The 56,746-nt window shown below is 61.7% G+C and carries 51 protein-coding genes and 2 pseudogenes (1 of these 53 cut by a window edge); 29 read left to right on the forward strand and 24 right to left on the reverse strand.

The window, feature by feature from the left end; all coding sequences use genetic code 11:
* Positions 1-208: 208 nt before the first annotated feature.
* The 5 genes from ACVW0Y_RS21620 to ACVW0Y_RS21640 form a co-directional block, all read right to left on the reverse strand.
* On the reverse strand, positions 209-1,489 hold the full coding sequence (locus tag ACVW0Y_RS21620; RefSeq protein ID WP_457441160.1) for a TRAP transporter large permease: 1,281 nt from the start codon (positions 1,487-1,489) through the stop codon (positions 209-211).
* The gene (locus tag ACVW0Y_RS21625; RefSeq protein ID WP_457441161.1) at positions 1,490-2,014 is read right to left on the reverse strand and encodes a TRAP transporter small permease; all 525 of its coding nucleotides are present in this window, start codon (positions 2,012-2,014) and stop codon (positions 1,490-1,492) included. It lies immediately after the preceding gene.
* 134 nt (positions 2,015-2,148) lie between these two features.
* Positions 2,149-3,129 carry a TRAP transporter substrate-binding protein gene (locus ACVW0Y_RS21630; RefSeq protein ID WP_457441162.1) on the reverse strand — a complete coding sequence of 327 codons (981 nt, stop codon included), beginning with the start codon at positions 3,127-3,129 and terminating at the stop codon, positions 2,149-2,151.
* A gap of 72 nt (positions 3,130-3,201) precedes the next feature.
* Positions 3,202-4,089: a glucurono-1,5-lactonase gene (locus ACVW0Y_RS21635; protein WP_457441163.1), complete on the reverse strand. Its 888-nt coding sequence runs from the start codon at positions 4,087-4,089 to the stop codon at positions 3,202-3,204.
* Between the two features lie 61 nt (positions 4,090-4,150).
* The gene (locus ACVW0Y_RS21640; protein WP_457441164.1) at positions 4,151-4,978 is read right to left on the reverse strand and encodes an NAD-dependent epimerase/dehydratase family protein; all 828 of its coding nucleotides are present in this window, start codon (positions 4,976-4,978) and stop codon (positions 4,151-4,153) included.
* Positions 4,979-5,457: 479 nt separating this feature from the next.
* Here ACVW0Y_RS21640 and kdgD point away from each other — a divergent pair, with 479 nt between their 5' ends.
* The 10 genes from kdgD (at position 5,458) to ACVW0Y_RS21690 (ending at position 16,769) form a co-directional block, all read left to right on the forward strand.
* Positions 5,458-6,369, forward strand: a complete 912-nt coding sequence (gene kdgD / locus ACVW0Y_RS21645) for a 5-dehydro-4-deoxyglucarate dehydratase (protein WP_457441165.1) — start codon at positions 5,458-5,460, stop codon at positions 6,367-6,369.
* Between the two features lie 89 nt (positions 6,370-6,458).
* Complete coding sequence (locus tag ACVW0Y_RS21650) at positions 6,459-7,907, forward strand: aldehyde dehydrogenase family protein (protein WP_457441166.1); 1,449 nt, start codon at positions 6,459-6,461, stop codon at positions 7,905-7,907.
* A 94-nt stretch (positions 7,908-8,001) separates the two neighbouring features.
* On the forward strand, positions 8,002-9,357 hold the full coding sequence (gudD, locus tag ACVW0Y_RS21655; protein WP_457441167.1) for a glucarate dehydratase: 1,356 nt from the start codon (positions 8,002-8,004) through the stop codon (positions 9,355-9,357).
* Positions 9,358-9,415: 58 nt separating this feature from the next.
* Entirely contained in the window at positions 9,416-10,774 is a 1,359-nt protein-coding gene (locus ACVW0Y_RS21660; protein ID WP_457441168.1) for an MFS transporter, read from the forward strand.
* A 12-nt stretch (positions 10,775-10,786) separates the two neighbouring features.
* Positions 10,787-12,340, forward strand: coding sequence for a galactarate dehydratase (gene garD, locus ACVW0Y_RS21665; protein WP_457441169.1), 1,554 nt, complete (start codon positions 10,787-10,789; stop codon positions 12,338-12,340).
* A gap of 105 nt (positions 12,341-12,445) precedes the next feature.
* Positions 12,446-13,384 carry a 2-hydroxyacid dehydrogenase gene (locus ACVW0Y_RS21670; RefSeq protein WP_457441170.1) on the forward strand — a complete coding sequence of 313 codons (939 nt, stop codon included), beginning with the start codon at positions 12,446-12,448 and terminating at the stop codon, positions 13,382-13,384.
* Positions 13,385-13,664: 280 nt separating this feature from the next.
* Complete coding sequence (locus ACVW0Y_RS21675) at positions 13,665-14,894, forward strand: RNA polymerase sigma factor (RefSeq protein ID WP_457441171.1); 1,230 nt, start codon at positions 13,665-13,667, stop codon at positions 14,892-14,894.
* A 103-nt stretch (positions 14,895-14,997) separates the two neighbouring features.
* Positions 14,998-15,342 (forward strand): YciI family protein, encoded by a 345-nt coding sequence (locus ACVW0Y_RS21680; RefSeq protein WP_457441172.1) that lies wholly within the window; start codon positions 14,998-15,000, stop codon positions 15,340-15,342.
* Positions 15,343-15,371: 29 nt separating this feature from the next.
* Positions 15,372-16,145: a DUF899 domain-containing protein gene (locus ACVW0Y_RS21685; RefSeq protein ID WP_457441173.1), complete on the forward strand. Its 774-nt coding sequence runs from the start codon at positions 15,372-15,374 to the stop codon at positions 16,143-16,145.
* Positions 16,146-16,238: 93 nt separating this feature from the next.
* Positions 16,239-16,769, forward strand: coding sequence for an SRPBCC family protein (locus ACVW0Y_RS21690; protein ID WP_457441174.1), 531 nt, complete (start codon positions 16,239-16,241; stop codon positions 16,767-16,769).
* Positions 16,770-16,781: 12 nt separating this feature from the next.
* Here the strand turns inward: ACVW0Y_RS21690 and ACVW0Y_RS21695 are convergent, their stop codons facing one another.
* A complete protein-coding gene (locus tag ACVW0Y_RS21695) occupies positions 16,782-18,137 on the reverse strand; it encodes a diguanylate cyclase domain-containing protein (RefSeq protein ID WP_457441175.1) in 1,356 nt (451 codons plus the stop codon).
* Positions 18,138-18,351: 214 nt separating this feature from the next.
* Entirely contained in the window at positions 18,352-19,632 is a 1,281-nt protein-coding gene (locus ACVW0Y_RS21700; protein WP_457441176.1) for an OprD family porin, read from the reverse strand.
* A gap of 1,619 nt (positions 19,633-21,251) precedes the next feature.
* On the opposite strand from ACVW0Y_RS21700, the pseudogene ACVW0Y_RS21705 reads away from it, so the two are divergent.
* Positions 21,252-21,476 (forward strand): annotated as a pseudogene (locus ACVW0Y_RS21705) (HAMP domain-containing protein); the annotation flags it as partial.
* Between the two features lie 18 nt (positions 21,477-21,494).
* The gene (locus ACVW0Y_RS21710; RefSeq protein WP_457441213.1) at positions 21,495-22,340 is read left to right on the forward strand and encodes a methyl-accepting chemotaxis protein; all 846 of its coding nucleotides are present in this window, start codon (positions 21,495-21,497) and stop codon (positions 22,338-22,340) included.
* 92 nt (positions 22,341-22,432) lie between these two features.
* Here the strand turns inward: ACVW0Y_RS21710 and ACVW0Y_RS21715 are convergent, their stop codons facing one another.
* The 3 genes from ACVW0Y_RS21715 to ACVW0Y_RS21725 all read right to left on the reverse strand — a co-directional run bounded on the left by ACVW0Y_RS21715 (position 22,433) and on the right by ACVW0Y_RS21725 (position 24,803).
* Positions 22,433-23,632 carry a benzoate/H(+) symporter BenE family transporter gene (locus ACVW0Y_RS21715; RefSeq protein WP_457441177.1) on the reverse strand — a complete coding sequence of 400 codons (1,200 nt, stop codon included), beginning with the start codon at positions 23,630-23,632 and terminating at the stop codon, positions 22,433-22,435.
* Positions 23,632-24,234: a LysE family translocator gene (locus ACVW0Y_RS21720; protein ID WP_457441178.1), complete on the reverse strand. Its 603-nt coding sequence runs from the start codon at positions 24,232-24,234 to the stop codon at positions 23,632-23,634. The genes ACVW0Y_RS21715 and ACVW0Y_RS21720 overlap by 1 nt, the downstream gene beginning before the upstream one ends.
* 119 nt (positions 24,235-24,353) lie before the next feature.
* Positions 24,354-24,803, reverse strand: a complete 450-nt coding sequence (locus ACVW0Y_RS21725; protein WP_457441179.1) for a MarR family winged helix-turn-helix transcriptional regulator — start codon at positions 24,801-24,803, stop codon at positions 24,354-24,356.
* Between the two features lie 97 nt (positions 24,804-24,900).
* Between ACVW0Y_RS21725 and ACVW0Y_RS21730 the strand changes: the two genes are divergently transcribed.
* Both ACVW0Y_RS21730 and ACVW0Y_RS21735 read left to right on the forward strand, forming a co-directional pair.
* A complete protein-coding gene (locus ACVW0Y_RS21730; RefSeq protein ID WP_457441180.1) occupies positions 24,901-26,067 on the forward strand; it encodes an aminotransferase-like domain-containing protein in 1,167 nt (388 codons plus the stop codon).
* Between the two features lie 33 nt (positions 26,068-26,100).
* A complete protein-coding gene (locus tag ACVW0Y_RS21735) occupies positions 26,101-26,703 on the forward strand; it encodes a glutathione S-transferase family protein (protein ID WP_457441181.1) in 603 nt (200 codons plus the stop codon).
* A gap of 309 nt (positions 26,704-27,012) precedes the next feature.
* Here the strand turns inward: ACVW0Y_RS21735 and ACVW0Y_RS21740 are convergent, their stop codons facing one another.
* From ACVW0Y_RS21740 to ACVW0Y_RS21755, 4 genes and pseudogenes are all read right to left on the reverse strand, one after another.
* Positions 27,013-29,541 carry a penicillin acylase family protein gene (locus ACVW0Y_RS21740; protein WP_457441182.1) on the reverse strand — a complete coding sequence of 843 codons (2,529 nt, stop codon included), beginning with the start codon at positions 29,539-29,541 and terminating at the stop codon, positions 27,013-27,015.
* Between the two features lie 105 nt (positions 29,542-29,646).
* Positions 29,647-30,294, reverse strand: a pseudogene (locus ACVW0Y_RS21745) (glutathione binding-like protein).
* 220 nt (positions 30,295-30,514) lie between these two features.
* Positions 30,515-30,718: an SEC-C metal-binding domain-containing protein gene (locus tag ACVW0Y_RS21750; RefSeq protein ID WP_110614809.1), complete on the reverse strand. Its 204-nt coding sequence runs from the start codon at positions 30,716-30,718 to the stop codon at positions 30,515-30,517.
* Positions 30,719-30,725: 7 nt separating this feature from the next.
* A complete protein-coding gene (locus ACVW0Y_RS21755; protein ID WP_457441183.1) occupies positions 30,726-31,211 on the reverse strand; it encodes an LEA type 2 family protein in 486 nt (161 codons plus the stop codon).
* Between the two features lie 132 nt (positions 31,212-31,343).
* Between ACVW0Y_RS21755 and ACVW0Y_RS21760 the strand changes: the two genes are divergently transcribed.
* Positions 31,344-31,922: a hypothetical protein gene (locus ACVW0Y_RS21760; RefSeq protein WP_457441184.1), complete on the forward strand. Its 579-nt coding sequence runs from the start codon at positions 31,344-31,346 to the stop codon at positions 31,920-31,922.
* Positions 31,923-32,029: 107 nt separating this feature from the next.
* Here the strand turns inward: ACVW0Y_RS21760 and ACVW0Y_RS21765 are convergent, their stop codons facing one another.
* Both ACVW0Y_RS21765 and ACVW0Y_RS21770 read right to left on the reverse strand, forming a co-directional pair.
* Positions 32,030-32,518, reverse strand: a complete 489-nt coding sequence (locus ACVW0Y_RS21765; RefSeq protein WP_457441185.1) for a YchJ family protein — start codon at positions 32,516-32,518, stop codon at positions 32,030-32,032.
* A gap of 5 nt (positions 32,519-32,523) precedes the next feature.
* A complete protein-coding gene (locus ACVW0Y_RS21770; protein WP_457441186.1) occupies positions 32,524-33,021 on the reverse strand; it encodes a DUF6231 family protein in 498 nt (165 codons plus the stop codon).
* A gap of 131 nt (positions 33,022-33,152) precedes the next feature.
* On the opposite strand from ACVW0Y_RS21770, the gene ACVW0Y_RS21775 reads away from it, so the two are divergent.
* The 4 genes from ACVW0Y_RS21775 (at position 33,153) to ACVW0Y_RS21790 (ending at position 35,926) form a co-directional block, all read left to right on the forward strand.
* Positions 33,153-33,851 carry an OmpA family protein gene (locus ACVW0Y_RS21775; RefSeq protein ID WP_457441187.1) on the forward strand — a complete coding sequence of 233 codons (699 nt, stop codon included), beginning with the start codon at positions 33,153-33,155 and terminating at the stop codon, positions 33,849-33,851.
* Positions 33,852-33,960: 109 nt separating this feature from the next.
* Positions 33,961-34,620, forward strand: coding sequence for an OmpA family protein (locus tag ACVW0Y_RS21780; RefSeq protein ID WP_457441188.1), 660 nt, complete (start codon positions 33,961-33,963; stop codon positions 34,618-34,620).
* Positions 34,621-34,773: 153 nt separating this feature from the next.
* A complete protein-coding gene (locus ACVW0Y_RS21785; protein WP_457441189.1) occupies positions 34,774-35,154 on the forward strand; it encodes a DUF1145 domain-containing protein in 381 nt (126 codons plus the stop codon).
* On the forward strand, positions 35,147-35,926 hold the full coding sequence (locus tag ACVW0Y_RS21790; protein ID WP_457441190.1) for a collagen-like protein: 780 nt from the start codon (positions 35,147-35,149) through the stop codon (positions 35,924-35,926). The genes ACVW0Y_RS21785 and ACVW0Y_RS21790 overlap by 8 nt, the downstream gene beginning before the upstream one ends.
* 74 nt (positions 35,927-36,000) lie before the next feature.
* On the opposite strand, the gene ACVW0Y_RS21795 is transcribed toward ACVW0Y_RS21790, so the two are convergent.
* Entirely contained in the window at positions 36,001-36,465 is a 465-nt protein-coding gene (locus ACVW0Y_RS21795; RefSeq protein ID WP_457441191.1) for a CopD family protein, read from the reverse strand.
* Between the two features lie 100 nt (positions 36,466-36,565).
* On the opposite strand from ACVW0Y_RS21795, the gene dinG reads away from it, so the two are divergent.
* From dinG to ACVW0Y_RS21825, 6 genes are all read left to right on the forward strand, one after another.
* On the forward strand, positions 36,566-38,710 hold the full coding sequence (dinG, locus tag ACVW0Y_RS21800; RefSeq protein ID WP_457441192.1) for an ATP-dependent DNA helicase DinG: 2,145 nt from the start codon (positions 36,566-36,568) through the stop codon (positions 38,708-38,710).
* Between the two features lie 59 nt (positions 38,711-38,769).
* Complete coding sequence (locus ACVW0Y_RS21805) at positions 38,770-41,271, forward strand: beta-agarase (protein ID WP_457441193.1); 2,502 nt, start codon at positions 38,770-38,772, stop codon at positions 41,269-41,271.
* Between the two features lie 104 nt (positions 41,272-41,375).
* On the forward strand, positions 41,376-42,515 hold the full coding sequence (locus tag ACVW0Y_RS21810; protein WP_457441214.1) for a serine hydrolase domain-containing protein: 1,140 nt from the start codon (positions 41,376-41,378) through the stop codon (positions 42,513-42,515).
* Between the two features lie 223 nt (positions 42,516-42,738).
* On the forward strand, positions 42,739-43,686 hold the full coding sequence (locus ACVW0Y_RS21815; protein ID WP_457441194.1) for an OmpA family protein: 948 nt from the start codon (positions 42,739-42,741) through the stop codon (positions 43,684-43,686).
* Positions 43,687-43,735: 49 nt separating this feature from the next.
* Positions 43,736-44,383 (forward strand): pyridoxamine 5'-phosphate oxidase, encoded by a 648-nt coding sequence (pdxH, locus tag ACVW0Y_RS21820; protein ID WP_457441195.1) that lies wholly within the window; start codon positions 43,736-43,738, stop codon positions 44,381-44,383.
* 102 nt (positions 44,384-44,485) lie between these two features.
* Entirely contained in the window at positions 44,486-44,950 is a 465-nt protein-coding gene (locus ACVW0Y_RS21825; RefSeq protein WP_457441196.1) for a glycine zipper 2TM domain-containing protein, read from the forward strand.
* 116 nt (positions 44,951-45,066) lie between these two features.
* Here ACVW0Y_RS21825 and ACVW0Y_RS21830 read toward each other — a convergent pair whose 3' ends face one another.
* The 6 genes from ACVW0Y_RS21830 to gcl form a co-directional block, all read right to left on the reverse strand.
* Positions 45,067-45,945, reverse strand: a complete 879-nt coding sequence (locus tag ACVW0Y_RS21830) for an urea transporter (protein ID WP_457441197.1) — start codon at positions 45,943-45,945, stop codon at positions 45,067-45,069.
* Between the two features lie 322 nt (positions 45,946-46,267).
* Positions 46,268-47,698: a pyruvate kinase gene (pyk, locus tag ACVW0Y_RS21835; protein ID WP_457441198.1), complete on the reverse strand. Its 1,431-nt coding sequence runs from the start codon at positions 47,696-47,698 to the stop codon at positions 46,268-46,270.
* Positions 47,695-48,969: a glycerate kinase type-2 family protein gene (locus tag ACVW0Y_RS21840; protein ID WP_457441199.1), complete on the reverse strand. Its 1,275-nt coding sequence runs from the start codon at positions 48,967-48,969 to the stop codon at positions 47,695-47,697. Before ACVW0Y_RS21840 ends, pyk begins: the two co-directional genes overlap by 4 nt.
* A 196-nt stretch (positions 48,970-49,165) precedes the next feature.
* Positions 49,166-50,056 carry a 2-hydroxy-3-oxopropionate reductase gene (locus ACVW0Y_RS21845; protein WP_457441200.1) on the reverse strand — a complete coding sequence of 297 codons (891 nt, stop codon included), beginning with the start codon at positions 50,054-50,056 and terminating at the stop codon, positions 49,166-49,168.
* 11 nt (positions 50,057-50,067) lie between these two features.
* Positions 50,068-50,850, reverse strand: a complete 783-nt coding sequence (hyi, locus tag ACVW0Y_RS21850; RefSeq protein WP_457441201.1) for a hydroxypyruvate isomerase — start codon at positions 50,848-50,850, stop codon at positions 50,068-50,070.
* A gap of 58 nt (positions 50,851-50,908) precedes the next feature.
* On the reverse strand, positions 50,909-52,684 hold the full coding sequence (gene gcl / locus ACVW0Y_RS21855) for a glyoxylate carboligase (protein ID WP_457441202.1): 1,776 nt from the start codon (positions 52,682-52,684) through the stop codon (positions 50,909-50,911).
* Between the two features lie 328 nt (positions 52,685-53,012).
* Here gcl and ACVW0Y_RS21860 point away from each other — a divergent pair, with 328 nt between their 5' ends.
* Positions 53,013-53,444 (forward strand): GlcG/HbpS family heme-binding protein, encoded by a 432-nt coding sequence (locus ACVW0Y_RS21860; protein ID WP_457441203.1) that lies wholly within the window; start codon positions 53,013-53,015, stop codon positions 53,442-53,444.
* A gap of 86 nt (positions 53,445-53,530) precedes the next feature.
* Here the strand turns inward: ACVW0Y_RS21860 and ACVW0Y_RS21865 are convergent, their stop codons facing one another.
* Positions 53,531-54,169 (reverse strand): TetR/AcrR family transcriptional regulator, encoded by a 639-nt coding sequence (locus ACVW0Y_RS21865; RefSeq protein ID WP_457441204.1) that lies wholly within the window; start codon positions 54,167-54,169, stop codon positions 53,531-53,533.
* Between the two features lie 245 nt (positions 54,170-54,414).
* Here ACVW0Y_RS21865 and moaA point away from each other — a divergent pair, with 245 nt between their 5' ends.
* The 3 genes from moaA to ACVW0Y_RS21880 form a co-directional block, all read left to right on the forward strand.
* Positions 54,415-55,419 (forward strand): GTP 3',8-cyclase MoaA, encoded by a 1,005-nt coding sequence (moaA, locus tag ACVW0Y_RS21870; protein ID WP_457441215.1) that lies wholly within the window; start codon positions 54,415-54,417, stop codon positions 55,417-55,419.
* 150 nt (positions 55,420-55,569) lie between these two features.
* Complete coding sequence (locus tag ACVW0Y_RS21875; protein WP_457441216.1) at positions 55,570-56,355, forward strand: substrate-binding periplasmic protein; 786 nt, start codon at positions 55,570-55,572, stop codon at positions 56,353-56,355.
* 208 nt (positions 56,356-56,563) lie between these two features.
* On the forward strand, positions 56,564-56,746 hold the beginning of the coding sequence (locus ACVW0Y_RS21880; protein WP_457441205.1) for a PA2169 family four-helix-bundle protein. The gene runs 267 nt beyond the window's last position; 183 of the gene's 450 nt are visible here — the first part of the coding sequence; the start codon lies at positions 56,564-56,566; its stop codon lies beyond the right edge, outside the window.

Consider the following 56,746-nt stretch of genomic DNA (forward strand, 5'->3'; position numbering starts at 1 on the left):
TGTGGGGGGGGTGTTTTGGGGGTTTTGGTTCTTGGGGTTGATAGTCACACCCCCCCGTTCGCCCCGGCGCGGGCGGGGGCGCTTTTTTTTCCGGTACCCGGGTTTTTTTTTAATTTTGGGGGCCCCGGGGGGGGGGGGCGCCGCGGGGGTGGTGTGCACCTCACACCCCCCGCGGGCCCCCCCCCGCTCCTACGAGGCGTGCGTTTGCTTAGAGAACGACGCTCGGCAGCCACAGGGAGATTGCCGGGATATAGGTTACGGCCATCAGCACGGCAAACAGCGCCACATAGAACGGCAGCAGTGCTTTTACGGTGGCTTCGATGGTGACCTTGCCCACCGCGGCACCCACAAACAGCACCGCGCCCACCGGCGGGGTGATCAGGCCGATGCCCAGGTTCACCAGCATGATCATGCCGAAGTGCACCGGATCGACGCCGATACCGGTAATCACCGGCAGCAGGATCGGGGTGAGGATCAGGATCAGCGGTGCCATGTCCATCACGGTGCCTAGCAGCAGCAACATCACGTTGATGCACATCAGGATCACGTAACGGTTATCCGACAGGGTCAGGAACGCGGTGGTGATCTTGGTGGGGATTTCCATCAGGGTGAGGATGTAGCCGAAGCTGGCGGCAAAGCCGATCAGAATCATCACGATGGCAATGGTCCGCCCGGCCCGGTGCATCAGCTTGGGCAAGTCGCGCCATTTGTAGTCGCGGTAGATAAACATGGTGACGAAGAACGACCAGAGCACGGCAATCGCGGCGGACTCGGTGGCGGTAAACACGCCAGACAGAATGCCGCCCAGAATGATCACCATGGCCATCAGCCCCCACAGCGCTTCGGCGGCGATTTTCAGCGCCTTGCGCATCGGGATCACTTCGCCTTTGGGGTAGTTGCGCTTACGGGCGAAGATCATGCACAGAATCATCATCACTGCGCTGAGCAGCAGGCCCGGGCCGATACCGGCCATAAACAGCGAGGCAATCGACACCGTGCCGCCAGCGGCCAGGGAGTAGAGCACCGAGTTATGGCTGGGCGGGGTCAGCAGGGCTTGCACGGAGCCGCTGACGGTTACGGCGGTGGAGAAGTCGCGCGGGTAGCCGGCTTTTTCCATTTCCGGAATCAGCACCGAACCCACCGAGGCGGTGTCCGCCACCGAGGAGCCGGAGATGGCACCGAAGAAGGTCGACGCCATGATGTTTACCAGCGACAGACCGCCGCGCACGAAACCTACGCACACCCCGGCCAGGGCTACCAGCCGCCGGGACATACCGCCCTCGGCCATGATCGCGCCAGCCAGAACAAAGAACGGAATCGCCAGCAGCGAGAATTTGTTCACCCCGCCGGCCACCTGAATCATCAGGGCATCGAAAGGGATATCGATCCACCAGGCACCGATCAGCGCCGACAGGCCCAGGGCATAGGCCACTGGCATGCCGATCAGAATCAGCACGATAAAACTGCCCAACAGTATCAGCGCATCCATTTATTTGGCCTCCAGGGCTTCTTCAACGTCATAGCTCATGACGCGGCGTTTGCTTTGGTCGCCGAGGAAGAGTTTTTCCAACACGAAGATCAGCGTGATCACCCCGCCGATAGGAATCGGCAAGTACGAAATGCCCACGCGCAGCGACGGCATTTCACCGAGGTACTGGTTCCAGGTGCCGGCGCACAGCTTGGCACCCTTGCTGATCATAAATATGCAGATCAGCGCCATTAGCAGTTGCACCACTATCGCCAGGGTTTTGCGCACCGGCGGCGGCATGCGTTCGGTGGCCATGCCCACGGCCATATGGGCACCGGCGCGGTAACTGGCAGCAGCACCAAAGAAGGTGAATACCACCATCAGCAGAATGGCCGTCGGCTCAGGCCAGCTGGAACCGCTGCCGAGCACGTAACGGGCAAAAATGCCCCAGGGAATAATCAGGGTCATAACCAGTACCGACACACCGGCGATGCCGATGCAGGCGCGGTAGATCTGGTCATTGATGCGCAACAGCGTGTTTCTCATGGGACTTCACCAGCGGCGTTTTCAGGGTGATGGACTTGTCGCGGTCCCCTGTAGGAGCGGCTTCAGCCGCGATGTTGTTGAGATCACAAGCATCGCGGCTGAAGCCGCTCCTACGGGAGTGTCGATCTACGAGGTTACTTAACGGCTTCGATACGCTTGATCAGATCGGCATACGGGGCACCGTATTGCGCACGCACTGGGGCAGTCGCATCCACGAACTCTTTGCGCTGAGCGTCGGTCAGGGTGATGAATTCCACACCGGCCGCTTTCAGCTTCGCTTCGCTGCTGGCGTTCTTTTCATCCCACAGTTTGCGTTCTTCAAACTGCGCTTCGCGGGCGAGTTTTTTCACCAGGGCTTGCTGCTCGGGGGTGAGTTTTTCCCAGATGGTTTTCGAGATCACTACCGGCTCCGGCAGAATCAGGTGGCCGGTCAGGGTGTAGAACTTGGCGTTCTGATAGTGGTTGTGCTCGAGCATGGTCGGCGGGTTGTTTTCCGCGCCATCGATCACGCCGGTTTGCAGGGCACTGAAGATTTCCCCGGTGGCCATGGCGATGCCGTTACCGCCCATGGCGTTGATGGTGTCGATAAACAGCGGGTTGCCTTGCACGCGGATTTTCATGCCCTTGAGGTCGGCCATCTGGCGCACCGGCTTCTTGGTATAGAGGTTACGCACGCCGCCATCCATCCAGGCCAGGGCCACCAGGTTGAAATCGGAGTTGGTGATCTTGTCGAGGATTTCCTGGCCGATCGGGCCGTCGATCACGTCGCGCATATGCTGGTTGTCACGGAAGATAAACGGCATGTTGAACACGTTCACATCCGGTACCACCGGGCCGACGATGCCCAGGCTGACGCGGGTCATCTGGATGGCACCGAGCTGCACTTGCTCGACCACTTCCTTTTCCGAGCCGAGTACGCCACCGGCGAACATCTTGAAGGTGATTTCGCCTTTGGATTGCTCTTCAAGCTTCTTGCCCATCTCCTGTTCGGCCACGACCGGCGGGTAGCCAGTGGGGTGCACTTCGGCGAACTTGATATTCAAGGCATGGGCGCTGCTCGACAGGCAAAACACCAGGGGCAGGGCGGCGGTTAGCAAGGTACGTTTGAAGTTCATCGTAAAGCTCCGGTTTTGTTTTTGTTTGAGGGTGGCTTGTTACTGATTTTTTACCGATGACGGTGGCCTGGTTCAGCTGGCGAACGGTGTTTCCTCCAGGCCTTGCACGCCCGGCTGCAAGGCGAACACGCCACCGGCCAGAGGCTGGTCGCTGAGGTCGCCGCCGGGGCGGATCGAGGTGACGAACAAGGTGTCCAGCCGGGTGCCACCAAAGGCGCACATGGCCGGTTTTTTCACCGGTACGGCGAGGGAACGGTCGAGCTTGCCCTCGGGGGTGAAGCGGTGCACCAGGCCGGCGTCGTTGCCGCAGATCCAGTAGCAGCCATCGGCGTCTACTGCTGCGCCGTCGGGGCGGCCCTGGTGGTGGTTCATGTCAACGAACAGGCGGCGGTTGCGCGGTGTGCCGCTGTCGATGTCGTAATCGAAGGCCCAGATTCTCTGCACGCTGGGGTGCGAGTCGGAGAGATACATAGTGCGGCCGTCCGGGCTGAAGCCCAGGCCGTTGGGCACGATGAAGTCACTGAGCTGGGCGGTGAGTGGCTCGCGCTGGCCGGCGCTGTAGCGGTACAGCGCGCCAACCGGTGAGCCTGCGGCCATATCGAGAAACATGCTGCCGGCCCAGAAACGTCCCTGGCGGTCGCAACGGCCGTCGTTGAAACGCATCTCGGTGCGGGCGTGTTCGACCGCTGCCAGGGGCGTGCCGGTGAGGCTGCCATCGTCCTCGGCGCTCAAACGGAACAGGCCGCTTTGCATCCCGGCGATCCAGCTGCCATCGGCATGCCGGGCGATGCAGGCGAGCATTTCTGCAGCCTGCCAGCTGTGGCTCTGGCCATCGCTGGCACGCCAGCGGTGCAGGCGCTGGGCGGGAATATCCACCCAGTACAAGGCTTGTTCCGCCACGCTCCACACCGGGCTTTCACCGGTGGCGTTGCGGGCGTCGACAATCAGTTCAGCATCCATGGCAGTGCAGTTCTCTGTGTTGTTTTTATGAGAAGCGCTACAGCGTTAAATCAGGTGTGGCTCAGTTGTCGCCAAACGGGCCGGCGGCCACAAAGGCACCACCCTGGTAAACCATCGCCGGGTCGTCGGCGGCCGGCATCGGCTGTGCTTCGACCTTGGCGCGGAATACTTCCGAGCTGTCTTTCGGTGCGTAGCCGAGGTGGCAGGCCAGACGGTTGTCCCACCATTGGGTGGCGTTGGCCGAGGCGCCATAGACCACGGTGTGGCCGACGTTGGCGGTATAGAGGGCGCGTTCCAGCAACTGGGTGAGGTCTGCGAAGCTCAGCCAGGTGTGCATCATTCGGCGGTTCTGCGGCTCGGGGAACGAGGAGCCGATGCGGATGCTCACGGTCTCGATGCCGTAGCGATCGAAGTAGAAGCTGGCCATGTCTTCGCCATAGGACTTGGAAAGACCGTAATAGCCATCCGGGCGGCGAGGGGAGGCGGCGTCGAGTTTCTCGTCCTGCTTATAGAAGCCGATCACATGGTTGGAGCTGGCGAAGATCACGCGCTTCACGCCATGGCGGCGCGCCGCTTCATAGATATGGAACACACCGCAGATATTGGCACCGAGGATTTCCTCGAACGGCCGCTCTACCGAAACACCGCCGAAGTGCAGGATGGCGTCCACCCCCTCGACCAATTGATGCACGGCCTGTTTGTCGGAGAGATCGCAGATTTGCACTTCTTCATGGCTGCCGGCGGCCGGAGCCATTTCCGCGATATCGGAAAGGCGCAGCACCTTGGCGTAGGGGCGCAGGGTTTCGCGCAGCACTTTACCCAGGCCGCCAGCGGCACCGGTAAGAAGAAGGCGATTGAACGGAGTGGGGGCGTTAGTGGTACTGGTCATGACGGGGCCCTGAATTTCTTGTGTTTGTTTTTATGGGTTCGATCAATGCCGATCAACAATGCTCGATAGCGGTGCGCTGTTATCGGTTGTCGTATGACTTGGCTGGATTATCAACAGCCCTCGCAATCTTTGTCAACGCGACTTAGGTAGAAAATTCGCTAGGGGTTTTGCTCGGTAGACTGCCTTCAACCTAGCACTACAGACACCGCGGAACTTACCGTGGTTGGAGGTGTAAGGCTTCTGGAACAGCCTTTTGCCGGGTTGGCGTGATGCTGAAAGAGGGTAAAGCAACAAGGTTGGGCAGGGCGAGTACGCCTATGGTCGTAGACGACCGGCAAAGAAAAGGGGATGACAGTCTTGATAGTTGTACGATAACGTAACTCTGCGTTTGCGATTGAGCCCGGCGCCTTTTCTTTGGCTGCAGGGCGATCCTTCTGCCACGCCTTAATCCACTACGCGCTTTACAGGGTGTTCGAATAATGAATCCACAAGAACTGAAGTCCATCCTCTCTTCCGGCCTGCTGTCTTTCCCTGTGACTGACTTCGACGCAGCCGGCGATTTCAATCCCCAATCCTATATCCGTCGCCTGGAATGGCTGGGGCCATACGGTGCGTCGGCCTTGTTCGCCGCCGGTGGTACGGGCGAATTCTTCTCGCTGACCAATCGCGAATACTCCTCGGTGATCAAGACTGCCGTAGACACCTGCGCCGGCAGCGTACCGATTCTGGCTGGTGTAGGCGGCCCAACCCGCCAGGCCATCGAAATGGCCCAGGAAGCCGAGCGCCTGGGTGCCAAAGGTTTGCTGCTGCTGCCGCACTACCTCACCGAAGCCAGCCAAGAGGGCGTGGCCCTGCACGTTGAGCAAGTGTGCAAGTCGGTAAAAATCGGCGTGGTGGTCTACAACCGTAACGTTTGCCGCCTGACCCCAACCCTGCTGGAACAGCTGGCCGAGCGTTGCCCGAACCTGATCGGCTACAAAGACGGTCTCGGCGATATCGAACTGATGGTGTCCATCCGTCGTCGCCTCGGTGATCGTTTCAGCTACCTCGGCGGCCTGCCGACCGCGGAAGTCTACGCCGCTGCCTATAAGGCGCTGGGCGTACCGGTTTACTCCTCGGCGGTGTTCAACTTCATTCCGAAAACCGCGATGGACTTCTACCACGCCATCGCCAAAGACGATCACGAGACCGTCGGCAAGATCATTGATGACTTCTTCCTGCCGTACCTGGATATCCGCAACAAGCGCGCCGGATACGCCGTGAGCATCGTCAAGGCCGGTGCCAAGATCATTGGTTACGATGCCGGCCCGGTACGTGCACCGCTGACCGACCTGCTGCCCGCCGAGTACGAACAACTGGCGGCGCTGATCCACGCCCAGGGTCCGCAATAATCGCCCCTCGAAAGAGGTCTGCAACCTAGCGCATTCCGTTATCAGCCAGCCGCCACACCAGGCGGCTGTGGTTTCTTCAGGAGGCTCCCGTGGCCAACAGCGAACAAAAGCGTTTCGATAATTTCATCGGCGGCGAGTGGGTGGCGGGTGCCAGCTATTCGAACAACGTCAACCCGTCCGACCTGGCCGATGTGATTGGTGAATACGCCCAGGCCGATGTCGCCCAAGTCAACCAAGCCATCGACGCCGCCCGTGCGGCGTTTCCGGCCTGGTCCACCTCCGGCATCCAGGCGCGCAGCGATTCCCTGGATAAAGTCGGCAGTGAAATCCTCGCCCGCCGCGAAGAGCTCGGCACCCTGTTGGCCCGTGAAGAGGGCAAAACCCTGCCCGAAGCCATCGGCGAAGTGACCCGCGCTGGCAATATCTTCAAATTCTTCGCTGGCGAATGCCTGCGCCAGGCTGGTGAAGTGCTGGCCTCGGTGCGTCCCGGCGTTTCCGTGGAAGTCACCCGTGAGCCGCTGGGCGTGGTCGGTCTGATCACCCCGTGGAACTTCCCCATCGCCATTCCGGCCTGGAAAGTCGCCCCGGCCCTGGCCTATGGCAACTGCGTAGTGCTGAAGCCGGCTGATCTGGTTCCGGGCTGCGCTTGGGCGATTGCCGAAATCATTTCCCGCGCCGGCTTCCCGGCTGGCGTGTTCAACCTGGTGATGGGCTCTGGCCGTGTGGTCGGTGAAACCATCGTCAATAACAAACAAGTCGACGGCATCAGCTTCACCGGTTCGGTTGGCGTGGGTCGCAATATCGCCACCCAATGCGTCGCCCGCGGTGCCAAGGTGCAGTTGGAGATGGGCGGCAAGAACCCGCAGATCATCCTCGACGACGCCGACCTCAAACTGGCTGTGGAATTGGCAGTACAAAGCGCCTTCTACTCCACCGGCCAGCGTTGCACCGCCTCCAGCCGTCTGATCGTGACTGCCGGCATCCACGACAAGTTTGTTGAAGCCGTGGCCGAGCGCATGAAGTCGATCAAAGTCGGCCACGCCCTGAAAGCCGGCACCGATATCGGCCCGGTGGTTTCCCAAGCCCAACTCGACCAGGACCTGCGCTATATCGGCATCGGTCAGGAAGAGGGTGCGCGCCTGGTGGCGGGCGGCGGTCTGGTGACCTGCGATACCGAAGGCTACTTCCTCGCGCCCACCTTGTTTGCCGACAGCAGTGCAGAGATGCGCATCAGCCGTGAAGAAATCTTCGGCCCAGTGGCCAACGTGGTGAAAGTGGCAGATTACGAAGCGGCATTGGCGATGGCCAACGACACCGAGTTCGGGCTGTCGGCGGGTATCGCCACCACCTCGCTGAAATACGCCAACCACTTCAAGCGTCACGCCCAGGCCGGCATGGTGATGGTCAACCTGCCAACCGCCGGTGTGGACTACCACGTGCCGTTCGGTGGTCGTAAAGGCTCGTCCTACGGTTCGCGCGAACAAGGCCGTTACGCGGCCGAGTTCTACACCACGGTAAAAACCACCTACATCGGTTAACCCCGTTGCGGTGGCGGGGAGGGCGGCGTCGGCCGCTTTCCCCACACACATCAATTCAGCCAGTCCCCGCATAAAAACAAATAGGGAAACGGTTATGAACACAGCACGCTCCGGGCAAGCGCATGCCAGCGCTCCCGTCATCACTGAATTGCAGGTTGTCCCGGTAGCCGGGCACGACAGCATGCTGCTCAACCTGAGCGGCGCCCATGGTCCGTTCTTTACCCGCAACATCCTTATTCTCAAAGACAGCGCCGGCCATGTCGGCGTTGGCGAAGTGCCGGGCGGCGAACGTATTCGCCAGACCCTGGAAGACGCCCGCAGCCTGCTGCTGGGGCAATCCATCGGCAACTTCAATGGCTTGCTCAACCAGGTGCGGCAGACCTTTGCCGACCGCGACAGCGGCGGCCGTGGCCTGCAAACCTTCGACCTGCGCATCACCATCCATGCCGTCACCGCACTGGAGTCGGCGCTGCTCGATCTGCTCGGCCAGTTCCTCGACGTGCCGGTAGCGGCCTTGCTCGGCGAAGGCCAGCAGCGTGAGGCGGTGGAGATGCTCGGCTACCTGTTTTATGTCGGTGACCGAAATAAAACTACCCTCGGTTACCGCAGCGAAGACGATGCCGATGACGCCTGGTTCCGCGCGCGCAACCAGACCGCGCTGGACCCTGAGAGCATCGTCCGCCAGGCTGAAGCCGCCCACGCCCGCTATGGCTTCAACGACTTCAAGCTCAAAGGCGGCGTACTCGCCGGTGCCCAGGAAGTGGAAGCCATTCGCGCCCTGGCTGAGCGCTTTCCGGATGCGCGCATCACCCTCGACCCCAACGGCGGCTGGTCGCTGAAAGAGGCGGTGAGTTTGTGCCGTGATCTGCATGGCGTACTGGCCTATGCCGAAGATCCCTGCGGTGCCGAAAACGGTTTTTCCGGCCGCGAAGTGATGGCCGAGTTCCGCCGTGAAACCGGCCTGCTCACCGCCACCAATATGATCGCCACCGACTGGCGGCAGATGGGCCACTGCATTCAGTTGCAGTCGGTCGACATTCCGCTGGCCGACCCGCACTTCTGGACCATGCAAGGCTCCGTGCGCGTGGCGCAGATGTGCAACGACTGGGGCCTGACCTGGGGTTCGCACTCCAACAACCACTTCGATATTTCCCTGGCGATGTTCACCCACGTGGCCGCCGCCGCGCCGGGCAAAGTCACCGCCATCGACACCCATTGGATCTGGCAGGACGGCCAGCACCTGACCCGTAACCCGCTGCAGATCGAAGGCGGCCTGGTGCAGGTGCCGAAGACCCCGGGCCTGGGTGTGGAGCTGGACTGGGATGCGCTGGCCAAGGCCAACGAGCTGTACCAGGGCATGGGCCTGAATGCCCGCGATGACGCCGTGGCCATGCAGTTCCTGATTCCGAATTGGACCTTCGATAACAAACGGCCTTGCCTGGTGCGCTAACCGCGGACCCCGCAGCATTTTTATCCCGCCACAAGAACAAACGTGGGAGTAACACGCGATGCAAGACACCAAACCTACCCGGGTGCGTTACCTGATTCTGCTGATGCTGTTTCTGGTCACCACCATCAACTATGCCGACCGCGCGACCATTTCCATCGCCGGTTCGAGCCTGCAGAAAGACCTCGGCATCGATGCCGTGACCCTGGGCTATATCTTCTCCGCCTTTGGCTGGGCCTATGTGCTCGGGCAGGTTCCGGGCGGCTGGCTGCTGGACCGCTTCGGCTCGAAGAAGGTCTACGCGGCGGGCATTTTCATCTGGTCGATGTTCACGCTGTTGCAAGGTTTTGTCGGCGGCCTGCCGGTGGCCTGGGCCGTGACCACGCTGTTCGTGCTGCGCTTTATGGTCGGCTTTGCCGAGGCACCGTCCTTCCCTGGTAATGCCCGTATCGTCGCGGCCTGGTTCCCCACTGCCGAGCGCGGCACGGCCTCGGCGATCTTCAATTCGGCGCAGTACTTCGCCACCGCACTGTTCGCGCCGATCATGGGCTGGATCGTCCATGCCATGGGCTGGGAGCATGTGTTCGTGGTGATGGGCGTGTTGGGCGTTATCTTCTCCGTTATCTGGATGAAGACCATCTACAACCCCAAGGAACACCCGCGCATCAATCAGGCGGAAATCGACCATATCGAAAGCAACGGCGGCCTGGTGGACATGGACCAGAGCCGGAAGAAGGATGGCCCACGCTGGGATTACATCCGTCAGCTGCTGACCAATCGCATGCTGCTGGGCGTATACCTGAGCCAGTACTGCATCAACGCCATCACCTATTTCTTCCTCACCTGGTTCCCGGTGTACCTGGTGCAGGAACGCGGTATGACCATCCTCAAGGCCGGTTTCGTCGCCAGCCTGCCGGCTATCTGCGGGTTTATTGGTGGCGTGCTGGGCGGGGTTATTTCCGATCACCTGCTGCGCAAGGGCCATTCCCTGACCTTTGCCCGCAAGCTGCCGATTGTCTGTGGGTTGCTGCTGTCGACCACCATGGTGTTCTGCAACTACGTGGAAGCCGAGTGGATGGTGATAGGTTTCATGGCCATGGCGTTCTTCGGTAAAGGCATTGGTGCGCTGGGCTGGGCCGTGGTGGCCGATACCTCGCCGAAACAGATTGCCGGTTTGTCTGGTGGCCTGTTCAACACCTTTGGCAATATTTCCTCGATCACCACCCCCATCGTGATCGGTTACATCATTGCCGCCACGGGCTCGTTCAAGTGGGCCCTGGTGTTCGTCGGTGCCAACGCCTTGCTCGCGGTATTCAGCTACTTGGTGATCGTCGGCAAGATTCAGCGTATCGAGCTGAAAGAGCCGCCAACCAGTGGCGGCCTGCACCACAGCGAAGACTTGAAACCAGCCCACTCCTGAGGAGCGAGTGTCATGCAGTTGATTGAACATTCCGACTCGCCGCGCTACATCCGTTTGCACGAGCTGGATAACGTGGTGATTGTGGTCAACGACCAAGGGGTGCCAGCGGGCACCACCTTCGCCGATGGCCTGACCACCCTTGAGCGGGTGCCGCAAAGCCACAAGATCACCCTTGAGGATATTCCCGAGGGCGGACGGATCATTCGCTACGGGCAGACCATCGGCTATGCCCTGAAGCCGATCCCCCGTGGCAGCTGGGTGCAGGAGGACCAATTGCGCATGCCCACCGCGCCGCCGCTGGACAGCCTGCCGCTGGCCACCGAGGTGCCGGCCCGGGGGGAACCGCTGGAGGGTTATACCTTCGAGGGCTATCGCAATGCCGACGGCACCGTCGGCACGCGCAATATCCTCGGCATCACCACCACCGTGCAGTGCGTGACCGGGGTGCTCGACCATGCGGTAAAACGCATCAAGGAAGAGCTGCTGCCCAAGTACCCGAATGTCGATGATGTGATCGCCCTGACCCACAGCTATGGCTGCGGCGTGGCCATCACCGCCACCGATGCCTATATCCCGATTCGCACCGTGCGCAACCTGGCGCGCAACCCCAACCTCGGTGGCGAAGCGCTGGTGATCAGCCTGGGCTGCGAGAAGCTGCAAGCCGCCCAGGTGATGCACGAAGACGACGCCTCGGTGGATCTCAGCGAACCCTGGCTGTACAAGTTGCAGGACTCCAGCCACGGCTTCACCGAGATGATCGAACAGATCATGGAACTGGCCGAAGTACGCCTGAAAAAACTCGATCTGCGCCGCCGCGAAAGCGTGCCGGCCGCCGAGCTGATTCTGGGCATGCAGTGTGGTGGCAGCGACGCTTTCTCCGGCATCACCGCCAACCCGGCGCTGGGTTATGCCAGCGACCTGCTGCTGCGTGCCGGTGCCACCGTGATGTTTTCCGAAGTCACCGAAGTACGCGATGCCATCTACCTGTTGACCTCGCGAGCGCAAGACAAAAAGGTCGCCGAGGAGCTGGTGCGCGAGATGGACTGGTACGACCGTTACCTGGCCAAAGGCGAAGCAGACCGCAGCGCCAACACCACGCCGGGCAACAAGAAGGGCGGCTTGTCGAATATCGTCGAGAAGTCCCTGGGCTCCATCGTCAAGTCCGGCAATAGCGCCATCAATGGCGTGCTTGGTCCTGGCGAGCGCTTTAACCAGAAAGGCCTGATCTTCTGCGCCACGCCGGCCAGCGACTTTGTCTGCGGCACCCTGCAACTGGCTGCCGGCATGAACCTGCATGTGTTCACCACGGGCCGCGGTACGCCCTACGGACTGGCCATGGCCCCGGTGGTAAAGGTATCGACCCGTACCGAACTGGCGCAACGCTGGCCGGACCTGATCGACATCGACGCCGGGCGCATCGCTACTGGCCGGGCGAGCATCGAGGAGCTGGGCTGGGAGTTGTTCCACTACTACCTGGATGTGGCCAGCGGCAAGAAAAAAACCTGGGCCGAGCACCACAAGCTGCACAACGACATTACCCTGTTCAACCCGGCACCGATTACCTGAGTGCCGGTGTAGATCAAGAGCATCGCGGCTGAAGCCGCTCCTACGGATTGTGCGGCCTCGTAGGAGCGGCTTCAGCCGCGATTCCCTGCAAACGTTGGAGTCCGCATGAGCAAGCCCAAGGTTCTACAGGTAGGCCCGATCACCGAACGCTTTCACCGCAGCCTCGCCGATCACTACGACGTCACCCCACTGTGGCAGCAAGCCGACCCGCACACCTTCCTCAACACCCACGGTGCCGAGTTCGAACTGCTTGCCACCTCGGCACGTTTCGGCTGCTCGCTGCCACAACTCAACGCCATGCCCAAGCTCCGAGCGATTTGCAGCTTCGGTGTCGGCTACGACTCGATTGCTGTAGACGCCGCCCGCGACCGTGGCATTGCCGTCAGCACCACCCCGGATGTGCTCAACGATTGCGTGGCGGATCTGGCCATGGGCCTGATGATCGATACCTCACGCAAGCTGGCCGCCTCCGAGCGCTTTCTGCGGGCCGGTGGCTGGCTCAAGGGCAACTTCCCCCTGGCCCGTCGGGTCAGTGGCAAGCGCCTGGGCATTGTTGGCTTGGGGCGTATTGGTCTGGCGGTGGTCAAGCGCGCCAGCGGTTTTGATATGGCGGTGCGCTACCACAATCGCTCGCCGGTCAAAGACAGCCCCTACACCTATGCGGCGAGTCTGCTGGAGCTGGCGCGCTGGGCCGATTTTCTGGTGTTGACCTGCCCGGGCGGAGCGGCTACTCAGCATATCGTCAACGCCGAGGTACTGGCGGCGTTGGGGCCGACCGGCATCGTGATCAACGTCGCCCGTGGCTCGGTGATCGATGAGCAGGCGCTGGTGGCCGCATTGCAGGATGGCAGCCTGGGCGGTGCCGGCCTGGATGTGTTCGAAGCCGAGCCCAAGGTGCCCGAGGCGCTGTTCACGCTGGATAACGTCATGTTGCTGCCCCATGTCGGCAGCGCCACCGAAGAAACCCGGCTGCAGATGGAAGAGCTGGTGCTGGCCAATCTGCAGGCCTTTGTCGAACGCGGTGAATTGCTGACCCCGCTGTGAGTTCGCGGGCTTGCCCGCAAACCGCGCTCGGGCCACAAGCCTGGGGGCGTTCTTCCTGGAGCTGTCGCTACACCCCAAGGTGCGCCACGAGCGCACCTTTTTTATGGGCGGGGATTTTCTCTTGACCTGCCCTTCTGAATCCCAGCCTGCGCTGAGATGACGGTGATAGAAGCGCAAACCTGCGTCGTCCCAGCGCAGGCTGGGGCCCAGAATCTTCCGCTGTACGACAGCCCCCGAATGCAGCCTAGAATCTCCCCAAGCCCAAATCGAGGATGTCCCGGTGCCCACCCTCACCGACACCCTGGCCACCCTCTACCGCGACGAATCGCGCCGCGTGCTGGCCACCCTGATCCGTTTGCTCGGCGATTTCGACCTGGCTGAAGAAGCCCTGCACGAGGCCTTCCGCGTCGCCATGGAGCAATGGCCACGCGACGGTGTGCCGGCTAATCCGCGTGCCTGGCTGGTCTCGGCGGGACGCTTCAAGGCCATCGACAATCTGCGCCGTCAGGCGCGTTTCGACGCCCTCGAGCAGCACGCCGAGCAGCTCGCCGCCCTGAGCACCGATGAGACCGACGTTGACAGCGTTGAAGACGACCGTCTGCGGCTGATCTTCACCTGCTGTCACCCGGCCCTGAGCGCCGACGCCCAGGTCGCCCTGACCCTGCGGGAAATCTGCGACCTGAGCACCGAAGATATCGCCCGCGCCTACCTCAGCAGCCCCAGTACCCTGGCCCAGCGCATCGTGCGGGCGAAGAACAAGATCCGTGACGCCGGTATTCCCTATGAGGTGCCCAGCCGTGCCGAACTGCCGGAGCGCCTGGAGGCGGTGCTGCGGGTGATCTATCTGGTGTTCAACGAAGGCTATTTCGCCAGTTCCGGCGATTCCCTGACCCGCAGCCACCTGTCCAGCGAGGCCATTCGCCTGGGACGTCTGCTCCTGGAATTGCTGCCGGAGGCGGAAGTGATGGGCCTGCTGGCGCTGATGCTGCTCAACGAATCGCGACGCCCGGCACGGCTGTCGGCAGAGGGCGAACCGGTGCGCTTGAGTGAGCAGGACCGCTCGCTGTGGTTGAGCGAGCTGATTGCCGAAGGTGATGCCCTGGTGCTGCAGGCCCTGCGCTCGCGGCAGTTTGGCGTCTATACCTTGCAGGCGGCGATTGCCGCCGTGCATGCCGAGGCGGCGCACGCTGATGCCACCGATTGGGAGCAGATCGTCGGTCTTTACGGTGCCCTGATGCAGGCCGCGCCATCGCCGGTGGTGGCGCTCAATCGGGCGGTGGCGCTGGCCATGGTCGAGGGCCCTGAGGTGGCGCTCGCGCAAGTGCAGGCCCTGGCCGCCGGCGAGCTGGCGGATTACCACCTGGCCCACGCGGCGCAGGCCGATCTGCACCGCCGTCTGGGCCAGAACCGGGCGGCGATAGCGGCCTATCAACGGGCGCTGGCCTTGGCCCAGCAGGGGCCGGATCGGCAGTTTCTCGAAGGCTGCCTGCGGGAACTGAACGAGCAGTAGGCGACCGCCTGTCGCTGCCTGAAATATTTTTTCTACGGCTGTCGATTGGCGCGCAGGCCATTCGACTAATGAGCAAACAGCCCCTTTGTCTGGAGTGCCCGCGATGAAATACCTCTGCCTGGTCTACAGCAACGAACACGAGCTGCACAGCCAGCCCGACAGTCCCAAGGACGAAGAGTGTTTTGCCTACGCGCAGGCCGTGCAGGACAGCGGCCGCATGCTCGCCGCCGAAGCCCTGCACCCGGTGGAAACCGCCACCACGGTGCGGATGCGCGGCGGCAAGCTGTCTATCACCGACGGCCCGTTTGCCGAAACCAAAGAGCAACTGGCCGGCTTCTACCTGATCGAGGCCCGCGACCTCAACGAAGCCATCCAGATTGGCGGCAAGATTCCCGCTGCCCGGGTGGGCTGCGTCGAGGTGCGGCCGGTACGTGAGTTGGACGTTTAAGCGAATCACCTGCAAACGGAGGTAACGCGATGAACAGCAAACCCGAAATCGTCAGCCCGGAGCACTGGCTTGAAGCGCGCAAAGCCTTGCTGGTGCGGGAAAAGGCCTTTACCAAAATGCGCGACCTGCTCAACCAGGAGCGCCGCCGCCTGCCCATGGTGGCGGTGACGGCGGATTACCGTTTCGAGGGCCCGCAGGGCGAGGTCAGCCTGCTGGAGCTATTCGCTGGCCGCAGTCAGTTGCTGGTCTACCACTTTATGTTTCACCGTGACACGGGCGAGGGCTGCCCGGGCTGCTCCTTTGTGGTCGATAACATTGGCCACCAGGCCCATATGCAGGCGCGCGATACCCAACTGGTGCTGGTGTCCCGCGCACCGTTGGCCGAGATCGAGCCGTTCCGGCAGCGCATGGGCTGGAGCTTGCCGTGGTTCTCTTCGTTCAACAGCCGCTTCAATTACGACTTCCACGTCACCCTCGACCCCAGCGTGGCACCGGTGCAGTACAACTACCGCGACCAGGCCGAGCTGCAGCGCCTGGGCCTGGACCACCACCTGAGCGGCGAGCAGCCGGGCGTCAGCGTGTTTCTGCGCGATGGCGAGCAGGTGTTCCATACCTATTCCAGCTATGGCCGCGGCCTGGATCTGCTCGATGGCACCAATAACTGGATGGACCTGACCCCCTACGGTCGCCGCGAAGGCTGGGATGGCATGCCCGACCTCGGCGGTGCAGGCAAATTCTGGTGGAAGCTGCACGACCAATATGAGCAACCCAGCGGTGCCGCCCACAGCTGCTGCAAGCAATGACCACAAGCAGAAGCGCATGCGCGCCATAAATGCCCGGTGCCAGTGCCGGCTTACTTGAACGAGACTGCCTGAACCATGACCCGGAGAGCCTCCATGTTGAGTTCTATCGTGATTGCCGTGCTGCTGGTGCTGGCGGCGTTGCTGCTGGTGGTGTCGCGCCAGCCGGATACCTTCCATGTCCAACGGTCGCGCAGCATTGCTGCGCCGATGGCGACGGTGTTTGCCCAGGTCAACGACTTTCATCTGTGGCAGCAATGGTCGCCCTGGGCCAAGCTCGATCCGCAGATGCAGGTGACCTACAGCGGCCCGAACAGCGGGGTCGGCGCGGTGCAGAGTTGGGTGGGTAACAAGCAGGTGGGGCAGGGCAGTTCGACCATTGTCGAAAGCCGGCCGAATGAGTTGATCCGCATGAAACTGCAGTTTCTCAAACCCTTTGCCGCCAATAACGACGTGGCCTTCACCTTCGTTCCCGAAGGCGACAAGGTGCGCGTCACCTGGGCCATGAGCGGGCCGAAGAACCTGCTGATGAAGGCCCTGCATATGGTCATGGATATGGACAAAATGTGTGGTCAGGCCTTTGAGCAGGGGCTGGCGCAGTTGGAAGCACAGGCGCAGCGCCCCTGAAACCCCCGATGTTTAGCTGTGCGGGTGGAATGCCACGCGGTTACCACCCTGATTCTTGGCGTGATACATCGAGCTGTCCGCCTGCTTGAGCAACTGCATGGGCGCGTCGCCGTGTTCGGGGTAGAAGGCCATGCCGATGCTCGGCAGGATCTGCACCTGCACACCGGCCAAGTCCATGGGCTGGCTCAAGGCGTCGAGAATCTTCTGCGCCACCTTTAGGGCATGGTCGGGCAGTTCGACGTTTTCCAGCAGCAGTACGAATTCATCGCCGCCAAACCGCGCCACGGTGTCCACCTCACGCACGCTGGCCTTCAGCCGCGCCGCCACCGCTTGCAGCAACAGGTCGCCGGTGGCATGGCCATGCTGGTCGTTGACCGCCTTGAATTTATCCAGGTCCAGGTACAGCAGCGCCACTTGCCCATATTCGCGGCGGGCACGGGCCAGGGCTGTGTGCAGACGGTCATGCAGCAGCGCGCGATTGGGCAGGCCGGTGAGTTGATCATGCTGGGCGATATGCAGCAGGGTGGCGGTTAGTTGTTTGCGCTCGATGGCTGCGGCGATCTGGGTGGAGACAAACTGCAGCAGTTCCTGGTGCTTGTCGGTGTACGGGTCGCTGCCGGCATAACGCTTTAACACCAAGGTGCCGATGATGCTTTGGTGCGAATGCAGCGGCACCCCCAGCCAGCACTGTTGGCCATCGCTGCCGAGCAAACGGTGCAGGCGCTTGGGTAGCCAGGGTTGGGTTTGCCGGGTCAGCAACACCGCGTGGCCGCTGCGCAGGATTTCCTGGTTGAACAGGCTGATATCGGTTTTGGTCTGCGCCTGGGGCTGCTCATCGACGTGATAGGCAAACGCCAGCTCGCCGTCTGGTTCGTCGCGCAGGCTGACGGAGAAATTCAGCGCCGGCAGCAGCGCGGCGATGATCTGGTGAATGCGCTCGAACAGGCTTGGCAGGTTTTCCGCAGTGTGCGCAGCTTCGGAAATCGCATAGAGCGCCGCCTGCATCGACTCGGCCTGTTTGCGCGCGCTGATATCCCGCGCCACCGCCACCCGCAACTGATCGGAGGGCGACCAGCGTGCCGACCACATGATATGCACCACCTGGCCATCTTTGCGCAGATAGCGATTCTCGAAATGCAGCTTGGGTTCGCCGGCCATGATTTCGGCGGCGGCCTGGATGGTTCTGTCGCGGTCGTCGGGGTGCACCAGCTCAAGCATCTGCCGGCCAACGATCTCTTCCGGGCTGTAGCCGAAAATCTGTTCGAAGGCGGCGCTGACATAGACGAAGTGACCCGAGCGATCGACAACGCATACGGCGTCGAGCAGCAGGTCGATAAAACTGGGTGAAGGTGCATAGAGGCTAGGCATGGTGCTCAGCATAATGCCTGGATTGGGGGGCTGCCATGTTCGGTGGCGGCTAATGGCTATCAGCTGTTCCTGGCAGCTGTTCCTGGCGTTACTGAAACGCAGTAGAACAGGCATAAAAAAGCCCGTCACAAGGACGGGCGAAACGTGTTTACACACGAGGAGTAGGGCGGGTGGAGCAAGCGATAGTGCCGCTCCACCGTTGACGTCGGTCACATCACAGCAGCGACCAGGGGTAGCTGATAAACAGGCGGTTTTCGTCGAACTCGTTGGTGCTGTAGTCGCGGCGGATGCTCGCGTTGCGCCACTTGAAGTTGAGGTTCTTGAAGGTGCCGCTCTGCACGGTGTAGGCCAGCTCGGACTCGCGGCCCCACTCCTTGCCATCGGTGATCGCGCCGGTGTGCACGTTGTCACCGCTGATATAGCGGTTCATCAGGGTCAGACCCGGCACGCCGACGGCGGTGAAGTTGTAGTCATGACGCAGCTGCCAGGATTTTTCCTTGGCGTTGTCGTAGCTGGAGTTGTAGCTGTCGTTGGCCAGGGTGCCGCCGCTGGTGCCGTTGACGCGCATCCAGGCGTTGTCGCCGCTGACTTTCTGCAGGCCGACATAGAAGGTGCTGCCACCGTATTTGGCCGAGAGCAGGGCGAAGCCGGTTTTGTTGTCCAAGTCGCCGGCCAGTTGGCTGCCATCTTCCTTGCCGATGAAGTAGCCGAGGTTGGCACCCAGGGTTACATCACCCACCGGCTGGCTGTGCAGCACGTTGAAATATTGCTGCTGGTAGATATCTTCCAGCTCGGCATACCAGAGGCCGACGGTGGTGCGTTTTTCGTTGAAGTTGTACTCGCCGCCGCCGAAGTTGAAGCGGTCGGAAAGCACTGCCGCACGGCCGTTCATGGACATGTCTTCCATGCTCGCATCGTTACGCGGGCTGTTCTGCCGGAACTGGCCGCCGTACAGGGTCAGGCCAGTGATTTCCTGGGAAGTCACCTGACCGCCGCGGAAGGTTTGCGGCAGCGAGCGGCCATCGTCGGAGCGCAGAATCGGTAGCACCGGCATCCATTCGCCGATCTTCAATTCGGTATTCGACAGCTTGGCCTTGGCGGCTACGCCCAGGCGGCCGAAGTTGTCGGCTGGGCGGCCGTCGTCATGGATCGGCAGCAGTTGGCTGCCCCCAGTGCCTTTACCGCCATCGAGTTTCTGCGAGTACAGACCCAGCACATCCACACCGAAACCGACCGGGCCCGGGGTATAGCCGGATTTCACATCGAGAATGAAGTTCTGCGTCCATTCCTCGGCCTTGTTCTGCGGGTTGGCCGCACTGGGGTAGGCCGGGTTGGTGAAGTTACGGTTGAAGTAGGCGTTACGCAGGTTAAGCGTGGCCTTGGTGTCGTCAATAAAACCTTCGGCCTGACCAAGCAGTGGCAGAGCCAGCAAGCTGCCGGCACCCAGCAGGGTTAGTGAGCGCGCGGTGCGGGTGGTCGGTTTGCGGGTGGTCATTGTTGTTGTGCTCCCATTTTTTGAAAAAGCCGTTCCACTGCCGGCCAAACCGTGGCCTGCATCATGGGTGGAACCGGTGGTGCCCCGTGCCAGGGCGTTGAACTTGAACCGTAAACACGGCCAAGCCATTGCTGCGGCTTAGCGACTAGCCGTCAGCGAATTCGAGAAGATGGGGTGGCCCGTGGGGGCGAACGAACGACCGGGCCGAGGGGCGGCGCGGCAGGGGATTGGCGATGGTACGAGTCGTCATGGGCGTGGTCCTGCGTTTTTATTGTTATTGTCGTCATATGTTGTCGTACAACTGTGCGGGATTATCGGCAGAGCCATTCGCCTTTGTCAACGCACTGTTAGACCAAAGTGCTAGAGGATAAATTTCGTTAGCTCAGTAACGACGCAGCTTTCAAAGGGAAAAGCCGAGCGCTGGCGTAGGCGCTGGCGACTTGCGTAGCCGTAAAAGTAAATTTTCGTTGTGTGATGTCTGTTGTCAGCAGCCCGTCAGCTGGCTGCCAGCGGTGTGCGCGGCCGCAGGGCAGGGGTGGCGTCGCGCAATGCTGCGCCGCAGGCGTGAATAAATCCTTGGCGTCAGTTTTTTGTTCTGAAAACGACTTCGGCATAGCTATTTGCTATGCCGCTGGCTCAAGCCCCTTGTAGAACCTCCTCTGGCGTCGCAACTTCGCACGAATCTTGAATGACAGATCTGTCGTTGAGCATGTGATCGATAGAGGACTAGCGCGATGATTGCCGCCTTGCAACGCCGTTTTGCCAACCTCGGTATGGCAAAGAAGCTGGGCACTGGATTTAGCCTGGTATTGCTTCTCACCGGCGTGGTCGCCGCCATCGGCCTGACTTCGCTGCAGGCCATCAGCCAGCGCTTCGACGGCCTCAAGCAGATGTCGGCGATCAACAGTGCGGTGTTGCGCGTGCGTCTCGACGAGCAGGCGTTCTCCATCAGCGGCGATGCGAAAGCCGCCGACTCGCTGCGTAAAGGCGTGGAGGGCATTCTCGCCGCCACCGCTGCGTTGAAGCGGCAATCAGCGGCCAGTGCGCCGGCGATGGCGGCGGTGGAACAAGCCCTGAGCAGTTACCGCGCCTCGTTCGATCAGTTTGTCGAGTTGGCCCTGGCCAAGGACCTGGCCCTGGAAATGGCCAGTTGGTCGGTAACCAGCGTGGCCAATAACCTCGATCTGCTGCAGGCCGGGCTGGCCGACGACGGTGCCTATGAACTGAAGGATTCCCAAGGCCAGAACGGTGCCGAATTTATCCAGCAGGCCGGTCAGGTCAGCCAGGTGTCGCGCCTGATGCTGCAAGCCATGAACGAAGCCCACGCGCGTCTGGCACAAAGCCGCAAGGCCGCGGAAGGCGAGGCCCCGCAGGCGAGCAAGATCGCCCAGGCCGACGACGCCTTGCAGCTGGCGGAAACCTTGAAAGGCGCGGTGAAAGACGCCGGCTATGTCAGCGTGCTCAACGACGTCAGCACCAATATCACCACCTTCAGCGGCAAGCTGGCCGAATACACCGACCTGTTGGGCAAGGAGCGTCAGGTGTATACGCAGATGCGTGAGCGCGCCGAACAGGTGATGAGCGAAGTAAATCAGGCCTATGCCGCGCAGGACGCCGCCATGCAGGCCGAGCTGCAAGCCAACTCGGTGCTGATCCTCGGTTCCTCGGCCCTGGCGATTCTGGTGGGGCTGTGTGCATCGCTGCTGATTACCCGGGTGATCGTCAAACCGCTGCAGAGCGTGATCCATGTGGCCACGCGCATTGCCGAGGGCGACCTGAGCACGCAGATCCAGGTGCGCGGCAACGATGAGGTGGGGCAGTTGTTAAGCGCTATGCAGCAGATGTCGATCAGCCTCAGCGGCATGGTTGGCAGCCTGCAGGTCGGCATCAACCAGATCGCCACCTCGGCGCGTTCGCTGTCCGCCGTCACCGAACAGACCAACGCCGAAGCGGCCAGTCAGAAAGAAGAGACCGAACAGGTCGCCACCGCCATGAACCAGATGACTGCCACCGTCCACGAGGTGGCGCGCAATGCCGAGGAAGCGGCCGGTGCCGCGGAAACCGCCGACACCAAGGTCGCCAATGGCCAGAACGTGGTACGCCAGAGCATGGCGCGGATCGAGCAACTGTCGGCTTCGTCGAGCTCCGCCAGCGCCAGCATTCAGAGCCTGAGCAGTGAGATCCACAATATTGTTTCGGTGCTCAGCGTGATCAAGAGCGTGGCCGAGCAGACCAATTTGCTCGCCCTTAACGCGGCCATCGAAGCGGCGCGGGCTGGCGAGCAGGGCAGAGGGTTTGCGGTGGTGGCCGACGAGGTGCGGGCCCTGGCCAAACGCACTCAGCAATCCACCGAAGAGATCGAACGGCTGGTCAGCGCCTTGCAAAAAGGCGCGCAAAGCTCGGTCACACAGATCCAGAGCAGCACCGCCCTGGTGGAGCTCACCGTCAGCGACGCCCTGGAAACCGAAAGCGCCCTGGGCAGCATTGCTGCGGCGGTGTCGGTCATTCACCAGATGAACCAGCAGATTGCCGCGGCGGCTGAGCAACAAAGCTCAGTGGCCGAAGAGATCAACCGCAGCGTGACCAATATCCGCAGCAGCGCCGATCAGTCGTCCATGGCCATGCAAGGGACGGCTGCATCCAGTATCGAGCTGGCCAGCTTGAGTCATGAGTTGCAGGGGATGGTGGAGCATTTCCGCTTGGCGTGAAGGCGGCAAAACGCATAACCCGTAGGAGCGGCTTCAGCCGCGATGCTCTTCAAGGTCAAAAGCATCGCGGCTAAAGCCCCTCCCACAAAAAACTAGGCCTTACGCCAATTGAGGATCAGCAAGGTCAGCACCCCCGCCACAATCCCCCAGAACGCCGAGCCAATCGAAAACAAGCTGAAGCCCGAGGCAGTGACCATAAAGGTGATCAGCGCCGCTTCGCGTTCCTTGGGTTCGGCCATGGCGTTGGTCAGGCCATTGATGATCGAGCCGAACAGCGCCAGGGCGGCAATCGACAGCACCAGCTCCTTGGGCAACGCGGCAAACAGCGCCGCCAGCGTTGCACCGAAAATCCCCGCGAAGCCGTAAAACACCCCGCACCACATGGCGGCGGTATAGCGTTTGCTGTGGTCTTCGTGAGCATGCGGGCCGGTGCAGATGGCGGCGCTGATGGCCGCCAGGTTGATGCCGTGGGAGCCAAACGGCGCCAGCAGCAACGAGGCGATGCCGGTCACGCTGATCAGTGGCGAGGCCGGCACGCTATAGCCGTCGGCCCGCAGCACGGCGATGCCGGGCATGTTCTGCGAGGTCATCGCCACCACAAACAGCGGAATGCCGATGCTGATGGTGGCGGCCAGGGAGAAGCTCGGGGTGGTCCATACCGGCACCGCTACCTGCAGATGAAAACCGCTGAAGTCCAGCAGGCCCATAGCCCCCGCCAGCGCGGTGCCGACCAGCAGCGCGGCCAGTACTGCATAACGTGGCTGCAAGCGTTTTACCAGCAGGTAGGTAAACAGCATGGTCACCACCAGAGCGGTGCGATGCTGGGCGGCGACGAAGATTTCGCTGCCGATCTTGAACAGAATGCCCGCCAGTAACGCCGCCGCCAGCGAGCCGGGCAGGCGTTTGACCAAGCGTTCGAAGCTGCCGGTCAGGCCGCAGATAATCACCAGTACGGCGCAGGTGATATAGGCACCAATCGCCTCGCCATAACTCACATGGCCGAGGCTGGTGATCAGCAGCGCAGCGCCCGGTGTCGACCAGGCCACGGTGATTGGCGTGCGGTAACGCAGCGACAGGCCGATGCTGCAGATCGCCATGCCGATCGACAGCGCCCATATCCATGAAGAGATCTGCGCCGTGCTCAGCCCGGCAGCCTGGCCGGCCTGGAACATCAGCACCAGGGAGCTGGTGTAGCCGGTCATCATGGCGATAAAGCCGGCGACTACCGCCGATGACGAGCTATCGGCCAGCGGCCGTAGCGGTTGCGCAGCAGAGGTTTCTGGAAGGCCCATCACACGTCCTTGAAGATTGGGTAGAGCGAGGCGACCAACAGCAGCGCCATGCTGATATTGAAACAGCGTAGCGCCCGCGGGTTACCCAGCCAGTTGCGCAGCAGGCTGCCGGCGGCGGTCCAGACGCTCATGGTCGGGCAATTGACCAGGGCGAACACCGCGGCAATCAGCAGCACATTGACCACGAAATTTTCCTGCGGGGCAAAGGTGGTAATGGCACCGATGGCCATGATCCAGGCCTTGGGATTGATCCATTGAAAGGCCACTGCCTGGAAAAACCCGAAGGGTTTGCCGCGCTCGGCGCTATTGGCTTCGGGTGGCGCGGAGCGGGCGATTTTCCACGCCAGATAGAGCAGATAGATGGCACCCACATAGCGCAGCAGCACGTACAGCATCGGCACCTGTTTAAACAGTTGGCCCAGGCCCAGACCGACCGCCAGTACCAGCGACATCAACCCGCAGCTGATGCCGAGCATATGCGGCAAGGTGCGGCGAATGCCGAAGTTCACCCCGGACGCGAGCAGCATGGTGTTGTTCGGGCCGGGCGTCACCGAGGTGACGAAGGCGAAGGCGACAAAGGCAAGCAGCAGGTCGAGGCTCATGGTGTTCCACTCCGGATGAGCGCTCAGCCTAAGCGTGGCGAGGGTTGCCGTCCCGATACAGCAATTGGCGCAAACAGCCATACAGTTGTGCTGGATCGGCTGTTTCTCACGGACTGTGCTTACTCGTCGCCGGAAATCGCCTGGCGGGCCAGGGCCTGGTTTACCGCAAACCAGCCATTTACCGCCTGCTCGCCGGTTTCATCGAAGGCGCGGCGCAGCAGCTTCACCTGTTCGCGGCGCAGCGCGCCTTCCAGCTTGCCGCCCTCCGGAGTGAGATAGAGCAGACGTTTGCGTTTGTCGTCGGTGGCGGCATCGCTGTGCACCAGGTCCATTTCCAGCAACTGGCGCAGCGGCATATTCAGCGCCTGCTTGCTGACCCCGAGCACAGCCAGCAGCTCCTTCATATTCATGCCCGGACTTCGGGCAATGAAGAAAAGGATGCGCTGGTGTACGCGACTCAAGCCCCGGCGAGCGAGCATTTCATCGGCTTTGGCGGTGAATGCCTGGTAGCCGAAGAAAAACGCTTCCATGGCATTTTGCTGAGTGGTTGAGTTTTTAAGGTCAAGCATATTGACGTTCTTATCCGTATCGTCGTAGTTTCGGTTCAAGCGATTTCGGTCAACCAGTTTGACTTATTTTTCCCTGCCTTTGCTACCGGTGACTTGTATGGCCTTCTCCGAACGTATCAGCCGTCTTAAAAGCTCTTTGATCCGCGAAATTCTGGCTGCTGCCCAGCGTCCGGAAGTGATGTCGTTTGCCGGTGGCCTGCCGGCCGAACCCATGCTGCCGAAGGTGGAGTGGGCCGAGATGCCGCTGAGCATGGGCCAATACGGCATGAGCGAAGGCGAGCCGGCCCTGCGTGAAGCCATCGCCGCCGACGCCCGCTCCCTGGGCATCGCTTGCGACGCCAGCCAGGTGCTGATCGTCAGCGGTTCGCAGCAGACCCTCGACCTGGCCTCGAAGCTGTTTATTGATCCGGGCACCGAAATCCTTGTGGAAGCGCCGACCTACCTGGCCGCGCTGCAATCCTTCCAGTTGTTCGGTGCCGATTGCCTGAGCGTGCCCCAGGAAGCCGACGGCCCGCAGCTGGATGCGCTGCGCCAGCGCCTGGAGCAGCACAAGCCAGCATTCGCTTACCTGATCCCGACCTTCCAGAACCCCTCAGCGGTGCGTTACAGCGAAGCCAAACGCGATGCCGTGGCCGCCTTGCTCGACGAGTTCGGCGTGACCCTGATCGAAGACGAACCCTACCGCGAGCTGGTGTTCGATGCCGGCAGCGCCACGCCCATCGTCAGCCGCCTGAAAAAGGCCAGCTGGATCTACACCGGCACCGTGTCGAAAACCCTGCTGCCGGGCCTGCGTGTCGGCTTTTTGATCGCCACCCCGGACCTGTTCCCGCACCTGCTGCGCCTGAAGCAATCGGCCGACCTGCACACCAACCGCGTTGGCCAATGGCAGGCGCTGCAATGGCTGGGTACCGAGAAGTACAAATCGCACCTGGCCGAGCTGCGTGACTTCTACCGCGTGCGCCGCGATGCCATGCAGGTCGCGCTGGAAGAACACTTCGCCGACCTGGCCGAGTGGAACATACCGCAGGGCGGCCTATTCTTCTGGCTCACCCTCAAGCAGCCGTTGGACACCCGTACCCTGCTGGATGCAGCGCTGAAAGAGAACGTGGCCTTTATGCCTGGCGAGCCGTTCTTCGCCCAGCCGGAAGAAAACCCCGGTTACCTGCGGTTGAACTTCAGCCATATTTCGCCGGACCGCTTGGGTGAAGGGTTGTCGCGACTGGCCAATGTCATCCGCCAAGCGCAGCTGGATCAGGCCGCATAAGTCATCGAATAACCCGCACCACAGGAGGTTGCTATGTACAAGGTTTACGGCGATTACCTCTCCGGCAACTGCTACAAGGTCAAATTGATGCTGCACCTGCTCGGCAAAGAGTCGAAGTGGGTGCCGGTGGACATTCTCAAGGGCGAAACCCAGACCCCGGACTTTCTCGCCATGAACCCCAACGGCAAGATTCCGGTGCTGCAGTTCGAAGACGGCAGCTGCCTGTGGGAGTCCAATGCGATTCTGAATTTCCTCGCCGATGGCAGCGAGTTCCTGCCCACCGAGCCGCGCCTGCGTACCCAGGTGCTGCAGTGGCAGTTCTTCGAGCAGTACAGCCATGAGCCGTACATTGCCGTGGCGCGCTTTATCAAGCTGTATCAGGGCTTACCGGAAGAGCGCCGGGCTGAGTACGAGGCCACGCGCAAGGGCGGCTACAAGGCACTGAAAGTGATGGAACAGCAGTTGAAGCTGACCCATTACCTGGTGGGCGATCATTACTCCATCGCCGATATCGCCCTGTATGCCTACACCCATGTGGCGCACGAGGGTGGTTTCGATCTCGAACCCTACCCGGCGGTACGCGCCTGGCTGGACCGTGTGGCCAGCCATCCCAAGCATGTGGGGATGCTGGATTGAGCGGTTCGCTCAGCCAATAAAAAACCGGCCTTGTGCCGGTTTTTTATTGGCTGTGGGAAAGCTGCGGGCAAAAAAATAGGCGCCTAGGGGGCGCCCGGAGAATCAAACGATGCATAGGGTCTGAACGGCCCTGCGGAGTTAAGTTCAACCGGATGTTCATCGCTTTGTCATATGGCCCGCGGCATCAACGGAAAACAGCAGGCAAAAGAAAGGGCACCCGAAGGTGCCCTAAAAAGATCTATGGAGTAAGTCCACTGTCTCTGAGTCGCCGCGCCCGGCTTAAGTTCAGCCAGGCTCGACGAACGGTCATCACTTGCCCGGGGTCAGCATCAGCCGTTTGGTGCCGTACACCTTGTCGAGGTTCTGCGACTGGAACGGGAAGGTCATGTACTGGCCCTTCAGCCAGGCGTCGATACCGTCGGCATAGTTCGGGCTGGCCGGGTTGCCGGATTGACCGGTGCTGTTCAGGCCCATCATCGGTTCGGGCTGGCCGAAGTCGACGACGATGCGCATGGCCGGAATCAGCCAGGTATCGAAGCCGTCGCCCCAGTGGAAGGCCGAGACGTTGAGGGTGCTGTGATCGCCGTCGGCGGGGTACGGGCCGCGGTCCAGATAGCCCTTGAGCGCATTGATGCTGGTGGCATCGCCACTGCTCATGTACTTGGCCATCTGCGTGGTGTCGGTGGCGAAGGTGTAGCTGTGCAGCTTGCCCCATTGCCAGGTGGCGCGGTCGGCACCCAGTTTGCTTTCGCAGAAGTTCACCGCGGCCACCAGGCTGCGCGCGAGAATCGCCGGTTTGTCTTCTTTTTGCGGGGTTTTCACGTCATCCCAGAACGGGCTGTCGTCGCGCCCCAGCAGATGGTCGGCAGGTGCCGAGTAGGACAGGTCGGCGCTGTCCACCAGGGCTTTCCAGGCGGCGCTGCTGTCCGGGCCCAGTTCGTCGAGGAAGGTCTGACGCATGCTTTCCTGCAGAAAGGCTTCGTACAGCGCCGCATCGGCCGAGGTGGCGCGCAGGTTGCCGTCGAAGGCCATCAAGCGGCTATAGGCTTCCCGGGCTTTGGCGCGGTCGGCAGCGGGCAGGGCGTCGATGGCTTTTTTCAGCGGCTGGGCCATGCCCGGTGCTTCGAACATACCCTGCAGCTTGGCCACGAAGGGTGAAGTCTGGTCGTACTGCATGGCGATCATGCTTTTCGCATCGTGCTTTCCGGCACCCGCAAGCTGCGCGATGCGCTCGCCGCGTTCCGGGTAGTACCAGGAGTTGGACAGCTGCATGCCATACCCGCGGGGGATGGTGCGCTGGTTGGCGGTGCCCAGCCAGCCTTGCGGCGGGTCCTGGTCATAGGGGTGCAGCATCGGGTCGGCATAACCGTCCCAGTCGTACTGGCCATTCCAGCCGGGGGAGGGCAGCAGGCCCACACCTGCTTTGCGGTTGGGGTAGCGGCCGGTCACTTGCCAGGCAATATGCTCGGCATCGGCGAATACCAGGTTCAGCGGGATGGCGCGGATATCGCGGGCGGCTTCGAAGGCCTGGTCCACCGATTGCGCGCGGGACAGGTTGAAGAAGGCATCCAGGGTCTTGTCGCCATCCAGCGCCGCGCTTTGCAGGGCCAGGCCATAGCCGCTCTGGATCTGCAGCGGCTGCAGCATTTGTTTGCGCTCGCCGAGCACACTGTTTAGCAGCGGGCCGTGGCGGGTCTCGTAAATCGCCTCGCGCACCGGGCGCTGGCCTTTGATAAAGAAAGTTTCCTGACGCACCTTGGCCGCTACCCACTTGCCGTCGGCCTCATACAGCACCTGGCTGCCCTGGCGTTTGATCTTCTCCAGGAACAGGTCCTGGTTGTCGCCCATGACCATGGTCATGCCCCAGGCCAGCTTGCCGTTGAAACCGGCGACCACTGCCGGTACGCCAGCGATGGAAACGCCGGCGGCCTGGAATTTCGGCGAACGGATCTGCACATAGTTCCAGGCCGAGGGCATGGATAGCGGCAGGTGGGTGTCGTTGGCCAGCAGGCTCTTGCCGCTGCGGCTGCGCTGCGGGGCAATGGCCCAGTTGTTGGAGGCGGCGACGCCGAGCATATCGAGGCCGGCGATTTGTTCGGTGACCTTGCCGAGGGCGCTCAGCCCCTGGATCTGCCCGCTCAATACCAGGCCCTTGAGCTTGTCGGCTTCATCGAATGGCAGGGGTTCGTCGGGGTAGGTCGGGGTCAGCCAGGCCAGCTTGTCGCTACCGACTTTCTGTGCGAGCGCCAAGGAAGCGATCTCTTCCTGCAGGTTCACCGACAGGCCAAAGTTCAGCAGGCAGAAGATCAGCACCGAGTCTTCCGGCTTCCAGTAGGCCGGCTTGTAGCCGGATTCGGCCAGGTCCATGGGCAGCCGGTCCTGGTAGCGATACAGGTAGGCGTTGACGCCGCGGGCATAGACTTCGAAGAACTTCTTCATCCGCGGTGAGGAGCTTTTGTACAGCACTTCGGCGCTTTGCTTGAGATTGACCGCGCGCATAAAACGGTCGATCTCCAGGGCCCCGGGGCCGACCATCTCTGACAGACGACCTTCGGCCATCAAGCGCATGCCCACCATCTGGCTGAGGCGATCACCAGCGTGCACATAGCCGAGGGTGAACAGCGCGTCGTGGAAGGTGGTGGTTTCAATCAGTGGCATGCCCAGGGCATTGCGGCGGATCGACACGCTCTGGGCCAGGCCCTTGACCGGCTGGATGCCGGAGGTCGGCGGCAAGCTGTCGGCATAGTGGCTGTTCAGCCAGCTCTGGCAACCGCTGATACTCACAGCGCCGACAATGACAGCGGCACCTGCGAAGCGCGTGAAGAATGGCGACGCCATGGTTTGAAGCTCCTGCTACGTTGCGAAAAACGAATAAAAAACGGCAGGCGCTACGTTAGTGAGGCGTCCGCCGCCGCGCAAGCGAGGACGGGCGTGAAGCGCGGGTTATTTTTTCGCTTGCGGGTTGATGCGCTCGGCCAGGGCATAGGCCCGCTCGGTGGCCGGCCGCGCCTTGATGGCATTGAACCAGCGCTGCAGATCGGGGAAATCGGCCAGGTTCTGCTGTTGGCGCTCGTGGGGCACGATCTAGGGGTAGCTGATCATGTCGGCGATGCTGTAGTCGTCGCCGCAGATAAAGCGGCGGCCTTCCAGTTGCTTGTTCAGTACGCCATACAGCCGCGCGGTTTCATCCACATAACGCTTCATCGCGTAGGGGATTTTCTCCGGGGCGAACAGATTGAAGTGGTGGTTCTGTCCGGCCATCGGTCCCAGTCCGCCCATTTGCCAGAACACCCACTGCAGGCACTCCTGGCGGCCGCGCAGATCGGTGGGGAGAAACCGGCCGGTTTTCTCTGCCAGGTACAACAGAATCGCCCCCGACTCGAAAATCGACAGCGGCTCGCCGCCGTCTGCGGGCTGATGGTCGACGATGGCGGGGATACGGTTATTGGGGGAAATCTTCAGAAAGTCCGCAGCGAACTGCTCGTTCTTGCCAATGTTGATCGGGAAAACCTTGTACGGCAGACCGGCTTCTTCGAGAAACAGCGAAATCTTGTGGCCGTTGGGGGTGGTCCAGTAATACAGATCGATCATCGGGAAGCTCCGTTAAGACAAGTAAGCAACTGACTGACAGGAAGCAGGGATGGTTCAGGCTAGAGCCGTAGGAGCGGCTTAAGCCGCGATTGATGTTTGCAGGGCATCGCGGCTGAAGCCGCTCCTACAGTACGCAGATTGAGCGCAGCGAAGCCCAACAATTGTGAGCAACGTTGGGCTTCGCCTTCGCTCAACCCAACCTGGGTGACGACTTACGTCGTCACGCCGCGTGGCATTTTTTGAATTTCTTGCCGCTCCCGCAAGGGCAGGGATCATTGCGGCCAACGTCTTTCAACGCATTGCGCACAGGCTCTTGATGCCCGTGGTTGCAGTCCGGGCCGTGCACGTGGCCGTGGTCATGGTGGTGATCATGGTCGTGGTCGTGGTTGCAGTCGGGACCGTGGACGTGGGGTTCTTGGCTCATTAGCGGGTTACTCCGGAATAAAATCGCCGGGAATTATCTCGCCATTTCGCTCCAGGTGCACGCTCGAGCCGAACAACACCCCGGTATCGGCTACGCCATAGAAGCGGTAGCGGATCGGCTGGTCGTGTTTTTCCAGCATTTTGGCGATGGGTTTGAGCTTGCCCCAGAGGTTGGTGCGCAGCGGAATCTTGATCCGCCGATGACCGTTGGCGGGCACTGTGGCCCAGACATCCGACTCGCCATCGGCCAGTTTGATGTCATTGAGGTAGAGGCTGAAGGTCAGGCCGCGGATGGGCAAGTCGCGGTCGTTGGGATTATCGATGCGCAGATGTAGCAGGAACTCCTGCTCCACCAGCTTGGCTTTGATCACCTCGACTTTCTGCAGCTGGATGCTCGGGTCTTGCAGATTGCCGGCAAACCACGAGCATCCACTCAAGCCCGAAACCAGGCCCAGCAGAACGATAAAGGCAAAATGGGTGGTGCACTGCCGCATCGACTTACTCCCTTGTCAGCCGAGTGTGTCCCAACCCGCAGCTTCCCGGCAACGTGTTGTTTATATAAAAAAATCTACGCCATACTTCAGACTGTGTGAAACCTTGGGCCTGACTCGGACAGGAGTGTGACGATGAGCCGCTACGAGATCGCTTTCTCTGGACAGCTGGTGCCCGGTGCCCAGTTGGACCTGGTGAAAGCCAATATGGCCAAACTGTTCCAGGCCGATGCCCAGCGCATTGCCTTGCTGTTTTCCGGCCGCCGTCTGGTGATCAAAAACAACCTGGACGAAGCTGCCGCAGAAAAGTACCGCGCCACCATCGAGCGAGCCGGTGCCGTGGTTGAAGTGTGCAATATGGATGTCGAGATCGAAGAGGTGGAGATGGCTCCGCCACCGCCTTACGAGCCGCCAGCGCCAGCGCCTGCTCCGGTTGCCGCACCGCTAGCGGCTGCCAGTAGCGCGGGTTCGCCCAAGCCGCTGGTGGTGGCACCCCGAGACGAATACATGGCTGCCTTCAGCGACGTGGAAGCACCCGATTTCGGTATTGCCCCGGTGGGTGTCGATCTGCAGGACGAGAAACCCGAACCGGTTGCGCCCAAGGTTGACCTCAGCCAGTTCAGCCTGGCTCCGGCCGGCAGCGATATGGGCCAGGCCAAAACCGCCCCGGCCGGCCCGCCGCCGGATATCTCGCACTTGAAATTGCAGGAATAAAAACAAGCCCGCGAAAGCGGGCTTTGTTTTTTGTGGGAGGGGCTTTAGCCGCGAGCTTTTAAGGTCAAGAGCTCGCGGCTGAAGCCCCTCCCACAGAAAGCATGGCGTTATACAAACCCCGCGCAACACTTCTTGAACTTCAATCCCCCACCACAGGGGCACGGGTCATTGCGCGTGGCCTTCAACGGCACGGTGCTGTCGATGAAGTACCAACGCCCGTCGATCTGCACAAATCCCGAACGCTCGCGGTGGGCATGCTCTCCGTTGTCGTCGTGCCAGCGTGCGGTAAAGGTGACGAAGGCGTGTTCCGGCTTGCCGCCATGCACTTCGGCACTTTCCACCTCCAACCCCAGCCAGGTGCTCTGGGCGCTCCATATCTGCATGGCGACGGTATCCAGATCGGCTTGCTGGGCGGGCAGGGTAGTGGCCTTGAGATAATCGATGCGGCCCAGCACATAAGCGCTGTAGCGCGAACGCATAAGGGTTTCCGCGCTCGGTGCCGGGGTGCCGTCGTGGTAATGGCCGCAGCAGGTGCTGAGCAGATTGCCGCTGCCGCAGGGGCAGGCGGCGTCGGCGGTTGTGTTTGTTGGGGGCATGGCGTCTACCACCAGTACTTACCGAAGTTTTCCGGGTTGGCCCAGAACTTGGCATTGAGCCAGTCGGGTACCTGTTTGTATTCACGCAGATCGTAGGTGAACAGGGTTAGCACCTGTTCGTCGCGCTTGAAGCGTTCGCTGGCTTGCAGGGCCAGGGCATACAGGTCGGTGTCGTGCAGGCCGCAGGCGGGCAGGTCGACCAGCACGGCCAGGCGGCTGGCATTCAGGTTGCGGATGCCGCCCAGCAGTTCCAGGCCGGTGCGTTTGGGCAGGTGTTCCAGGCAGTCGGCAATCAGGGCCAGGTCGAAACGTTGCGCTGCCAGTTCGGCGGGCAGCGGGCCGGCCGGGGCGACGGCGCAGACGCTGTCCGGGTGGGCCTGCTGGAAGGCCAGTACGGCCGGAAAGTCCACTGCACCCACCACCAACAGGCGCTTCGGTGCGTAACGGTCCAGAAGCGCTGCCACCGCCTGTTGCGGGGTGCGCGCAGAAAAGCTGTCGGTCATCGAAAATCCTCGAACATGAGCGACAAGCCTAGCTTGATGCAGCGATATGGCCTAGTGCTGGCGGATTCTAAAAGTGCCGTCTTTAATCCGAGAGTGTCGGTTTACGCCGATCCCCTGAGGAGAGTGTGCATATGAGCATTAAACGGACTGCGGTACCCCTGATTCTGTTGAGTACCTTGCTTACCGGCTGCGCCGGTTTACAGAAAAGCGATTGGCCAACCTGTGCAGCGGTTGGTGGTGTAGGTGGCGCCGCGTTGGGTGCCATTGAAAGTTCGTCCTGGGCTGGCTGGGGCGCCTTAGGTGGCGCGGCACTGGCCGCCGGGTATTGCTGGAGCCATGGTGATGGCGATGAAGACGGTGACGGCGTGCCAGATAGCCGTGACAAGTGCCCGGGCACTCCGCCAGGCACCAAAGTGGACGCCAATGGCTGCCCACCACCGGCTGTGGTCGAGGAGGTGCAAGAGCAAGTCGTAGTGGTTGAAGACGAAGTCATCGTGGTGCGCGATGTGTTGTTCGAATTCGACTCGGCCAAGCTCACTGCCACCGACAAAACCAAGCTCGACACCATTGCCACACGCCTGAAAAACGAAGCGCCGAATGCCAAGCTGACCGTTAGCGGGCATACCGACAGTGTCGGTGCCGACACCTACAACCAGAAACTTTCGGAACGCCGCGCGCAGTCTGTGGCGGACTATCTGGTGGCCAATGGCGTATCGCCGAACAACGTCGTAGACGTGGTCGGTGCAGGCGAAAGCACCCCAGTGGCGGACAACAAGACAGCCGATGGCCGTCAGCTGAACCGTCGCGTGGAAATCAAGATTCATCGTTAGTAGAACCGCTAGCCCCCGTGAATACTGCGCTGTACGCCTTGTGCGGCGCAGTTAGCGGGTCTTTACTCCTGAGTTACCGGCACTCGCCGGTGACTCAGGAGACTATAAAATGCCAACCTTATCCTTACGGGTAACGGTACCCATTCTTCTGGTCAGCAGTGTTCTATCTGGTTGCGTGTCGACGTCCAGTAACGGGGATGCCGTGGTCAATCAGGGGAACTGGCCCATTTGTACCGTTTTCGGTTTGATCTGCTATGCGCTGGACGGTGACGACGACTCCGATGGAGTGCATGACCGCCGTGATGTCTGCGCCGACACCCCCGCCAATACCCCGGTGAACAACAGTGGTTGTCCGCTGCCGCAATACCCTGCGGCCGCTCCCCCACCGCCACCTGAACCTGAACAGCCTGCTGTGCAGAACGAGACCATCGTGCTCAGCGATGCCGGCGATGTGCTGTTTGCGTTCGACTCGGCCGAGTTGAGCGAAAGCGCCAAAAGCGCTCTGGTGGAGATCGGCAAACGTCTGAGCGGTGCCAGCCTGGTGAGCGTGCAGGTAGCTGGGCATACCGACAGCAAAGGTTCGGATGCCTACAACCAGAAACTCTCGGAACGACGTGCGCAGAGCGTGTCGACCTTCCTTACCAGCCAGGGCATCCCGGCGAGCAAACTATCGGTCGTTGGCTACGGCGAAAGCCAGCCGGTGGCCGATAACAACACGGATGGCGGGCGGGCGCAGAACCGTCGGGTGGAGCTGCACGTCACTCGATAGGGGAAAAACCGCTAGGGCAATATCGTTGCAACAGGTAGTAAAACTCAGCGGAGGCCATGGGCCTCCGTTGTTTTTTGTTTGCCGCGCTGGTTTCGGTCACGCCCGAGAGGGTAAGGTGCGCGAGGAGTAAAAAATAATAAGGGGGAGGCTGGGATGAAGGTGTTTTTGCACGTGGGGAAAACCGCCGTGGCGGTGTTCTGGCTGCTGGTGCTGGTCAACCTGTTCAGCCCGCTGAACAAACCGGTGGATCTGTTGCTCGATGTGCTCGGTGGCCTGGTGCTGCTGGCCCATGTGCTGGAGCTGGGGATGTTCGGCAATCGCCTGCGCGGCCTGGAAAATCTCAACCTGCACCGCCTGCAGGTGCTGTTGTTTGGCATCTTTCATCTGTACGGCCTGGCCGAGCCAGAGGCCGCTGCTGTGCTGGACGCTGTCCCTGCGCCAATTGCCGAGCCGGTTGCCGAGCCGCCCGCTGTGCTCAGCGAAACCGCCGTGGTCGCCGCCCCCGACAGCGCTTCGGAGGTGCAGCATGCATAAGCCATTAGTCGCCGCATTTGCCCTGCCGCTGCTGTTGGTCAGCGCCTTGGCCCAGGCCGAGGTGCAAGTCTCGGTCGCCGCCAACTCCATGCTGCGCCTGCCCAACTCCACCAGCACCTTGCTGCTCGACCGCCTGCAAATTGCCGAGTCGGCCACCCTGGTGGTGCCGGCCTCGGTCACTGAAATTCGCGTGGGTAACCTGGAAATGGGCCGCGACGCGCATATCTCGATTGCCCCCGGCGGCGAACCGTTTCGCCTGCAAGCGCGGCATGCCGAACTGGCCACGGGCGTGCATATCAATGCCCGAGGGGCCAGCGGCAGCTTTGAAAAACCGGCCTCGCCCGGGCGTAACCTCAGTGTGCGGCTGGAACAGGCGCAGGTGGGCGAGCTGAGCGTGGATGTTCGCGGCGGCATCGGTGCCCCCGGTTACCAAGGCCTGGACGGTGCCGACGGCGAACCGGCCGGTTGCACCTGGGGCCAGGCCGGCGACGGCTACGATGGCCAGAATGGCGGCAACGGCCAGACCGGCGCGGCCGGTGGCCAGGTACGTTTCGAAGTGCCGGCTAACTTTCCGGCGGAGCTGCTGACGGTGAAAGTCGACGGCGGCGTCGGCGGTGCGGCGGGCGAGGCGGGTAAAGGCGGCCTGGGTGGTGCCTCGAAAGGCTGCGTGGTGTACCACGCTGCGGGTGCCAAGCCCGGGAAGCCGGGTCAGCCAGGGCAGCCGGGCGGCAATGGCAGCGCCGGCAGCTTCAATCTGGTCAGAATCCAGTAACGGCCAATCGCGGCTGAAACCGCTCCTACCGGAAACAGCGACCCTCTGTAGGAGCGGCTTGAGCCGCGATGCTTTTAAAAGCTCGCGCGCGTCGCCGCAACGGTGATGACGGCAATCCCGATCAACAAATTGAACCCCACCAAGCGTCGAATCTTGCCCAGTACCGCGCCACCCGCCGGCCAGTCTTCGCTGGCAATCGCACGTTTGAGCTCGGGCAGTAGCAGCGCCTGAATGCGGATAAACAGGGCGAGCATGGCCAGGTACAGGCCCATCATCACCTGCACATACTTGGGCGCTGTCTCGAAACCGCCAAAATGCAGCTGTAGCATGCCGACGCCGCTGATCGGCAACAACAGCACACAAACCCACACAAAAACAAAGAAGCGTGGAAACACTTCGCCCCACAAACGCAGGCGCGGCGGGGCTTCCAGGGCCGATACGGCGGCCGGGCGAAGCACCATCCAGGCGAAGAACATGCCCCCCACCCAGACAACGGCAGCCAAAACATGCAGGGCGTAGAGCAGGGCATAAACAGTCATTCACAATCTCCGGTCGGCGGTTGGCGAAACGCGCGCTATCATAGCCGCCCAGTTTGACCACTGAACATTTATCCCGCCCGCTCACCTCGCAGAACCCTCCGTGCTCAGTACCGAAATCAAGTCCCAGATCCAGGGCGCTTATTCCCGCTTTCTCGAAGCCAAAGGGCTGAAGCCTCGCTATGGCCAGCGCTTGATGATTGCCGAGATCGCCAAGGTACTGGGCACCATCAAGGTCGACGACGAAGGCCGGCGCAGCAGCGACCCGGCCGTGGTGGCGGTAGAGGCGGGCACCGGTACCGGCAAGACCGTGGCCTACAGCCTGGCGACCATTCCGCTGGCCAAGGCTGCCGGCAAACGCCTGGTGATCGCCACGGCCACCGTGGCCCTGCAAGAGCAGATCGTGTTCAAGGATCTGCCCGAGGTCATGCGCAACAGCGGTTTGAGTTTCACCTTCGCCCTGGCCAAGGGCCGCGGCCGTTACCTGTGTCTGTCCAAGCTCGACCTGCTGCTGCAGGAAGGCGAGTCGCAAAGCGCGACGGCGGCGTTGTTTGAAGAGGAAGGCTTCAAAATCGAAGTCGACCAGGGCAATCAGAAACTCTTTACCGAGATGGTCACCAAACTGGCCGGCAACAAGTGGGACGGTGACCGCGACAACTGGTCCGAGACCATCGACGATGCCGACTGGGCGCGTCTGACCACCGATCACAGCCAATGCACCAATCGCCATTGCCCGAACTTTCAGACCTGCGCTTTCTATAAAGCCCGCGAAGGCATGGGCAAGGTCGACGTGATCGTCACCAACCACGATATGGTCCTCGCCGACCTGGCTCTGGGCGGCGGTGCCGTGCTGCCGGACCCGCGCGATACCCTGTATGTGTTCGACGAAGGCCACCACCTGCCGGACAAGGCCATCGGCCATTTCGCCCACTTCACCCGTCTGCGCTCCACCGCCGACTGGCTGGAGCTGACGGCCAAGAACCTGACCAAACTGCTGGCGCAGAACGCCTTGCCCGGAGACCTCGGCCGGCTGATCGAGCAAGTACCGATCCTGGCCCGGGAAATCCGCACCCAGCAGCAATTTATGTTCAACGCCTGCGAGCAACTGGCCGACTTCAAGGCCGGTGAAGATATGGAAGGCCGCGAGCGTCCACGTCACCGCTTTATCGGCGGTGTGGTGCCCGAACACCTGACCGAGATGGGCCTGGAGCTGAAAAAAGGCTTCTCGCGCCTGACCGACCTGTTTACCGGCCTCACCGAACTGCTGAAAAAGTCCATGGATGGCGAAGCCACCATTGGCATTGCCAGCCACCAGGCCGAAGAGTGGTACCCGCTGTTCGGCAGCTTGCTGGCCCGCGCGCAGAACAACTGGGAACTGTGGCTGGCCTTTACCGCCGAAGATCCGGAGGAAAGCCCGCCGATGGCGCGTTGGCTGACCCTGGCCGAGGGCGGTGCGATGTTCGATATCGAGGTGAATGCCAGCCCGATCCTGGCCGCCGAAACCCTGCGGCGCAGCCTGTGGAATGTCGCGTATGGCGCGTTGGTGACTTCAGCCACCTTGACCGCGCTGGGCACTTTCGACCGTTTTCGCATGCGCGCCGGCTTGCCGAAAGTGGCGGTCACTGCCGTGGTGCCGAGCCCCTTCCAACATGCCGATGCCGGTGTACTGCGGGTGCCCGACCTGAAAGCCGACCCCCGCGATGCCACGGCCCATACGGCGGCGATCATCCGCGAGCTGCCCGGCCTGGTCGAAGGCTCGCGCGGCACCCTGGTGCTGTTCTCTTCGCGCAAACAGATGCAGGACGTGTTCGACGGCCTGGAGCGCGACTGGCGCAAGCGTGTATTTATTCAGGGCAATCTGTCCAAGCAGGAAACCCTCAACAAGCACAAGGCCCGCGTCGATGATGGCGAGGCCAGCGTATTGTTCGGCCTGGCCAGTTTTGCCGAAGGAGTGGATTTGCCCGGCGCTTACTGCGAACACGTAGTGATCGCCAAGATTCCCTTTGCCGTGCCGGATGATCCGGTGGAAGCGGCCCTCGCCGAATGGATCGAGGCCCGTGGTGGCAACCCGTTTATGGAAATCGCCGTGCCGGATGCTTCACTGCGTCTGGTGCAGGCTTGCGGTCGCCTGCTGCGCACCGAGGCTGATCGCGGCACTATTACGCTTTTGGATCGACGCGTTGTTACCCAACGCTACGGCAAGGCCATTCTCAATGCCTTGCCGCCGTTTCGCCGAGAAATTACTTAAGACAGCATCAATCCAGATGTCCGCTGTCTATTGGCTGGTTGTTTAGGAGAGCCTGTCACATGATTCGCCGTTCACTGCCCGGTATTTTCGCCTTGATGGTTGCAGCGCCCCCCCTGGCGCTGGCCGCCGAGCAACAGACGCTGTTCAACTTCGTCAGCCCCGCCGATGTGGTGCAGGTGCAGACGCAGAACACCAGCCTGCCTTCGCTGACCGCCGAACTGGCCGCCGAAAGCGAGCCGATGCGGCGGGTGACTTTCAACCCGTCCGATAATCCCAACTTGCGTCTGACCCCGCAGAACGGTGTGTGGGATTGGTCGAAAGCCAATGTCATGACCTTGCGTATCCAGAACGCCATGGATTGGGCCTTGACCCTCGATATCCGTATGGAAAGCAGCGACGGCAAGGTGCTCACCAGCCGTATCGCGCTGCCGGCCGGCCCGGCGCAGAACCTGCTGATTCCTTTGCACGCCACCTCGCCACGAACCCAGGGCATGCGTGCTGGTCCGGCAATGCCGTGGACCGTCGAGGGTCAGCGGGTGATTCTCGCCGATACCGTGGAGGGCGACCTGGACCTCAGCAAGGTCACCGCCGTGGGTATCTATATGAGCCGTCCGGATGTGCCGCAGAGCATTCTGCTCGGCCGCTTCGGTGTGCGTGAAGGCGATGAAACCCAACAGCAGCTGTTCACCGGCATCGTCGACGCCTATGGCCAGTACACCCGCAGCCAGTGGCCGGAAAAGGTCGCCAGCGACGAGCAACTGAAAGCCGCCGCTGCCAAGGAAGCCGGCCAGCTCAAGGGCTGGCTGGAAAAACGCACGGCCACCGACCAATACGGCGGCCTGCTGGGCGGCCCGACCTTCGAAGCCTCGGGTTTCTTCCGTACGGAAAAGCGTGATGGCCGTTGGTTCCTGGTGACCCCGGAAGGCCACCCGTTCTATTCGCTGGGGGTTAACACCGTCAGCGCCGGCAACAGCGCCACTTATGTTGAAGGCCGGGAAAGCATGTTCACCGGTCTGCCTAAAGACGGCGAGCCGCTGGCGGCCTACTACGGTGGCAGCAGCAGCCGCGCCAACACCGGTGCCGCCAAGGGCCGCAACTTCGACCAGGGGCGCTGGTTCGATTTCTACCGCGCCAACCTGCAACGTACCTGGCCGGAGCAAAAATGCGCCGACCTGGCGGACAAGAGCAGCGCCCAGGTGGTCAGCGATGACGAAAGCGAAGCGAGCACCGACGAAGCCGCCAAGCCGGCCGCCAGCGCCACGCCGACGCCAGCCGTAGCGGCCAAACCGGCCGTGGCCGAAGAAATGTGCGTGACCAAGAGCTTCGATACCCAGCGCTGGACCCAGAACACCCTGGACCGCCTGCAAGCCTGGGGCTTCAACACTGTCGGCAACTGGAGCGACCCGTCGCTGGCCGCCGCCAAACGCATGCCGTACACCTTGCCGCTGTCCATCAGTGGCGACTACAAAACCATCAGCACCGGCGTCGATTGGTGGGGCGGTATGCCTGATCCGTTCGACCCGCGCTTTGCCATGGCCGCCGAGCGCGCCGTGGCCATCGCCACCCGCGATCACCGCGACGACCCTTGGTTGGTCGGTTTCTTCGCCGACAACGAACTGGCCTGGGCCGGTCCGGCCAATGACCCCAATGCGCGCTACGCCCTGGCATATGGCACCTTGAACCTGACCACCGACGTGCCGGCCAAACGCGCCTTCCTGAAAATGCTGCGGGACAAGTACCGCAACCAGGACGGCCTGTCCAAAGCCTGGGGTATCGAACTGCCGGCCTGGGAACTGATGGAGGACCCGGGCTTCCAGGCACCACGTCCGAACCCTGAGCACCCGGCCATCGAAGCCGACATGCAGCAGTTCCAGCGTCTGTTCGCCGATACCTACTTCAAGACCATCGACGATGCCCTCAACTGGCACGCGCCGAACCATCTGCTGCTGGGTGGCCGTTTCGCCGCCAGCAACCCGGAAGCCGTGGCGTCCTGCGCCCAGTACTGCGACGTGCTGAGCTTCAACTTCTATACCAAGGAACCGCAGCACGGTTATGACTTCGCCGCGCTGAAGGCCCTGGACAAGCCAGTGATGGTCACCGAATTCCACTTCGGTTCGCGCGACCGCGGCCCGTTCTGGGGTGGCGTCAGCGAGGTGTACAACGAAGAGCAGCGTGGCCCGGCCTACGCGCACTTTGTTGAGGAAGCGGCGAAGGAGCCGATGATCGTCGGCACCCACCTGTTCCAATTCCTCGACCAACCGGTAACCGGTCGCCTGCTGGACGGCGAAAACGGCCACTTCGGTCTGGTGGCGATCACCGACCGGCCGTTCGATGGCTTCGTCAAAGCCGTGCGCATAGCCAACACCGAGGCCCTGCAAGCGGTACTCAAGCCTGTGGTTGCTGCAGCGCCTGCCGAAGCGGCCAAGCCCGATGGCGGCAAAGGCGGCGAAGGTAAGGGCGAAGGCAAGGGCAAAGGCGGCGAAGGCAAAGGCGGTCCAGGTGGCGCTGCCGGAGCTGGCCATGGTGGTCCTGGCGGTGGTGCCGGCGGTAGCCGCAGCTAAGGCTGCGCCGATTTTTCGGATGGTTTCCTGCGCGTGATGGGCAGCGGCAAACTGCCCATCCGCTAAGTCCTTTGTCCTGGCCCAAGGAGTTGAACGTGCAGCAAGTGCAAGGCTATTTCGATATCCAGTTCGAGACCGTCAAAGAGGCCTTTGCGGCCCTGTTCGATGACGCTCAGGAGCGCGGTGGCGCTCTGTGCATCCAGATCGACGGCGAGACCGTGATCGACATCTGGTGCGGTACCGCCGACAAGGCCGGCGAGCAGGCCTGGAATACCGACACCATCGCCAACCTGTTTTCCTGCACCAAGACCTTTACCGCTGTCGCCGCCCTGCAATTAGTGGGCGAGGGCAAGCTGGCCCTGGATGCACCGGTAGCCTCGGTGTGGCCGGAATTCGCCGCTGCCGGTAAAGAAAAGATCACCCTGCGCCAACTGCTCAGCCACCGTGCCGGTCTGCCGGCCGTGCGTGCCATGCTGCCGCCCGAAGCGCTGTACCAGTGGGACACCATGACCGCGGCGCTGGCCGCCGAATCGCCGTGGTGGACGCCCGGTGAAGGCCATGGTTACGCAGCCATCACCTATGGCTGGCTGGTGGGCGAGTTGCTACGGCGGGTCGAGGGCAAGGGGCCGGGCGAATCCATCGTGGCCCGTACCGCTCAGCCGTTGGGCCTGGATTTCCATATCGGCCTGGCCGATCAGGAGTTCTACCGGGTCAGCGAGATTTCCCGCGCCAAGGGCAACTTCGGCGATGCCTCGGCGCAACGCCTGCTGAAAACCATGATGAGCGAGCCGGCCTCCATGAGCACCCGCGCGTTCGCCAACCCGCCGTCGATCATGACCAGTACCAACAAACCGGAATGGCGGCGTATGCAGCAGCCGGCGGCCAACGGCCACGGCAACGCACGCAGCCTGGCGGGCTTCTATACCGGCCTGCTCAAAGGCCAGTTGCTCGACAGCGAACTGCTGGCCGAACTGACCCGCGAGCACAGCGTGGGCGAAGACAAGACCCTGCTCACCCAAACCCGCTTCGGCCTGGGTTGCATGCTCGACCAACCGGATGTGCCGAACGGCACCTATGGCATGGGGCCACGTGCCTTTGGTCATCCCGGTGCCGGCGGTTCTATCGGCTTTGCCGATCCTGAGTGTAAGGTGGCTTTCGGCTTCGTCACCAACACCCTGGGGCCCTACGTGTTGATGGACCCACGGGCGCAGAAGTTGGCGCGCACCTTGGCTGCTTGCCTATAGTTTTTACCCAAGGTTTCCACCGAAGTTGCCACATTGGGGGCGGGTACGACGAAAATTGCAGGTCGTGCTCGTCAATTGTGATCATCTTTGCCGCTGCACCGTTGCCATGGCTGCCCGTCAGAAGCAGCCAGCTACGCGAACCGCTCCCGGCCATAGCGCTTTCCCAAGCAGAGAGCGTGGGCCGCCTGGTTCTTGAGCTTATTTTTTTGTGTTTGAGGTTTCCATGTTTCCTATCAAGTCTGCTGCTGCCCTGGCACTGTGCGTCGCGCTTGCCGCGTGCTCTTCCACCCCTGAATCTTCCACTGCTCCGGTCGCCGGCGCTCCTGTCGCCAGCGCAGCCAAGCCGGAATCCGGCGGCCATTGGTGGTGGCCATTTGGCGATGACAAGGTCGAGGCCAAGGCTGCGGTGCCGATGCCCGATCCGAAAATCACCCAGGCCTGGATGGATCAATACGAGCCGCGTCTGCGCGAAGCCCTGGATGGCAGCAAGTTCCAACTGGAGCGCCGGGAAAATCTGCTGGTGGTCTCCGCCCCGGTGGACTCCACCTTCAACCCCGACCGCCCAAGCATGCTGATGCCGGTCACCCTCGGGCCGATTACCCGCGTCGCCAAGCTGGTGGAAAACGACAAACAAGTGGCCGTGCTGATTCTTGGCCATGCCGACCCTAGCGGTGAAGAGGCGCGTAATCGCGAACTGAGCCTGGAACGTGCCCGTGCCGTGACCGCGATCTTCCGCTTGAGCGGTCTGAAAAATGATCGTCTGATGGTGCGGGGTTTCGGTTCGGTACTGCCGCGCGCGGCCAACGACAGCCCGGAAGGTCGTGCCCTCAACCGCCGCGTGGAAATCATGCTGACCCCGCAGGACACCATGAGTGCGCTGCTGGCCAAGTACAACCAGCCGGCACCGGTACCTGCGGCACAGACCCTGGTGAGTAACGACCCGGTGCCAGCCGTCAAACCGGCGGCTAAAGCGGCGACCAAGCCAGCGGCCAAGCCGGTGGCGAAAAAAGCCGCGGCCAAACCTGTAGTCGCGGCGAAGAAACCGGCGGCCAAACCGGCAACCAGCAAACCCGCTGCAGCGAAGCCAACTGCCGAGAAATCGACCGGGGTCAAAGTGGCGCAAACCAATTCGGCGCAGTCTACGGACAAGGTCGCCGAAGTGAAAAACTGAGCCTGGCGGCTTACCGTACATAAAAACTGCGTGCTCAAGGAGCTGCGTGATGACCGCCAACCTCGCCGATATGCGTCGAGACTACACCCGCGACGGGCTCACCGAGGCCAATGCCCCGGCCGAGCCCCTGGCCCTGTTCCAGCAATGGTTTGCCGATGCGCGCAGCACCGAGCAGCTGCCGGTGGAAGCCAATGCCATGACCCTGGCTACCGTGGACGCCGAAGGGCGTCCGCATTGCCGCGTGCTACTGCTCAAGAGCCTGGATGCCCAGGGGTTTACCTTCTTTACCAACTACGACAGTGCCAAGGGCGAGCAGCTGGCGGCGCGTCCGTTCGCCGCGATGACCTTCTTCTGGCCGGCGCTGGAGCGTCAGGTGCGCATCGAAGGGCGGGTGGAGAAGGTCAGTGCCGCGGAATCCGACGAGTATTTCCAGGTGCGCCCGCTGGGCAGCCGCCTGGGGGCCTGGGCTTCGCCGCAAAGCCAGGTGATCGCCGACCGGGCCGAGCTGGAAGGCCTGCTGGCCGACACCGAACGGCGCTTTCTCGACCAGGCACCGACCTGCCCGCCACACTGGGGTGGTTACCGTTTGCTGCCGGAGCGCATCGAGTTCTGGCAGGGCCGCGCCAGCCGCCTGCACGACCGCTTGAACTATCGTCTGGATAACGGCCATTGGTTGCGCGAGCGTTTGGCACCCTGATCGGCACCGTTTGGCTTAAGCCGGAATTATTCTTGTGTGGCGGCCGTGACAGTAGCCTGAACGGCACTGTCTAATAGCCCGTCATCTCCCGGAGGTACCGTTATGCGTAAGTCTGTTTTATTGGTCGCATCCTTTACTGTGGCGGCGCTGGCTTTGACCGGTTGCCAGTCCAGCCTGACGGGCGACAGCTATTCCCGCGACGAAGCGCGCACCGTGCAAACCGTGCGTATGGGCACCATCGAATCGCTGCGTCCGGTGAAAATCGAAGGCACCAAAACCCCGATTGGTACGGTTGCCGGTGCGGCAGTCGGTGGGGTAGCGGGTAGCACTGTCGGTGGCGGCAAGGGCAGCATCGTCGCCGCGGTGATTGGTGCGGTAGCCGGTGGCCTGCTGGGCTCGGCCACGGAAGAAGGCCTGACCCGTACACAGGGCGTGGAAATCACCGTACGGGAAGACGACGGCAGCATGCGGGCCTATGTGCAGGAAGTGCAGGAAAACGAGATTTTCCGCGTAGGCGAGCGGGTTCGCATCATGAGCGTGAACGGCACCAGCCGCGTAGCGCACTGATTTTTCCCCGTGGTAAAAAAGCCGGCCTCAGGGTCGGCTTTTTTGTGGGTGGGAAGTATCGCGGCTAAAGCCGCTCCTACGGCCGGCAGCCTCCGTAGCAGCGGCTTCAGCCGCGATCATTTGTGAGCCGGGCGCGACTCTTCCGCCCCACGCTGCAACGTCCGGTGCGTCGCCTGCACCAACCAGCACGCGAGAATAAACGGTGCCGTCAGTTCTGGCAGCGCAAACGCGGCAAACCCAGGCTGCAAGAGCAGGGCGAGCAGAATGCCGAGCAGAATCACCAGTGAGTTGCGGTACACCTGGCTAAGGGCGATCCCCACCAGCGCGCCGTTGTAGCCATACAAGCCGTTCAGGGCATGGTCCGTCGCCCAGCCTTGTTGCAGCGCCAACCCCAGCCCCACTGCCGAGCCCGCCACCGCCCAGAGTGCGGCGCGGCGACTAGCGAGAAACAGCCCGGCCAGCAGGATAGCGCCGGCCAGGGGCTCACCGAGAAATATCACCTGACCGACACCGCGCAGCAGCGCCGCGCCAATGCCGGGCGCATCGAGGCTCAGTGCCGCGCTCGGCCACAGCTGCAACGGTGACGCCAGGCTGAGCAGCAACCAACTCAAGCCTACAAACGGCGCGGTAAACGCCGGCAGCCATTGGCGGTGCCGATTGCCGCGCATCAACCGGTTGAGCACCAGGCTGGAAGCGCCGGCACTGGCGATGATCAGCAGCGGCAGCGCGGCCGACCAGGCGAAACCATGGCATAGCATCAGGCCCAGCAGCACACCGTTGTAGCTGTACAGCCCGGCGTCGATATCGGCTTGGGCATAGCCACGGCGTCGCGCCACCAGGGCAGCGGTAAGGCCGCCGAGCAAAGCGCCACCGAGCAGGTCGGGTGCGCTGACAGCGATGGCCAGCAGCACCAATGCACCGAACAGGGCGTGTTGCTGGAGAAAGATCTGGCTGCAGCCGTTGAGCAGGGCTTTGCCGTAGGTGAATTGGGTCATAACACATTCAGTGGCGTGGTCATGGGACCAATGTGGGAGGGGCCTCAGCCGCGATGCTTTTAAGATCAAGGACATCGCGGCTGAAGCCCCTCCCACAGACAGTCCGCCGACTTACAAATAAAAAAAGGCGCCCAACGAGGGCACGAAGGACGCCTAACTGGCATGAACCAGATGGGATATGGGTGTTCCTGTCCGGCTTCCGGGGCTAAGGCCATGCTGCGTTGAGACCCTGTGTGCGCTGCTCACGTAGTGGACTACGCTGCGCTGCTCCGCAGGGTCTCGCCTTGCCTGGCCTTAGCCCCGAAACCCTCAGTTCTACGGATTACAGGAGCGTTTCAATCCGCAGGCTATTGGTGGTGCCGGATTGCCCAAACGGCATTCCCGCGGTAATTACCACCGTGTCACCACGCTTGGCCATGTTCTGCGCCTGGGCGATTTCCAATGCGGTGCTGGTGATTTCATCGACCTTGCTCAGGCGCGCGTTGACCACTGAGTACACACCCCAGGCCACGCTCAGGCGGCGGGCGGTCTGGATATTCGGGGTCAGGCTGAGGATCGGCGCCTTCGGCCGCTCCCGCGAGGCGCGCAGGCTGGAGCTGCCCGATTCGGTGTAGTTGACCAACGCCGCCACCGGCAGAATGCCGCTGATCCGCCGAATCGCGCAGCTGATGGCGTCCGAGGCGGTGGCTTCTGCTTGCGGACGGCTGACGTCGAGCTGGGCCTGGAAGTCCGGGCCGTTTTCCACCTGACGGATGATCTTGCTCATCATGCTCACGGCTTCCAGCGGGTAGTCGCCGGAGGCGGTTTCCGCCGACAGCATCACCGCATCCGTGCCCTCGGCCACGGCATTGGCGACGTCGGTCACTTCGGCACGGGTCGGGGCCGGGGAGAAGCGCATGGATTCGAGCATCTGCGTGGCCACCACCACCGGTTTACCCAGTTGGCGACAGGTGCGGATGATGTCTTTCTGAATGCGCGGCACGTTCTCGGCCGGCACTTCCACGCCCAGATCGCCACGGGCGACCATGATCGCGTCGCACAGGCGAGCGATTTCTTCCAGGTGCTGCACGGCTGAGGGCTTCTCGATCTTGGCCATCAAAAAGGCTTTGCCTTGAATCAGCTCGCGGGCTTCGATGATGTCTTCCGGGCGTTGCACGAAGGACAGCGCCACCCAGTCCACGCCCAGCTGCAGGCCGAAGTCGAGGTCGATGCGGTCTTTAGTCGTCAGCGGGCTCAGTTGCAGCACGGCCTCGGGCACGTTCACACCCTTGCGGTCGGACAGCTCGCCGCCAGCGCTTACCAGGGTGTCGACCCCGGTGTTTTGCTTACGGGTCACTTCCAGGCGCAGGCGGCCATCGTCCAGCAGCAGGCTCATGCCTGGCTCCAGCGCCTCGATGATCTCCGGGTGCGGCAGGTTGACCCGGCGCTCATCGCCCGGGGTGCTGTCCAGATCCAGGCGAAAGGCTTGACCACGGCTGAGGGTGACCTTGCCTTGAGCGAACTTGCCCACCCGCAGTTTCGGGCCTTGCAGGTCCATGAGAATGCCGATCGGGGTGTTCAGCTGACGCTCGACTTCACGCACCCACTGGTAGCGCGTGGCGTGGTCAGCATGTTCGCCGTGGCTGAAGTTCAGGCGGAACAGGTTGACCCCGGCTTCCACCAGATGACGCACGTCGTCCACGCCTTTGACGGCTGGGCCGAGGGTGGCGAGGATTTTTACTTTTTTGTCGGCTTTAGGTGTTTGGAGGCTCATTGGGCAGGCTTCTCAAGAATCAGAATGGCGCGAAAATCGTTGACGTTGGTCCGCGTCGGGCCGGTGACGATCAGCTCGTCCAGGGCCGCGAAGTAGCCATAGCCATTGTTGTTATCCAGCTCATCGCTGGCGCTCAGCTTCAGCGCGGCGGCGCGGCTGTAGCTGCTCGGCGTCATCAGCGCGCCGGCATTGTCTTCGGAGCCGTCGATGCCATCGGTGTCGCCAGCCAGGGCGTACACATCCGGCAGGCCTTTGAGGCTTTCGGTGAGGCTCAGCAGGAATTCGGCATTGCGCCCGCCACGGCCCTTGCCGCGCACGGTGACAGTGGTTTCACCGCCCGACAGAATCACGCACGGCGGTTTGATCGGCTGGCCATGCAGCTGAATCTGCCGGGCAATGCCGGCATGTACCTTGGCCACTTCCCGCGACTCGCCTTCCAGATCGCCGAGGATCAGGGTTGGCAAACCGGCGGCATGCGCTTTGGCGGCGGCAGCGTCCAGCGATTGCTGCGGGGTGGCGATCAGTTGGAAGTGGCTGCGGGCCAGGCACGGGTCGCCCGGTTTTACCGTTTCCGATTCTGCGCTGTTCAGCCAGGCGCGCACGTTGGCGGGAATCTCGATGGCGTAGCGGGCCAGAATCGCCAGGGCCTGCTGCGAGGTGGTCGGGTCGGCAACGGTGGGGCCGGAGGCGATAACGGTGGCTTCATCGCCTGGCACATCGGAAATGGCGTAGGTGTACACGCTGGCCGGCCAACTGGCTTTGGCCAGACGCCCGCCCTTGATGGCCGAGAGGTGCTTACGCACGCAATTCATCTCGGCAATGCTGGCACCGGATTTGAGCAGGGCTTTGTTGATCGCCTGTTTGTCCTGCAGGCTGATGCCGGCAGCGGGCAGGGCGAGCAAGGAAGAACCACCGCCGGAGAGCAGAAAGATCACCCGGTCGCTTTCATCCAGGTTGCTGACCAGCTCCAGTACACGACGGGCCACACGCTCGCCGGCATCGTCCGGCACCGGATGGGCGGCTTCCACCACTTCGATCTTCTGGCAGTTGGCACCGTGCTCGTAACGGGTCACTACCAGGCCGCAGATCTCGCCCTGCCATTCGCGCTCCACCACTTCGGCCATGGCCGCGGCAGCCTTGCCGGCACCGATCACAATCAGCCGGCCGCTGCGCTCGGCAGGCAGATGGTCGGCCAGCACCTGGCGCGGGTGGGCGGCGTCGATGGCCGTAGCGAACAGGTCGCGCAGCAGGGTTTTCGGGTCGAAGGTCATCAGGCTGACTCCAGCTGTTTCTTGTTATGGGGGCAGATCGATTGCAGTCCGCAAACCTCAACGGGGAGGGCTGTGGACTGAAATCGACCTACCCGGCTCGCAGGCCGTGACACCGCTTTGCCGGGAGGTCGAAAAGGGTTACGCCACAACAGGGTTCATTGAGGCGCATGGCGAATATCCGCCGATACGCCGATCTTCAATCCTTGCGGATGGAGAAATTAGCCATGTGCTCAAGGCCCTTGATCAGCGCCGAGTGGTCCCAGTTGCTGCCACCGATGGCCGCGCAGGTGCTGAACACTTGCTGGGCGTTGGCGGTGTTGGGCAGGTTCAGGCCCAGTTCCTTGGCACCGGCCAGGGCCAGGTTCAGGTCTTTCTGGTGCAGGCTGATGCGGAAGCCCGGGTCGAAGGTGCCTTTGATCATGCGCTCGCCGTGCACTTCAAGAATCTTCGAGCCGGCGAAACCACCCATCAGCGCTTCACGCACCTTGGCTGGATCGGCACCGTTCTTGGCGGCGAATAGCAGGGCTTCGGCAACGGCCTGGATGTTCAGGGCGACGATGATCTGGTTGGCCACTTTGGCGGTCTGGCCGTCGCCGTTGCCGCCAACGCGGGTGATGTTCTTGCCCATCGCCTGGAACAGCGGCAGGGCGCGCTCGAAGGCTTTTTCGCAACCGCCGACCATGATCGACAGGGTGGCCGCCTTGGCCCCCACTTCACCGCCGGATACCGGGGCGTCGAGGTAGGCAGCGCCGGTGGCTTTGATTTTTTCCGCGAAGGCTTTGGTGGCGGTAGGCGAAATCGAGCTCATGTCGATCACTACCTTGCCGGCACCCACACCTTCCAGAACGCCGTCTTTGCGGAACAGCACGTCTTCAACCTGGGGGGTATCCGGCACCATCACGATGATGAATTCGGACTCCTGCGCCACTTCCTTGGGGTTGGCCAGGCCAACGCCGTTGTCGCCCAAAAGGTCGGCCGGGGCTTTGTCGAAGTGCTCGGAGAAGAACAGGGTGTGACCTGCTTTTTGCAGGTTCTGGGCCATGGGTTTGCCCATGATGCCGGTGCCGATAAAACCGATTTTAGCCATGAGGGTTCTCCTTAGATGGCGTTGTGCGTCTTTAACCAGCCGAGGCCGGCAGCGGTGGTGGTGGCAGGCTTGTATTCACAGCCGACCCAGCCCTGGTAACCGATGCGGTCCAGGTGCGCGAACAAAAAGCGGTAGTTGATTTCGCCAGTGCCTGGCTCGTTGCGGCCGGGGTTGTCGGCCAGCTGCACGTGGTTGATCAGCGCCAGGTTGCCTTCCAGGCTCCGGGCCAGATCACCCTCCATGATTTGCATGTGGTAGATGTCGTACTGCAGGAACAGATTGCTGCTGCCGACCTTGTCGCGAATGGCCAGAGCTTGTTTAGTGGTGTTCAGGTAGAAGCCGGGAATGTCGCGGGTGTTGATCATTTCCATGACCAGCTTGATGCCCGCGGCTTGCAGCTTGTCGGCGGCGTACTTGAGGTTATCGACCAAGGTTTTTTCAACGGTGGCGCAGTCCGGACCTTGCGGACGGATACCGGCCAGGCAGTTGATCTGGGTATTGCCCAGCACCTTGGCGTAGGCGATGGCCTTGTCCACACCAGCGCGGAATTCTTCAATGCGCTCGGGGTGGCAGGCGATGCCGCGTTCACCCTTGGCCCAGTCACCGGCCGGCAGGTTGAACAGCACCTGTTCCAGCTTGTGGGTGCTCAGGCGGGCCTTGATTTCTTCGGCCGGGAAGTCGTACGGAAACAGGTATTCAACGCCGCTGAAGCCGGCTTGGGCGGCAGCGTCGAAGCGGTCCAGGAAGTCCACTTCAGTGAACAGCATGGACAGGTTGGCGGCAAAACGTGGCATTGCAATGCTCCTCGGTTTGACGCTCCTCCCTCGCTGGCGAAGGAGGAGGCCGGTAGCGTTAATCCAGCAGAGAGATCGCGGTCGGCGCGTCGGCACCGGTCAGCGCCAGGTCTTCGAATTCGTTGACGGCGTTGATCTCGGTACCCATGGAGATGTTGGTCACCCGTTCCAGGATGATTTCCACCACCACCGGTACGCGGTGCTGCGCCATCAGCTCCTGAGCCTGGCGCAGGGCCGGCTGGATATCGTTGGGCTCGAACACACGGATGGCCTTGCAGCCCAGCCCCTCGGCTACCGCCACGTGGTCGACGCCGTAGCCGTTGATTTCCGGTGCGTTGATGTTTTCGAAGGCCAGCTGCACGCAGTAGTCCATCTCGAAACCGCGCTGCGCCTGACGGATCAGCCCCAGGTAGGAGTTGTTCACCACCACGTGGATGTACGGCAGGTTGAACTGCGCACCCACGGCCAACTCTTCGATCATGAACTGGAAGTCGTAGTCGCCAGACAGCGCGACAACCTTGCGGGTCGGGTCGGCTTTAACCACACCCAGCGCTGCCGGAATGGTCCAGCCCAGCGGGCCGGCCTGGCCGCAGTTGATCCAGTGACGTGGCTTGTAGACGTGCAGGAACTGCGCGCCGGCAATCTGCGACAGGCCGATGGTGCTGACGTAGCAGGTGTCTTTGCCGAAGGCTTCGTTCATTTCTTCGTACACGCGCTGGGGTTTTACCGGCACGTTTTCGAAGTGCGTCTTGCGCTGCAGGGTGCGCTTGCGCTGGTGGCAGGACTCCAGCCAGGCGGTACGGCTTTTCAGCTTGCCGGCGGCTTTCCATTCCTTGGCCACGCTGATGAACATATCCAGCGCGGCACCGGCGTCGGAAACAATGCCCAGGTCCGGGTTGAATACGCGGCCAATCTGGGTTGGCTCGATATCCACGTGAATAAAGCGCCGGCCTTCGGTGTACACATCCACCGAGCCGGTGTGGCGGTTGGCCCAGCGGTTACCGATACCGAACACCAGGTCCGATGCCAGCAGGGTGGCGTTGCCGTAGCGGTGCGAGGTTTGCAGACCGACCATGCCGACCATCAGCGGGTGATCGTCCGGGATGGTGCCCCAGCCCATCAGCGTGGGCACCACCGGCACGCCCACCAGCTCGGCGAACTGCACCAGCTTGTCGCTGGCGTCGGCGTTGATGATGCCGCCACCGGCCACCAGCAACGGGCGCTCGGCGTCGTTCAACAGGGCCAGGGCTTTCTCGGCCTGGGCGCGGTTGGCGGCAGGGCGGCTCAGTGGCAGCGGTTGGTAGGCGTCGATATCGAACTCGATTTCAGCCATCTGCACATCGAACGGCAGGTCGATCAGCACCGGACCCGGACGGCCGCTGCGCATTTCATAGAAGGCTTTCTGGAACGCGTAAGGCACCTGGCCCGGTTCCATGACGGTGGTCGCCCACTTGGTCACCGGCTTGACGATGCTGGTGATGTCGACGGCCTGGAAGTCTTCCTTGTGCATACGGGCCCGCGGCGCTTGGCCGGTGATGCACAGAATCGGGATGGAGTCGGCGCTGGCGCTGTACAGGCCAGTGACCATGTCGGTACCGGCTGGGCCGGAGGTGCCGATGCATACACCGATATTGCCAGCCTTGGTGCGGGTGTAACCCTCGGCCATGTGCGAAGCGCCTTCCACGTGGCGAGCCAGAACGTGGTCGATGCCGCCGACTTTTTTCAGCGAGGCGTACAGGGGGTTGATGGCGGCGCCGGGAATACCAAACGCAGTGTCGACGCCTTCGCGGCGCATAACGAGGACGGCTGCCTCGATTGCTCTCATTTTGGCCATTTGTTGTGCCTCTTTTGTTCTTAAATTGTATACAAAGTGCTGTTGCGGATTCTATTCAGGCCATGACTTTGCGGTCAACAATTTTTCTTAGGCAGAGCGTTGCCAAGCGAAACAGATTTAAAACGCCTGTTTTAGCGGGGGGTTGTAGGGCGGGTAAGGGGTTGGTTGTTTGTATGTGTATACAAAAACAGTTTTGATTGTATCGACTGCTTGCGTTTTTTGTTTTGGCTGCGATAGTTAAGCCCGTCTTTCGATTGCACCCTTTGGCGCGCTAGCGGCGTTTGTGGGTGTGTGTCTACCGCTTCCAATTACAAGAAAGGATTGACCCATGAGTGCATTGACCCTGCAGATCGCCACCCAGATTACCGAGCAGGCCCAGTCGGCCGCCCGCGCCATTTCCTCGGCACCGCTGACCATTGCCGTGCTGGATGCCGGCGGGCATTTGATTTCGCTATTGCGTGAAGACGGCTCGAGCATGCTGCGTCCGCAGATTGCCATTGGCAAAGCCTGGGGCGCGGTGGCGCTGGGCAAAGCGTCGCGGCAAATCGCCAGCGATGCGCAGCAGCGGCCGAGCTTTATTGCGGCGGTGAACACCCTGGCCCACGGCAATGTGATTCCGGCACCGGGTGGCGTGCTGATTCGCGATGCGCACAATCAGGTGATCGGTGCCATCGGCATCAGTGGCGATACCTCGGACATCGATGAGCAATGTGCGGTGAAGGGGGTGTTGGCGGTGGGGTTGCAGGCGGATATTGGCTGAAGATCACGAGCATCGCGGCTGAAGCCGCTCCTACGAATTGCACGTCTCGTAGGAGCGGCTTCAGCCGCGATGGCCTTTACATCGAATTACCCAGCAACCTTCACCGGCTTGATACTCCCCTCACTCACCTCACACCCGCCAATCACCATGCGAATAATGGTGTCAGCCGCCGCTTCATAGTCGGCGTCGTCGAGCTTGGCCTTGCCGGTGACGATGGAGATCTGCCAGTCGAAGTCGGCGTAGGTTTGGGTCGCGGCCCAGATGCTGAACAGCAGGTGGTGAGGATCGACCTTGGCCATCAGGCCCTGATCTATCCAGGCCTGGATGCAGCTGATGTTGTGTTTGGCCTGCTCGTTGAGCTGGGCGGTCTGCTCGGCGGACAGGTGCGGCGCGCCGTGCATGATTTCGCTGGCAAACACCTTGGAGGCGTAAGCCAGGTCGCGGGAAATACGGATTTTCGAGCGGATATACGCGCGCAATACATCGGCCGGCTGGCCACCCTGATTGAACGGCTGCGAGGCCGCCAGCAAGGGTTCGACGATGCTTTCCAGCACCTCGCGGTAAAGGTTTTCTTTGGACTTGAAGTAGTAATACACGTTGGGCTTGGGCAAGCCTGCCTTGGCGGCGATATCGCTGGTCTTGGTGGCGGCGAAGCCCTTGTCGGCGAACTCTTCACTGGCCGCGCGCAGAATCAGCTCTTTGTTGCGCTCGCGAATACTGGTCATCTAAAGACTCTTTTTGCTGTGGCACCGCATCGATGGGCTTGCTGAGTGGTCGGGCATGGTAGCACCGGCTTTGCGCGGCGCTCAACGTGTGTGGTTTTGCTGGGTAGAGCGCAGCGCAACCCGGCGTTTCAGTGAAATTGTTGTATACGCGATCAGCATTTTTTGAGTACATTTCTGACTCCGTGGTCAGCTAATCCATAACAACAATTTTTCGCCCCCAGAGCAGTTGGAGTTCCGTCTTGTCCCTGCCGCTTGCACCTGACGCCAGCCTGGTCGACCCCTTCGGGCGGCGCATCACTTATCTGCGTCTATCGGTCACCGACCGCTGCGATTTTCGTTGCACCTACTGCATGAGCGAAGACATGCAGTTCGCCCCCCGGGCACAGATTCTCAGCCTCGAAGAGCTGTATGCCGTGGCCGATGCCTTTATCAGCCTGGGGGTCAAACGTATCCGTATCACCGGCGGCGAACCCCTGGTACGCAAGGGCGTGCTGGGCCTGTTGCAACGCCTGGGTGCGCGCAGCGAGCTGGAGGATCTGGCGATCACCAGCAATGGCTCGCAGTTGCTGGAGATGGCCGGGCAGTTGCAGGAGGCGGGGGTCAAACGCCTGAATATCAGCCTCGATTCCCTGCAGCGCGAACGCTTCGCCGCCTTCACCCGGCGCGACAGACTCGACCAGGTTCTGGCTGGCATCGACGCCGCACAGGCCGCCGGCTTCCAGCGGATCAAACTCAATTGCGTGGTGCAGCAAGGGCGCAACGATGACGAGGTGCACGACCTGGTGCAGTTCGCCGTTGAGCGCGGCCTGGACATCAGCTTTATCGAAGAAATGCCCTTGGGCAGTATCACCAGTCACCAGCGCGAGCAGACGTTCTGCTCCAGCGACCAGGTGCGCGCGCTGATCGAACAGCGATTTGCCTTGGTGCGCAGCAGCCGCGTCACGGGCGGGCCGTCGCGTTACTGGCAAGTGGTCGGTAGCGATACCCAGGTGGGCTTTATTTCCCCCCACAGCCATAACTTCTGCGGCGACTGCAACCGCGTGCGGGTTACCGCCGAAGGCAAGCTGGTGCTGTGCTTAGGCCATGAAGGCGCGCTGGATTTGAAAGGCCTGATGCGCGCCCACCCCGGCGACAGTCAACGCCTGCGCCAGGCCCTGGTCGAGGCCCTGCAACTGAAACCCGAACGCCATCATTTCGGTCAGCACGAACAGGTGCAGGTGCTGCGGTTTATGAGCATGACGGGTGGCTGAAGTGCCCATCTCCACCCTGTAGGCGCGGCTTGAGCTGCGATGCTCTTGAACGTCAACAGCATCGCGGCTCAAACCGCGCCTACGAGGTAGTGCCCACAACAACAAGAAAAGGAAACCTGTGTGACGTCCAAACTCCTCGGCTCGGTGGCCATGGTTTTATTTGCCACCACTGCCCACGCTCAGACCTATGTGGTGGGCGTGGAAAACCTGCCGTTTATGCCGCACTACAGCACCGACAAGCAGGGCAATTACACCGGCTTTGCCCGCGAAGTGCTCGATCTGTTTGCCGCCAAGGCTGGCATCCAACTGGAATACCGCCCGCTACCGGTCGAGCGGCTGCTCCCCGCGTTGCTACAGGGCGAGGTGGATTTCAAATACCCGGACAACGCCGATTGGGCGCAGCCGCAGAAAGCCGGCAAAAGCCTGCACTACAGCCAGGCCGTGGTGAACTACGTGGATGGTGTGCTGGTACCGCCGATGCAGCAGGGGCAGGGGGTGGATAAATTGCAGCGCCTGGCCATCGTCAGCGGCTGGACGCCCTGGGCCTATCAGGCGCGCATCGAAGCCAAGCAAACGCTACTGACCACCAGTGAAGACCTGCCGAGCATGATCAAGCTGGCGCTGAAGAACGAGGCCGATGGTGCCTACTTCAACGTCGTGGTCGCCACCTACTACCTAGACACTATCCGCGCCCGTCCGGGGGCTCTGCTGTTCGATTCGAAGCTGCCCTACACCCGCGGCACCTTCAACCTGTCGAGCAGCAAATATCCCGAGCTGATTTCGCGCTTCGATCAGTTCCTCGCCGAGCAGCATGAAGCCATAGCCGCGCTGAAAGAGAAGTACCAGGTCGAGGCCAATCTCGATTCGGAATTTCTGGGCATGGAGCAATGGAAAGTCGATTTCCTCAAGCGTCAGAAGGCCAAGCAGACCCCTTGATGCCGAGCGCCTGACCAGCGGTTGGGCACCCCGTGATTGCTGCCTTACAGGCGGGTTCTGGGTCGTCTGGATAAGTGCCAGTGGGCGTTTTTCCTGAACCTTTGCGCAATCCCCCACGTCCACTTTTGCGAGCGGTCGGTAACCCCGTCGGGTTGATACCGGCCACAACCTGCAGCCTGTTGCTGCATGCCAAAAGAGGATTTTGACCATGGAAACCAAAGACACCATTTCGCTGCTCAACAACCTGATCGAGACCAGCAAAGACGGTCAGAAAGGCTTCCGTGAGTGCGCGAACGATATCGAAAACGCCGAACTCAAAGGCCTGTTCACCCAACGCTCTGCCGAATGCGCCGCCGCTGCCGGCGAGCTGCAGCAACTGGTGCGCAGCCTG

The organism is Pseudomonas sp. TE3786 (genome assembly GCF_054057335.1).

Coding starts and splice junctions, on each gene's coding strand:
- ACVW0Y_RS21760 (WP_457441184.1), top strand. CDS start 31,344: ATGAGCCGCTACGAGATCGCTTTCTCTGGACAGCTGGTGCCCGGTGCC.
- pdxH (WP_457441195.1), top strand. CDS start 43,736: ATGACCGCCAACCTCGCCGATATGCGTCGAGACTACACCCGCGACGGG.
- ACVW0Y_RS21730 (WP_457441180.1), top strand. CDS start 24,901: ATGGCCTTCTCCGAACGTATCAGCCGTCTTAAAAGCTCTTTGATCCGC.
- ACVW0Y_RS21840 (WP_457441199.1), bottom strand. CDS start 48,969: ATGACCTTCGACCCGAAAACCCTGCTGCGCGACCTGTTCGCTACGGCC.
- ACVW0Y_RS21625 (WP_457441161.1), bottom strand. CDS start 2,014: ATGAGAAACACGCTGTTGCGCATCAATGACCAGATCTACCGCGCCTGC.
- ACVW0Y_RS21635 (WP_457441163.1), bottom strand. CDS start 4,089: ATGGATGCTGAACTGATTGTCGACGCCCGCAACGCCACCGGTGAAAGC.
- ACVW0Y_RS21640 (WP_457441164.1), bottom strand. CDS start 4,978: ATGACCAGTACCACTAACGCCCCCACTCCGTTCAATCGCCTTCTTCTT.
- ACVW0Y_RS21795 (WP_457441191.1), bottom strand. CDS start 36,465: ATGACTGTTTATGCCCTGCTCTACGCCCTGCATGTTTTGGCTGCCGTT.
- ACVW0Y_RS21765 (WP_457441185.1), bottom strand. CDS start 32,518: ATGCCCCCAACAAACACAACCGCCGACGCCGCCTGCCCCTGCGGCAGC.
- ACVW0Y_RS21770 (WP_457441186.1), bottom strand. CDS start 33,021: ATGACCGACAGCTTTTCTGCGCGCACCCCGCAACAGGCGGTGGCAGCG.
- ACVW0Y_RS21660 (WP_457441168.1), top strand. CDS start 9,416: ATGCAAGACACCAAACCTACCCGGGTGCGTTACCTGATTCTGCTGATG.
- ACVW0Y_RS21790 (WP_457441190.1), top strand. CDS start 35,147: ATGCATAAGCCATTAGTCGCCGCATTTGCCCTGCCGCTGCTGTTGGTC.
- ACVW0Y_RS21775 (WP_457441187.1), top strand. CDS start 33,153: ATGAGCATTAAACGGACTGCGGTACCCCTGATTCTGTTGAGTACCTTG.
- ACVW0Y_RS21845 (WP_457441200.1), bottom strand. CDS start 50,056: ATGGCTAAAATCGGTTTTATCGGCACCGGCATCATGGGCAAACCCATG.
- gcl (WP_457441202.1), bottom strand. CDS start 52,684: ATGGCCAAAATGAGAGCAATCGAGGCAGCCGTCCTCGTTATGCGCCGC.
- ACVW0Y_RS21780 (WP_457441188.1), top strand. CDS start 33,961: ATGCCAACCTTATCCTTACGGGTAACGGTACCCATTCTTCTGGTCAGC.
- ACVW0Y_RS21865 (WP_457441204.1), bottom strand. CDS start 54,169: ATGACCAGTATTCGCGAGCGCAACAAAGAGCTGATTCTGCGCGCGGCC.
- ACVW0Y_RS21670 (WP_457441170.1), top strand. CDS start 12,446: ATGAGCAAGCCCAAGGTTCTACAGGTAGGCCCGATCACCGAACGCTTT.
- kdgD (WP_457441165.1), top strand. CDS start 5,458: ATGAATCCACAAGAACTGAAGTCCATCCTCTCTTCCGGCCTGCTGTCT.
- ACVW0Y_RS21860 (WP_457441203.1), top strand. CDS start 53,013: ATGAGTGCATTGACCCTGCAGATCGCCACCCAGATTACCGAGCAGGCC.
- ACVW0Y_RS21785 (WP_457441189.1), top strand. CDS start 34,774: ATGAAGGTGTTTTTGCACGTGGGGAAAACCGCCGTGGCGGTGTTCTGG.
- ACVW0Y_RS21755 (WP_457441183.1), bottom strand. CDS start 31,211: ATGCGGCAGTGCACCACCCATTTTGCCTTTATCGTTCTGCTGGGCCTG.
- ACVW0Y_RS21630 (WP_457441162.1), bottom strand. CDS start 3,129: ATGAACTTCAAACGTACCTTGCTAACCGCCGCCCTGCCCCTGGTGTTT.
- pyk (WP_457441198.1), bottom strand. CDS start 47,698: ATGAGCCTCCAAACACCTAAAGCCGACAAAAAAGTAAAAATCCTCGCC.
- ACVW0Y_RS21720 (WP_457441178.1), bottom strand. CDS start 24,234: ATGAGCCTCGACCTGCTGCTTGCCTTTGTCGCCTTCGCCTTCGTCACC.
- ACVW0Y_RS21805 (WP_457441193.1), top strand. CDS start 38,770: ATGATTCGCCGTTCACTGCCCGGTATTTTCGCCTTGATGGTTGCAGCG.
- ACVW0Y_RS21680 (WP_457441172.1), top strand. CDS start 14,998: ATGAAATACCTCTGCCTGGTCTACAGCAACGAACACGAGCTGCACAGC.
- ACVW0Y_RS21715 (WP_457441177.1), bottom strand. CDS start 23,632: ATGGGCCTTCCAGAAACCTCTGCTGCGCAACCGCTACGGCCGCTGGCC.
- ACVW0Y_RS21690 (WP_457441174.1), top strand. CDS start 16,239: ATGTTGAGTTCTATCGTGATTGCCGTGCTGCTGGTGCTGGCGGCGTTG.
- ACVW0Y_RS21725 (WP_457441179.1), bottom strand. CDS start 24,803: ATGCTTGACCTTAAAAACTCAACCACTCAGCAAAATGCCATGGAAGCG.
- ACVW0Y_RS21815 (WP_457441194.1), top strand. CDS start 42,739: ATGTTTCCTATCAAGTCTGCTGCTGCCCTGGCACTGTGCGTCGCGCTT.
- ACVW0Y_RS21750 (WP_110614809.1), bottom strand. CDS start 30,718: ATGAGCCAAGAACCCCACGTCCACGGTCCCGACTGCAACCACGACCAC.
- garD (WP_457441169.1), top strand. CDS start 10,787: ATGCAGTTGATTGAACATTCCGACTCGCCGCGCTACATCCGTTTGCAC.
- ACVW0Y_RS21735 (WP_457441181.1), top strand. CDS start 26,101: ATGTACAAGGTTTACGGCGATTACCTCTCCGGCAACTGCTACAAGGTC.
- ACVW0Y_RS21620 (WP_457441160.1), bottom strand. CDS start 1,489: ATGGATGCGCTGATACTGTTGGGCAGTTTTATCGTGCTGATTCTGATC.
- ACVW0Y_RS21710 (WP_457441213.1), top strand. CDS start 21,495: ATGGTTGGCAGCCTGCAGGTCGGCATCAACCAGATCGCCACCTCGGCG.
- ACVW0Y_RS21685 (WP_457441173.1), top strand. CDS start 15,372: ATGAACAGCAAACCCGAAATCGTCAGCCCGGAGCACTGGCTTGAAGCG.
- ACVW0Y_RS21875 (WP_457441216.1), top strand. CDS start 55,570: ATGGTTTTATTTGCCACCACTGCCCACGCTCAGACCTATGTGGTGGGC.
- ACVW0Y_RS21700 (WP_457441176.1), bottom strand. CDS start 19,632: ATGACCACCCGCAAACCGACCACCCGCACCGCGCGCTCACTAACCCTG.
- gudD (WP_457441167.1), top strand. CDS start 8,002: ATGAACACAGCACGCTCCGGGCAAGCGCATGCCAGCGCTCCCGTCATC.
- ACVW0Y_RS21695 (WP_457441175.1), bottom strand. CDS start 18,137: ATGCCTAGCCTCTATGCACCTTCACCCAGTTTTATCGACCTGCTGCTC.
- ACVW0Y_RS21825 (WP_457441196.1), top strand. CDS start 44,486: ATGCGTAAGTCTGTTTTATTGGTCGCATCCTTTACTGTGGCGGCGCTG.
- ACVW0Y_RS21830 (WP_457441197.1), bottom strand. CDS start 45,945: ATGACCCAATTCACCTACGGCAAAGCCCTGCTCAACGGCTGCAGCCAG.
- ACVW0Y_RS21740 (WP_457441182.1), bottom strand. CDS start 29,541: ATGGCGTCGCCATTCTTCACGCGCTTCGCAGGTGCCGCTGTCATTGTC.
- hyi (WP_457441201.1), bottom strand. CDS start 50,850: ATGCCACGTTTTGCCGCCAACCTGTCCATGCTGTTCACTGAAGTGGAC.